This window comes from Paramagnetospirillum magnetotacticum MS-1, assembly GCF_000829825.1.
GTDB classification, from domain to species: Bacteria; Pseudomonadota; Alphaproteobacteria; order Rhodospirillales; family Magnetospirillaceae; genus Phaeospirillum; species Phaeospirillum magnetotacticum.
Genome location: NZ_JXSL01000031.1, coordinates 1 through 47,676 on the forward strand (window position 1 = coordinate 1; position 47,676 = coordinate 47,676).

Annotated in this window: 48 protein-coding genes, 1 tRNA gene and 1 other RNA gene; 10 read left to right on the forward strand and 40 right to left on the reverse strand. The window is 63.1% G+C overall.

Annotated features, from left to right (window positions below):
* The 4 genes from CCC_RS21360 to CCC_RS18965 all read right to left on the reverse strand — a co-directional run.
* Positions 1 to 2,165, reverse strand: a 2,165-nt coding sequence (locus CCC_RS21360; RefSeq protein WP_152619812.1) for a PAS domain S-box protein, incomplete at its 3' end; no start/stop codon positions are given.
* A gap of 16 nt (positions 2,166 to 2,181) precedes the next feature.
* Positions 2,182 to 2,844 carry a histidine phosphatase family protein gene (locus tag CCC_RS18955; protein WP_009867752.1) on the reverse strand — a complete coding sequence of 221 codons (663 nt, stop codon included), beginning with the start codon at positions 2,842 to 2,844 and terminating at the stop codon, positions 2,182 to 2,184.
* A gap of 5 nt (positions 2,845 to 2,849) precedes the next feature.
* Positions 2,850 to 4,001 (reverse strand): response regulator, encoded by a 1,152-nt coding sequence (locus CCC_RS18960; RefSeq protein ID WP_041042667.1) that lies wholly within the window; start codon positions 3,999 to 4,001, stop codon positions 2,850 to 2,852.
* 63 nt (positions 4,002 to 4,064) lie between these two features.
* Complete coding sequence (locus tag CCC_RS18965; protein WP_041042669.1) at positions 4,065 to 5,195, reverse strand: sensor histidine kinase; 1,131 nt, start codon at positions 5,193 to 5,195, stop codon at positions 4,065 to 4,067.
* A gap of 490 nt (positions 5,196 to 5,685) precedes the next feature.
* On the opposite strand from CCC_RS18965, the gene CCC_RS18970 reads away from it, so the two are divergent.
* The 3 genes from CCC_RS18970 (at position 5,686) to CCC_RS18980 (ending at position 8,522) form a co-directional block, all read left to right on the forward strand.
* Complete coding sequence (locus tag CCC_RS18970; protein ID WP_041042671.1) at positions 5,686 to 7,371, forward strand: methyl-accepting chemotaxis protein; 1,686 nt, start codon at positions 5,686 to 5,688, stop codon at positions 7,369 to 7,371.
* Between the two features lie 20 nt (positions 7,372 to 7,391).
* Positions 7,392 to 7,793 (forward strand): DUF1465 family protein, encoded by a 402-nt coding sequence (locus CCC_RS18975; protein WP_041042673.1) that lies wholly within the window; start codon positions 7,392 to 7,394, stop codon positions 7,791 to 7,793.
* A 309-nt stretch (positions 7,794 to 8,102) separates the two neighbouring features.
* Positions 8,103 to 8,522: a hypothetical protein gene (locus tag CCC_RS18980; protein ID WP_041042675.1), complete on the forward strand. Its 420-nt coding sequence runs from the start codon at positions 8,103 to 8,105 to the stop codon at positions 8,520 to 8,522.
* A 199-nt stretch (positions 8,523 to 8,721) separates the two neighbouring features.
* On the opposite strand, the gene CCC_RS18985 is transcribed toward CCC_RS18980, so the two are convergent.
* The 4 genes from CCC_RS18985 to CCC_RS19000 all read right to left on the reverse strand — a co-directional run bounded on the left by CCC_RS18985 (position 8,722) and on the right by CCC_RS19000 (position 10,690).
* Positions 8,722 to 9,489 carry a recombinase family protein gene (locus CCC_RS18985; RefSeq protein ID WP_052473354.1) on the reverse strand — a complete coding sequence of 256 codons (768 nt, stop codon included), beginning with the start codon at positions 9,487 to 9,489 and terminating at the stop codon, positions 8,722 to 8,724.
* Positions 9,490 to 9,787: 298 nt separating this feature from the next.
* A tRNA-Glu gene (locus CCC_RS18990) sits at positions 9,788 to 9,863 on the reverse strand.
* Positions 9,864 to 9,884: 21 nt separating this feature from the next.
* Positions 9,885 to 10,355, reverse strand: coding sequence for a M67 family metallopeptidase (locus tag CCC_RS18995; RefSeq protein ID WP_009870002.1), 471 nt, complete (start codon positions 10,353 to 10,355; stop codon positions 9,885 to 9,887).
* 5 nt (positions 10,356 to 10,360) lie between these two features.
* A complete protein-coding gene (locus CCC_RS19000) occupies positions 10,361 to 10,690 on the reverse strand; it encodes a hypothetical protein (protein ID WP_009870001.1) in 330 nt (109 codons plus the stop codon).
* Between the two features lie 39 nt (positions 10,691 to 10,729).
* Here CCC_RS19000 and CCC_RS19005 point away from each other — a divergent pair, with 39 nt between their 5' ends.
* Positions 10,730 to 11,701, forward strand: coding sequence for an RluA family pseudouridine synthase (locus CCC_RS19005; protein ID WP_082036691.1), 972 nt, complete (start codon positions 10,730 to 10,732; stop codon positions 11,699 to 11,701).
* Between the two features lie 128 nt (positions 11,702 to 11,829).
* Entirely contained in the window at positions 11,830 to 12,720 is an 891-nt protein-coding gene (gene rpoH / locus CCC_RS19010; RefSeq protein ID WP_009869999.1) for an RNA polymerase sigma factor RpoH, read from the forward strand.
* Positions 12,721 to 12,835: 115 nt separating this feature from the next.
* Here rpoH and CCC_RS22995 read toward each other — a convergent pair whose 3' ends face one another.
* The 8 genes from CCC_RS22995 to CCC_RS19050 form a co-directional block, all read right to left on the reverse strand.
* On the reverse strand, positions 12,836 to 14,455 hold the full coding sequence (locus CCC_RS22995; RefSeq protein WP_009869998.1) for a methyl-accepting chemotaxis protein: 1,620 nt from the start codon (positions 14,453 to 14,455) through the stop codon (positions 12,836 to 12,838).
* A 287-nt stretch (positions 14,456 to 14,742) separates the two neighbouring features.
* Positions 14,743 to 15,240 carry a hypothetical protein gene (locus CCC_RS19020; protein WP_041042678.1) on the reverse strand — a complete coding sequence of 166 codons (498 nt, stop codon included), beginning with the start codon at positions 15,238 to 15,240 and terminating at the stop codon, positions 14,743 to 14,745.
* 68 nt (positions 15,241 to 15,308) lie between these two features.
* Positions 15,309 to 17,399: a serine/threonine-protein kinase gene (locus CCC_RS19025; protein ID WP_009869996.1), complete on the reverse strand. Its 2,091-nt coding sequence runs from the start codon at positions 17,397 to 17,399 to the stop codon at positions 15,309 to 15,311.
* 77 nt (positions 17,400 to 17,476) lie between these two features.
* A complete protein-coding gene (locus CCC_RS19030; RefSeq protein WP_009869995.1) occupies positions 17,477 to 18,766 on the reverse strand; it encodes an adenylosuccinate synthase in 1,290 nt (429 codons plus the stop codon).
* An 18-nt stretch (positions 18,767 to 18,784) separates the two neighbouring features.
* Positions 18,785 to 19,924, reverse strand: a complete 1,140-nt coding sequence (locus tag CCC_RS19035) for an ATP phosphoribosyltransferase regulatory subunit (RefSeq protein WP_009869994.1) — start codon at positions 19,922 to 19,924, stop codon at positions 18,785 to 18,787.
* Between the two features lie 123 nt (positions 19,925 to 20,047).
* Complete coding sequence (locus CCC_RS19040) at positions 20,048 to 21,445, reverse strand: methyl-accepting chemotaxis protein (RefSeq protein ID WP_041042680.1); 1,398 nt, start codon at positions 21,443 to 21,445, stop codon at positions 20,048 to 20,050.
* A gap of 186 nt (positions 21,446 to 21,631) precedes the next feature.
* On the reverse strand, positions 21,632 to 23,212 hold the full coding sequence (gene serA / locus CCC_RS19045) for a phosphoglycerate dehydrogenase (protein ID WP_009869992.1): 1,581 nt from the start codon (positions 23,210 to 23,212) through the stop codon (positions 21,632 to 21,634).
* Positions 23,213 to 23,285: 73 nt separating this feature from the next.
* On the reverse strand, positions 23,286 to 24,464 hold the full coding sequence (locus CCC_RS19050; protein ID WP_009869991.1) for a phosphoserine transaminase: 1,179 nt from the start codon (positions 24,462 to 24,464) through the stop codon (positions 23,286 to 23,288).
* Positions 24,465 to 24,604: 140 nt separating this feature from the next.
* Here CCC_RS19050 and CCC_RS21365 point away from each other — a divergent pair, with 140 nt between their 5' ends.
* Positions 24,605 to 25,381, forward strand: coding sequence for a YkgJ family cysteine cluster protein (locus CCC_RS21365; protein ID WP_052473359.1), 777 nt, complete (start codon positions 24,605 to 24,607; stop codon positions 25,379 to 25,381).
* Here CCC_RS21365 and thiD read toward each other — a convergent pair.
* Positions 25,356 to 26,165, reverse strand: a complete 810-nt coding sequence (thiD, locus tag CCC_RS19060) for a bifunctional hydroxymethylpyrimidine kinase/phosphomethylpyrimidine kinase (protein WP_009869989.1) — start codon at positions 26,163 to 26,165, stop codon at positions 25,356 to 25,358. The two genes, CCC_RS21365 and thiD, sit on opposite strands and share 26 nt — an antisense overlap.
* A gap of 180 nt (positions 26,166 to 26,345) precedes the next feature.
* Between thiD and CCC_RS19065 the strand changes: the two genes are divergently transcribed.
* On the forward strand, positions 26,346 to 26,537 hold the full coding sequence (locus CCC_RS19065; protein ID WP_009869988.1) for a hypothetical protein: 192 nt from the start codon (positions 26,346 to 26,348) through the stop codon (positions 26,535 to 26,537).
* A gap of 46 nt (positions 26,538 to 26,583) precedes the next feature.
* Here the strand turns inward: CCC_RS19065 and glmM are convergent, their stop codons facing one another.
* On the reverse strand, positions 26,584 to 27,939 hold the full coding sequence (glmM, locus tag CCC_RS19070; protein ID WP_009869987.1) for a phosphoglucosamine mutase: 1,356 nt from the start codon (positions 27,937 to 27,939) through the stop codon (positions 26,584 to 26,586).
* A 170-nt stretch (positions 27,940 to 28,109) separates the two neighbouring features.
* On the opposite strand from glmM, the gene CCC_RS19075 reads away from it, so the two are divergent.
* Positions 28,110 to 28,622 carry a DUF4405 domain-containing protein gene (locus tag CCC_RS19075; protein ID WP_041042682.1) on the forward strand — a complete coding sequence of 171 codons (513 nt, stop codon included), beginning with the start codon at positions 28,110 to 28,112 and terminating at the stop codon, positions 28,620 to 28,622.
* 17 nt (positions 28,623 to 28,639) lie between these two features.
* Here CCC_RS19075 and folP read toward each other — a convergent pair whose 3' ends face one another.
* The 20 genes from folP to CCC_RS19170 all read right to left on the reverse strand — a co-directional run bounded on the left by folP (position 28,640) and on the right by CCC_RS19170 (position 45,469).
* A complete protein-coding gene (folP, locus tag CCC_RS19080) occupies positions 28,640 to 29,791 on the reverse strand; it encodes a dihydropteroate synthase (RefSeq protein ID WP_322097231.1) in 1,152 nt (383 codons plus the stop codon).
* Positions 29,784 to 31,649 carry an ATP-dependent zinc metalloprotease FtsH gene (gene ftsH / locus CCC_RS19085; RefSeq protein ID WP_456095279.1) on the reverse strand — a complete coding sequence of 622 codons (1,866 nt, stop codon included), beginning with the start codon at positions 31,647 to 31,649 and terminating at the stop codon, positions 29,784 to 29,786. Before ftsH ends, folP begins: the two co-directional genes overlap by 8 nt.
* A gap of 98 nt (positions 31,650 to 31,747) precedes the next feature.
* Positions 31,748 to 33,091 carry a tRNA lysidine(34) synthetase TilS gene (gene tilS, locus CCC_RS19090; protein ID WP_041042684.1) on the reverse strand — a complete coding sequence of 448 codons (1,344 nt, stop codon included), beginning with the start codon at positions 33,089 to 33,091 and terminating at the stop codon, positions 31,748 to 31,750.
* A gap of 99 nt (positions 33,092 to 33,190) precedes the next feature.
* A complete protein-coding gene (gene ybgF, locus CCC_RS19095) occupies positions 33,191 to 34,195 on the reverse strand; it encodes a tol-pal system protein YbgF (RefSeq protein WP_236686422.1) in 1,005 nt (334 codons plus the stop codon).
* A gap of 550 nt (positions 34,196 to 34,745) precedes the next feature.
* Positions 34,746 to 35,231 (reverse strand): peptidoglycan-associated lipoprotein Pal, encoded by a 486-nt coding sequence (gene pal, locus CCC_RS19100; RefSeq protein WP_009869981.1) that lies wholly within the window; start codon positions 35,229 to 35,231, stop codon positions 34,746 to 34,748.
* Between the two features lie 169 nt (positions 35,232 to 35,400).
* Entirely contained in the window at positions 35,401 to 36,744 is a 1,344-nt protein-coding gene (gene tolB, locus CCC_RS19105; protein WP_041042688.1) for a Tol-Pal system beta propeller repeat protein TolB, read from the reverse strand.
* Complete coding sequence (locus tag CCC_RS19110; RefSeq protein WP_009869979.1) at positions 36,741 to 37,667, reverse strand: energy transducer TonB; 927 nt, start codon at positions 37,665 to 37,667, stop codon at positions 36,741 to 36,743. Before CCC_RS19110 ends, tolB begins: the two co-directional genes overlap by 4 nt.
* Positions 37,668 to 37,676: 9 nt before the next feature.
* A complete protein-coding gene (gene tolR, locus CCC_RS19115; protein WP_009869978.1) occupies positions 37,677 to 38,144 on the reverse strand; it encodes a protein TolR in 468 nt (155 codons plus the stop codon).
* Positions 38,144 to 38,869, reverse strand: a complete 726-nt coding sequence (gene tolQ, locus CCC_RS19120) for a protein TolQ (RefSeq protein WP_041042690.1) — start codon at positions 38,867 to 38,869, stop codon at positions 38,144 to 38,146. Before tolQ ends, tolR begins: the two co-directional genes overlap by 1 nt.
* Positions 38,870 to 38,874: 5 nt before the next feature.
* The gene (gene ybgC, locus CCC_RS19125; RefSeq protein WP_009869976.1) at positions 38,875 to 39,294 is read right to left on the reverse strand and encodes a tol-pal system-associated acyl-CoA thioesterase; all 420 of its coding nucleotides are present in this window, start codon (positions 39,292 to 39,294) and stop codon (positions 38,875 to 38,877) included.
* 139 nt (positions 39,295 to 39,433) lie between these two features.
* Positions 39,434 to 40,477: a Holliday junction branch migration DNA helicase RuvB gene (ruvB, locus tag CCC_RS19130; protein ID WP_009869975.1), complete on the reverse strand. Its 1,044-nt coding sequence runs from the start codon at positions 40,475 to 40,477 to the stop codon at positions 39,434 to 39,436.
* A 145-nt stretch (positions 40,478 to 40,622) separates the two neighbouring features.
* Positions 40,623 to 41,255 (reverse strand): Holliday junction branch migration protein RuvA, encoded by a 633-nt coding sequence (gene ruvA, locus CCC_RS19135; protein WP_041042692.1) that lies wholly within the window; start codon positions 41,253 to 41,255, stop codon positions 40,623 to 40,625.
* A complete protein-coding gene (ruvC, locus tag CCC_RS19140) occupies positions 41,252 to 41,752 on the reverse strand; it encodes a crossover junction endodeoxyribonuclease RuvC (RefSeq protein WP_009869973.1) in 501 nt (166 codons plus the stop codon). The genes ruvA and ruvC overlap by 4 nt, the downstream gene beginning before the upstream one ends.
* Positions 41,752 to 42,501, reverse strand: coding sequence for a YebC/PmpR family DNA-binding transcriptional regulator (locus CCC_RS19145; RefSeq protein WP_009869972.1), 750 nt, complete (start codon positions 42,499 to 42,501; stop codon positions 41,752 to 41,754). The genes ruvC and CCC_RS19145 overlap by 1 nt, the downstream gene beginning before the upstream one ends.
* Positions 42,502 to 42,633: 132 nt before the next feature.
* Complete coding sequence (locus CCC_RS19150; protein ID WP_009869971.1) at positions 42,634 to 43,248, reverse strand: MlaC/ttg2D family ABC transporter substrate-binding protein; 615 nt, start codon at positions 43,246 to 43,248, stop codon at positions 42,634 to 42,636.
* A 71-nt stretch (positions 43,249 to 43,319) separates the two neighbouring features.
* The gene (locus CCC_RS19155; RefSeq protein ID WP_009869970.1) at positions 43,320 to 44,138 is read right to left on the reverse strand and encodes a TIGR00282 family metallophosphoesterase; all 819 of its coding nucleotides are present in this window, start codon (positions 44,136 to 44,138) and stop codon (positions 43,320 to 43,322) included.
* Complete coding sequence (locus CCC_RS19160) at positions 44,135 to 44,716, reverse strand: 5-formyltetrahydrofolate cyclo-ligase (RefSeq protein WP_009869969.1); 582 nt, start codon at positions 44,714 to 44,716, stop codon at positions 44,135 to 44,137. The genes CCC_RS19155 and CCC_RS19160 overlap by 4 nt, the downstream gene beginning before the upstream one ends.
* Positions 44,717 to 44,727: 11 nt before the next feature.
* A non-coding RNA gene (ssrS, locus tag CCC_RS21835) (6S RNA) lies at positions 44,728 to 44,885 on the reverse strand.
* A 15-nt stretch (positions 44,886 to 44,900) separates the two neighbouring features.
* Positions 44,901 to 45,227, reverse strand: a complete 327-nt coding sequence (locus CCC_RS19165) for a cell division protein ZapA (protein ID WP_008621045.1) — start codon at positions 45,225 to 45,227, stop codon at positions 44,901 to 44,903.
* 5 nt (positions 45,228 to 45,232) lie between these two features.
* Positions 45,233 to 45,469, reverse strand: a complete 237-nt coding sequence (locus CCC_RS19170; RefSeq protein WP_009869967.1) for a signal transduction histidine kinase — start codon at positions 45,467 to 45,469, stop codon at positions 45,233 to 45,235.
* A gap of 136 nt (positions 45,470 to 45,605) precedes the next feature.
* Here CCC_RS19170 and CCC_RS19175 point away from each other — a divergent pair, with 136 nt between their 5' ends.
* Together CCC_RS19175 and CCC_RS19180 are read left to right on the forward strand one after the other, a co-directional pair.
* Entirely contained in the window at positions 45,606 to 46,085 is a 480-nt protein-coding gene (locus CCC_RS19175) for a DUF3124 domain-containing protein (protein WP_041042710.1), read from the forward strand.
* Positions 46,082 to 46,408 carry a beta/alpha barrel domain-containing protein gene (locus CCC_RS19180; protein ID WP_009869965.1) on the forward strand — a complete coding sequence of 109 codons (327 nt, stop codon included), beginning with the start codon at positions 46,082 to 46,084 and terminating at the stop codon, positions 46,406 to 46,408. The genes CCC_RS19175 and CCC_RS19180 overlap by 4 nt, the downstream gene beginning before the upstream one ends.
* Positions 46,409 to 46,412: 4 nt before the next feature.
* Here the strand turns inward: CCC_RS19180 and CCC_RS19185 are convergent, their stop codons facing one another.
* Entirely contained in the window at positions 46,413 to 46,862 is a 450-nt protein-coding gene (locus CCC_RS19185; protein WP_041042695.1) for an RrF2 family transcriptional regulator, read from the reverse strand.
* Between the two features lie 285 nt (positions 46,863 to 47,147).
* The coding region (locus tag CCC_RS19190; RefSeq protein WP_041042697.1) for an electron transfer flavoprotein subunit alpha/FixB family protein at positions 47,148 to 47,676 on the reverse strand (529 nt) is incomplete at its 5' end.

Genomic DNA, 47,676 nt, shown 5'->3' on the forward strand with positions numbered 1-47,676 from the left:
TCGTCGGCGTACCAGATCCGCTTGGGCTTCCCGACCATCTCGCCATCGGGCCAGCCGAAGATCTCGTGGAGCTTTCGATTGCAGCGCTCCAGGATCCGATTTTTAATCAGGACGATGCCGGAGGTCGCCGAGTCCAGGATTGCCTGCTGTTCTGCAAAGGCCAACCGCAACGCTTCGGCGGATTTGCGCTCATCGGTTATGTCCTCGAAAATGGCGACAATGCCTTCGTTGGGCGCGGCGGCATTGAGGGCCTGCACCGCAAGTCGGGTCCAGAACGGCGAGCCGTCCTTCTTGCGAAACTGCTGATCGCATTCGTAGGTTTCGCCTTGCCCAACCTGCTCGTAGATCTCATGCCCAAGCCGCTCCCAGTCGTCATCATCCAGATACCAAACACGGGTCTGTTGCCCCTCCAACTCCCCGAGGCCGTAGCCGAACATTTTGTCGAGACTTCGATTGCAACGAATAACGACCCGCTCCCGGATGAGAGCAATGCCGACCCCGGATGCGTCAAAGATCGCCTTCTGTTCCTGATTGGCAATGGAGAGAGCGTTGGTCCGCTCTGCGACCATCAGCTCAAGGTGATCCTTGTGAAGCTCTAACTCCCGCATCATCCGCTTTTTGTCGGTGACGTCTTCCTTGATTGCAAGGTAATGGGTGATTTCGCCATCCGCCTGACGGACCGGGGCGATATGGGCGAATTCGACATATTCGCTGCCGTCCTTGCGGCGATTGACAAGTTCGCCGTGCCAAGACTCACCTTGGCTCAACTTCGCCCACATATCCTTGAATGTTTCTGGAGGAGTTAGGCCAGACTGAAGAACACGAGGGTTACTGCCGATCACCTCATCGCGGCTGAAACCCGTGTTGCGGACAAACGCGCCGTTGACGTACTCAATCTTTGGCTCAAGATCCGTTATAACAATGCTTTCTGGACTTTGTTCAACCGCCAGAAAAAGCTTTCTTAATGTATCCTCTTGCTTCTTCTTCTCAGTTACGTCCTCCTTGATTCCAACATAGTGACTGACGCGCCCATCGGACTGGCGAAGGGGAACGATGGTTGCCATCTCGATCCGTTCCCGCCCGTCCCGGGTAAGATTGGTAAATTCCCCTGACCAGGTTTCCCCTCTCGTCAATGCCTCCCACATGGCTCTGTAGGTCGAATTTGGCGTCCTCTTTGATTTGAGGATGCGGGGATTGCGGCCAATCACCTCTTCCCGGCTGTAACCCGAGTTTCGGATGAAGGCGTCGTTCACGTATTCGATCTTGGCATTGAGGTCGGCGATCACGACTGGATTCGGGCTTTGCTCGACAACCAGGGAAAGCTTGCGGAGTTCGGCCTGCGACTTTTCCCGCGACACCAGAGCATCCCGAAATGCAAGGATGGCTTGGGCCATGTCCCGCAATATGCTGTGGCGGTTCGCGCTGATCCGTTGGACTTCGGGCAAAGAGGCCGAGGCGACATCGCCTTGCGCCAGATCGTTAAGCGCCGAACTCAGGCTGGATACACGCCGCGCCACCCAGCTTCCTACCAGAACCCAAAGAATCAGCAGCGCCCCAATCAGGATTCCCCCATTCGCCATGATGCGCGCCGCCTGCCCCTCAAAGCTGGCTGACTGCGCTTCTCCATGACGAGCCGCCTCCTCGGCGACGGCCCGCGCGATGGCATGGGTGTGCTCGGACAGCGCGAGATAGCTGTTGGCCGCCTGATAGGCGAACTTCATTGCCCCCGGAGGATCGACGGCGGCGAGGTCTGTCGCCTGGATGATGAACTTTCGGTAGGCGTCAAAATCGATCCTGGTGTCTTCGACTTCATTCAGTGATCCGGCGTCAAGCCGCAGATTTGGAAGTAATTTCTCCAGGTCGGCCAAACGATTGACCACCTCGCTATGGACGCGATAGGTCGCAGCCTCGTCGAGCTTGCCGTCACTCGCCATTTCCAGCATCGATCCGACCATGCGCTGGATGCTGGCGACCTCTTCATTGATATGCGTGGCCGAAGAAACCCGCTCCAATTCCCGGCCCTGCAGGATGCTAACTTCCCTCTGGCTTTCTCTAAGGCTATGAAAGGAGCTGAGATTCAGGGCGCCAGCCAAGATCGTAATCACAATAACCGGCGCAAGAAAGATCACCAGATAGGGCGACATCCGGGCGGGACGGAAACTCATGCTGTCACCGAAAAGGCTAATGTTGCAGGCTAGGCCACAAAGTCGGCGGAATGCTGGCGATATAATCAAACTCACCGTTTCCCTTAGGACGAAACACCACCAGGGTTCCTTCCTTGGGGAAATAACCGATCAGGTCCATCAGGTTCGGCGCATGGGCGATCAGGAGCCGATTCACACCATTGGCGACTGGCGTTGAAAGAAGGCGGCGGGTATTAGCGATGATTGGCTGCTTTTCGACGTCCGTCAAATTCGCCGTGTACAGCAACTCATTGTCGAGTGTGAACGCTTGATTTGGGAAAGCTGCCGCCACCGTGTCCTTGACCCGGCATAGCGGGCTGATGCGGATTTCTCCAACGGGGATGCGGGCCTTTCGAACCTCCTCGCCGACTTCGGCCGCCATTTTCAGCCCATCCTCAGTCAGCGGCCGTTGCGTGGAGCAGTCGTTGAGATCGACGGAGGGATAGCGATCCGGCTTGGTGTTGTCCGTGCGGCCATGGCGCATATAAAGCACCCAGCCTCCCCGGCGCAACTGCTCCAAGGTCTCCTTGGTGGCGGTGATCTCCTTAAACTTTGCCGCCTCGGCCGGAGCCGCGCCAGTAGCGTCGGCATCGGCGGCGACTGGAACGAGGACGGCTGTCGCCACAAACAGGGCAATGGCCATGTGAACAGTGATCTTCATCGCTATTACTCCCCCTGCTCGGGATCCGCGTGACGGCGAGCGATTTCAACAAAGTCATCGCGGCGCGACAGGAAGGCGTCGACCACATCGGGATCGAAATGTCGGCCGCGTCCCTCGGCTATGATCGCGGTGGCGTCCTCGATGCTCATTGCCGCCTTATAGACCCGTCTGCAAATCAGGGCGTCGAAGACGTCGGCCAGAGCCATAAGTCGGGCCGAAACTGGGATGGCCTCGCCGCTCAGGCCCGTTGGATAGCCGCTGCCATCCCATTTCTCATGATGGCCGATGGAAATCTCATGCGCGACTTTGAGGAATGAGAATGCCTCGCCGGCTTGGGCTGCCATCTTGTTGTCGGCCTGCGCCAATGCCTGATCCATGGCACGGCTAATAGCGTCAGCGCCGATAGCCGGATGCGTCTTCATCACCTCGAATTCGTCAGGCGTTAACCGCCCAGGCTTGAGCAGAATTGCATCAGGAATACCAACCTTGCCAATGTCGTGCAGCGGCGCAGCCTTAACCACCATACCGAGCCGGGGGCCGACCAAGGCTTGGTGGAAGCGCTCGTGATTGGCAAGGCGGCGGGCCAAGAGATCGACATAGGCCTGCGTCCGAATGATATGATGGCCGGTCTCGTTATCTCGGGCTTCTGCAAGGCAAGCCAGGGCGCGGACACTGAGATCCTGGATGAGCAGATTTTCGCTCATGCGCCGGGCGACCTCTTGCTCCAGCCAGTCATTCTGGCTGGACAGCCGGTCGCGCGCGCGCTTGAGCTCGAGATGGGTGCGGACCCGCGCCAGCACGATCGCGGGGACGATCGGCTTGGTGATGTAATCGACCGCCCCCAAAGCAAAGCCACGCTCCTCATCCTCTGTGGCATTCATGGCGGTGATGAAGATCACAGGAATGTCATGTGTCTCGGGATCCGAGCGGAGGCGTTCAAGGACGGCGTATCCGTCCATGCCGGGCATCATGACATCCAATAAAATGATGTCTGGGCGAGGAGTTGAGCCGACTATCCTTAAAGCACGCTCGCCCGAATTGGCGACGCGGACTTGGTACAACGGCTGGAGAAGCTCCCCCAAGATGGTCAGATTCTGTGGGGTGTCGTCAACGATCAGGACGCTTGTCAGCGGATGCGGGCCCGAGTCCTGGTCCATAGGTGAATCCTTGTCATAGCCATCCCCATGGCAAGTCGCCTAACCATAAACTTTCGAGATAGTCTATTCGGTTCGGCGAGGCAGTGAAAAGCATATTTTCACCCCCCACTCATCACCATCTTCAATCCAGACTCGGCCCCTTGCGGCTTCGACAATTTTCTTTACTAGGGCAAGGCCGATGCCCGTTCCGGGCCTGTTAAAATCAGCATGAAGCCGTTCAAACAACCAGAATACTCGATCACGGAATTCACATGGTATTCCTATGCCGTTGTCGGCAACCGAAAAGACAACATCGGATCCATCGAGATTTACCATGATGGTAATGTGGAGGTCGCGCTCCGGATCTCGGTAATCGATGGCATTGGTGATAAGCGCCCTGAAAATCGCAGTCAGTTGGTCAGAGTTCAGCCAAACGGACGGCATTTCAGCTCGAGTGATCTTGCCCCCGGCATCTTCTAGCCGGTGGTCAACCTGTCTGATGGCGATATTGAGGGCATTTTCCGCATCACAGAGCGCGGAAGGATCTGGAGCCTGGCAGGCCGCGAGATACAGCACGACGTCATGAAGCATGGTCCGCAGCCGTACAGCCCCGTCCATTATCTGTGCCAGGGACATTTCAGCGGCTTCATTCAATGGCTTCGGCAGTGAGCGCTGCAGCAATTGGGCGAAGGTGAACTGGCGCCGAACCGGCTCCTGCAAGTGGTGCGCGAGTATTTCCAGGAGACGACTCAATTCCGCTTCAAGAACGACATTTTGGTCATACAGCCAATCGCGCGTTGCCTTCATATCCAAATGATTACGGACCCGCGCTTCGACGATGGCCGGACGGATCGGCTTCGTGATGTAGTCCACCGCGCCCAAGTCCAGCCCTTTACGCTCATCCTCCGTGCTATCCAGCGCGGTCACGAAAATCACTGGGATCTTTCGCGTCTCGGGATTTTCCCTGAGCCGCCGAAGGCACTCATAGCCATCCATAACCGGCATCATCACATCGAGCAGAATGAGGTCGGGTTGTGGATAGGTTGAGGCGATTTTTAACGCACGCTCGCCGGACGTCGCCACCTTAACCAAATATGATGGCTGCAATAACTCGCCAAGAACTTGGAGGTTCTCGGCAACGTCGTCGACGATAAGAACGACGGGACGCTCGCTTCTCATAACCATTTTAAGCTCAAAGAACCTGAAGTAGCTCATATGGTAATACTAAAGTGTTTTTGCGACAACAACGGCCTCGCGCGTTTGCGCTGTGGTTGTCTGGACGTCCAGATTTGGTCAGGTAGAGCCGGTTGGCCCCGGCGCGGTGGGTGACCGCCCTACCTCCGACAACCGCCCTTCAGTTTAAATTTTGCCGCGTCCCATGCGACACCACATGAGATGCGCCGTCATCCCACTCCCGAGACCCATGGCAGGTTTTGGGTATCATCTGCTGTCACCCGCTGCTGCCGGTGATCGGATCGGCTCTGGCGACGTCCTGGCTGGGAATGTCGGTGTGATGTCGGTGGGTTGTTGCATCAATCTGTTGAGGTCGCAAGCACCAGCCCCAGGTCCACCGCCAGCCAAGGGATGCGCACATCAGGTAATCACCTTATTTCTTTGCCGACATACATAAGCCATAGTATCAGTGGAATTTTTCTAAAAAGCACTCTACCTGCTTAGGTCTAATGTGGCTTCCCTGGGGGATGTGATGGATTTCCACTGGAACATTGCTCGGCGGCTGACCGCTCTGACCGCCATTATGCTGACGATCTTGATCGCCACCAGTGGGTTCGGCATTCACGGGTTGAGTCGAATGCACGACAGCTTCAAAGGGGTCGCCCAGGACACCACCAAGGCGCTTAGCGACCTTTCCGGGGTCGTCGATGCCCTCCATCGCATCCGCATCCGGACGGTCAGTGCCACGGTGGAGCGCGACTCTGCCAAGGTGGCGGCGCTGAGGGACGAGTTCAAAAAGCAGATGAGTGATCTGGACAAGGCGTGGGGGAGCTATGCATCTTCCCAGATGACTGCTCAAGAGGCGGCCCTGGCTCGGGACGCTGAGGCTGGGTTCAAGTCATATCGCGTCTACCTGACTGCCAATTGGGACCGCATCTCTGCCGGTGACCTGGAAGGTGCGCGGATCGATTTGTTGGGACCGGGAACAGACCAGTTTCGCAAGGCCGCCACTCCCCTCCGCAAACTGATGGACTACCAGCGAGAAGAAGCCAACGCGTCCTTCTTGGAGGGAGAGGCTAATTATGCATCTGATCGGACCGTCAGCTTCAGCCTCGTGGGCCTCGGCATTATTCTCGGCGTGGTGCTGTCGATCCTGATTGCTCGTTCGGTTTCCGTGCCCATTCACCAGATTACCTCGGTCATGCAGAGCCTCGCCAAAGGCGATACCTCAATCAACGTGTTCGGCACTGAGCGAAAAGATGAGACCGGGCAGATTGCCCGTGCGGTCGAGGTTTTCAAGTGCAATGCCATCGACAAATCTCGCGTCGAGGCAGAGGCAGCCGACGCCAAGCACCGGGCTGATCAGCAGCTTCGTTCGGAAATGCAGCGCTTAGCCGGAGAGTTCGAGTCCAGCGTCGCCACGGTGGTGGACAATGTTGCTGGCGCATCTTCTGATATGGAACTGACGGCCCAAACCATGTCCTCTCTATCCGGGCAGGTTTCTGCCCAGGCAAATGCCGTGGCCGCCGCCTCGGAACAAGCAAGTGCCAATGTTCAGACCGTTGCCGCCGCCGCAGAGGAGCTATCCGCCTCGGTTTCGGAGATTGGTCGGCAGGTGAGCGATGCGGCACGCGTTTCACGCGATGCTGTTGATGAGGCGTCTCACGCGGATGCAATCGTCCATGGACTGTCTGAAGCGGTCGGACGAATTGGCGAAGTTGTCAAACTCATCAACGACATTGCAAGCCAGACCAACCTACTCGCCTTGAACGCGACCATTGAGGCTGCTCGTGCAGGTGAGGCTGGCAAGGGTTTCGCCGTGGTTGCCAACGAGGTCAAGAGCCTTGCCAACCAGACCGCACGAGCCACCGACGAGATCGCACAACAGATCAATACCGTTCAGACCGAAACGGGTCGTGCCGTCGATGCAATCCAAAGCGTCAATTCAACCATCGGCCGGATTGACGAGATCTCTTCGGCGATTGCATCTGCCGTGGAGCAGCAATCAGCGGCAACGCAGGAGATCGCCCGCAACGTAGAAGAGGCTGCCAGAGGCACCCAAGAGGTTTCCAGCAACATCGGCGGCGTCACATCGGCTGCCAGTGAAACCGGACAGTCCTCGGCTATGGTTCTCTGTGCTGCGCAGAAGCTGTCTTCGGAGTCCGCGTCGCTCCGTCGATTGGTCGGGGATTTCGTCGCAAAGGTCCGCAATGGCTAATCAGCCTGGGGAGACTGCCGATGCAGGAAGCGGCTTTTTTTCGAGGAACGTTCGATGAGACCATGGACCTCCTGGTCGAGGCCCGGAACTATATGCGGCACTGCGAACGTCGTGACCGTAAGCGCCTTGGCAATATGGTTGGCCTACGGCTGAACTGCGAAGCAATGCGCATCACCTCCCGCCTGACGCAGGTTATGGCGTGGCTGATGGTTCAAAAGGCAGTTCACACTGGTGAGCTGACCCCAGAGCAGGCTTTGGCCGAGGAGAGGCGCCTTACCTACGCCGATGTTTGCATGGATCGAAGTGCTGAAGAGGACACCAGCCTCCCATCGGGATTTCGCAGCCTGATGGATCGATCTTGGCACTTGTTTGCACGGGTGGAGCGACTGGAGCAACTCATTGTGGGGCGAATACGGCATTGACCAACTCATCCTGCATTGGCGGGCATTACGGTCAAGCCCGCTCCCAAGTCACCAGCCTGTATTTTCGGTCCAGCTGCTGTCCACCGCTGCTGCTGGTGTCGGATTGACTCTGGCAGCGTCCTGGATGGGAATAGCGGCCATGCGTATGGAGTGATGCGTCCATCGTATCCCAGCCGAGGCAACTTCACCGATTTCGTACTGGCCGGTGAAGAAACGGTGAATTTCCGGGAAGTTAGAACTGTAGTGCCAACCACACGTAGTATATTAAATTGCTTGGCCGTAACCGAGTAGTGCCAACTGAGAAATCCGATGTTTATTCGCGAAAAGAAGTCGAAGGGAACGAGCTACTATCAAGTGGTTAGGTCGCGTCGGGACGCCGGAAAGGTCGTTCAGGACGTTGTAGTGGCGCTTGGTCAATGTCGCACCATCAGCGCAGCCATCAGCGTTTCCGACCAGGAACTGTGTGACGCTCGAGACGCTTTGAACCGGGAGTTCGGAGATGATGTTCCCAGCGATCTGAATGACGATATCGCGGTTGGCACTACAGCTGATAAGATGCCAAAGACGGTCGCGAGGCGTTTCCGCCAGCGCATCAAGACGGTACTGAGGCTTACCGAGAAGATCGCGCATCTGCGCGAGGTCGAGACGGAGCTCGAAGACACGTCACCGTCAGCCAATCCTGATGTCGCCGAGATGAAAAAGAAGTCACCTCTCTGGGGCACATGGTAGTGCCAACCGGTTACCTACAAGGGCAAATCGCACGAGAGCTCTAACGATGTGACGGCCCGCTCTGACCGTTTATCAGGATGGTTCGGCAAAGCCGTTTTCAGAGTCATAGGAGTCAACTTCATGGCCGCTGGTAGGGGTGTGCCCCAGCGTGCCCATCGACCGCCAGCGAGTCTAAAAACGCGATTGGCGATGCACCCATCTACCAACTGCCCCATACGGCGCAGGGCTTTTGATCCGTCGCTGTGTCAGCTTGCTTCTCTGGCATCGTGGATTCAGAAACGTCACCGGACTGCATAGCTTCCAAACGGCTGATCACGTTCTTCACCGAACCAAAGCTCCATGTGCCACCCTGTGCGGGCTTGATGCCTCGCTCATTAAGCGCTGCAGCCATCTTGCGTAGCGATTTGATACCAGCCTCTTTGAGCTCTGCGATCACCGGAGCAAGCTGCCGAGCTCTTTCATCTGCATCCTGCGAACGAACCACGCCGCTGCGCTCACGAGCCTCATCAAGGTTCGTATGATTGCCAAGCTTGTAGCCGTCGGCCTTCTTCTTTTTCAGAGCCACTTTTGTGAGCTCACTGATCAATTCAACTTCACGTTGCGCTCGGGCCGCGTCAACGATCATAAGCTCCTTTTTGGAGCGCCCCACGTTCAAGGCGATCAGTTTGACGCCTTCATCAGCCAAGAACGCCAACAAAGCGTCTGTGTTCCGGGTAAGGCGATCCAAGTTGGAAACGATAATTGGTATGCCAAGCCTGCGAGCCGTCGATATAGCTTCTTGTAGGACAGGACGGTCATTGATGCCGGTTTCACCTGTGCCGGTTTCGACTTCTCTTAAGACATCGAGGAGCTGAATCCGACTTGCTTTGGCATAGGCACGTATCTGTGTCTCTTGGAGATCAAGGCCGATGCCATTGTCTCCCTGTCCTTTTGTAGAAACGCGTGTATAGGCAATAGCTTGGCGCATAACTGCTTACTCTGGTAACTGGATACTGATCGTATATTTAGTATACGACCCCTTTTACAGATTGTACAGTCAGATGCGGCCCCTCTCCAAGGATGAACGGTAGCACGGCGCGGATCAGCCGCCATCCGGGCCAGCGTGTGTCGGAACTTCTAGGACTTCGATTTAGAGAAGAGGGTGGGTGGCGGAGCCACAAATGGGCCTGTCCTTGCGGTCTGTGGCGCGGACATGGTACACAGAGCACGAAACGCCGCATCTCGGCGCATCAGCAACCCATTGAAATTTCAGCTATTTTGGAAGTTGGCGTCCCCACGGGGATTCGAACCCCGGTTACCGCCGTGAGAGGGCGGTGTCCTAGGCCTCTAGACGATGGGGACGCAAGAGGCGCGAGGCCCGCTTTATGTCGGAAAGCGGGCCCCCTGGCAAGCTCTTTTTTCCGCCAATTCCATGCGGATGGGAAACACCCGGCCGGTATCGCGCTCCAGGCGGTGGGCCAGCATCTGCACGGTCTGGGGATGCCCCTCGCCATGGGCGGCGGTACCGACGATGAGCCAGATCATATCCGGCTCCCAGGCCTGGGCCATATCGGTGGCGGAGGGTTTGGCACTGCCGTCGGGATGGGAGTGCCAATGGCCGATCACCCGCCGATCCGTACCGCGCACGGCGCGTTCGGCGGCGAAGCGGGCCGCCGGATCCAGTTCGAAGCGGTCATTGCCCTCGGATTTGAGAAGATTCTCGGCATTCATGACCTGGGTTACGGTCACCACCCGTCGGCCTTTACCGATCAAGAGACCACAGCCCTCGCCCGGCCAGGCCGCTTCGGCGGCGGCGGCGATGGACGCCATTTGCTGGGCCGTGAGGACCAGCATGGCGTTCAGCGGACGGCGGGTTCGGGCGTCAGGACGAAGCCGCCCGCCACCTTGCCCGAATTGGGGTCGAGGACCACAATGCGTTCGGGCCCACCGCCGGTCATGCGCAGCACCACCCGCTCGCCCGCCACCATCATCTGCTCGACGCGCGACCCAGCGGGAATCGGCACCGCAAGCTGTCCGAATTCGGCGACGGGCGCCGCGGCTGCGCGCCCCAAAGCCGCCGAGGGCGTTCCCTTCCCCGGCGCTTTGCTGTAAAGCCCATAGCCAAGGACGCCCAAGCCAGCCAGCAGCAAGACACCCAGGAACAGCACCAATCCCTTGATCGCTCTCATGATCCCCGCTTCAATCCCTGTTTGCCCATGGACCCTTCCGTGACCCAGCGCCTGACCCCACCCGCCGTCGAGCCCGAGGAAGCCGCTACCCGCCTGGACCGCTGGCTGGCGGCTCGCCTGCCCGAACTGTCGCGCACCCGCATCAAGGCTTTGATCGAGGATGGGCGGGTCAGCCTGGATGCGACGACCATATCCGACGCCTCGCTGAGGGTCAAACCCGGCCAATGCTTCACGGTCGAGGTGCCACCCGACGCTCCGGCCGAACCGGAGGCTCAGGACATCGCGCTTTCGGTGGTCTATGAGGACGAGGACCTGATCGTCATCGACAAACCGGCTGGCATGGTGGTCCACCCCGCCCCCGGCAATCCCGACGAGACCCTGGTCAACGCCCTGCTGGCCCATTGCGGCGAGTCCCTGGCCGGGATCGGCGGCGTAAAGCGCCCCGGCATCGTGCACCGCATCGACAAGGACACCAGCGGCCTGCTGGTCGCCGCCAAGACCGACGCCGCCCACCGGGGACTGGCCGCCCAATTCGCAGAACACAGCCTGGAACGGGCCTATTGGGCGCTGGTCTGGGGCACGCCATCGCCCCGCCAGGGCGAGATCGAGGGCAATATCGGACGCAATCCCAATGACCGCAAGAAGATGGCCGTGGTCAAAAGCGGGGGTAAACCGGCCTTGACCCGCTATCGCGTGCTGAAGAGCTTTGCCGGCGGCGCCGTCAGCCTGGTGGAATGCCGCCTGGCCACCGGGCGTACCCACCAGATCCGCGTCCACATGACGGCCCAAGGCCACCCCCTGATCGGCGATCCGGTCTATGGGCGCATTCGCGGTAGCCGCAAAGTGGTCCTACCACCGGAGGTCAAGGAGTCCCTGACCACATTTCCGCGCCAGGCGCTTCATGCCTATCTACTTGGTTTTTCGCACCCTACTAAAGGATATGAAGTACGCTTCGAAAGCCCTATACCAGCAGATATCAATGCATTGATGCGGTTTTTAGAGGTTCTATAAAAAACACCTATACTTGAGCCTGTCGCTATGACATTATCGTCTCATCAGCCGGTGACGAAGGATCGCCCATGACGGGTCCGATCCGATAACGAGGGAAAACCCTCCGCGCCGAAAGAGGAGATGAGACGATGACGGCAATCGCTTCCAGTCTGTCGCTCGCGCCCGAAGGCAATCTGACGCGCTACCTTCAAGACATCCGCAAGTTTCCCATGCTTCCGCCGGAGGAAGAGTACCTCCTGGCCAAGCGCTTCCGTGAACACGGCGACCTGCCCGCCGCCAATCGGCTGGTGACCAGCCATCTGCGCCTTGTGGCCAAGATCGCCATGGGCTATCGCGGTTACGGTTTGCCGCTGGGCGAGCTGATCAGCGAGGGCAATGTCGGCATGATGCAGGCGGTGCGCCGCTTTGATCCCGAACGGGGCTTCCGGTTGGCCACCTACGCCATGTGGTGGATCCGCGCCGCCATCCAGGAATACATCCTGCATTCCTGGTCGCTGGTGAAGATGGGCACCACCGCCGCCCAGAAGAAGCTGTTCTTCAACCTGCGCAAGCTCAAGGGGCAGATGCAGGCCATCGAGGAAGGCGACATGTCGGCCGAGAACGTGGCCAAGATCGCCACCAAGCTGGAAGTCACCGAGGACGAAGTGATCACCATGAACCGGCGGCTGTCCAGCCCCGACCACTCCCTGAACGCGCCCGTGCGCACCGAGGGCGAGGGCGAATGGCAGGACTGGTTGGTCGATGATCACGAAGACCAGGAAACCGAACTGGGAGAGCGTGAGGAAATGGGCCAGCGCCGCGGCATGCTGACCAGCGCCCTGGCGGCGCTCAACGACCGCGAACGGGCCATCCTGATCCAGCGCCGCCTGACCGAGGACCCCGCCACCCTGGAGGACCTGTCCCAGCGCTACGGCATCTCGCGCGAGCGGGTGCGCCAGATCGAAGTCCGCGCCTTCGAGAAGCTGCAAAAATCGGTTAAGACGGCCTCCGCCCAGGCCGAGGCCCAGAATCGGGCGTAACGGCCTTTAGACGCGAGAAAGAAAAGCCCCCGGCCATGATCGGGGGCTTTTTCCTGTGCGGAAAGAACAAGGGGCCCGTGATAAATCGCGGCGGGCCCAATTTTTCGCCTAACCGCTAGCTGCGGATTTTCTTCAGGAAGCTTTCCACCTCGTCGTCCAGGGACTGGACCACCTGGGTGAGACTCTTGGAGCTCCAGATCACCCGTACCGTACCGGCACAAGCCATGGTCGAGGCCTTGGCCAGGGTCGTGACGTTATCCGAGACCGCCTCGGCTTCGTGCGCGACTTCCTGGATATTGCTGGCGATTTCCTGAGTCGCCGCCTCCTGTTCCTGCACGGCCCCTGCGATGGCCGAGGTCACCTGATCAATGGAACGGATGGTATCGGCAACGCCCTGGATGCTGGCGGTCATTTCACGGGTGGAGTTCTGGACCGCGCCCACCTGCTGAGCGATCTCGTCGGTGGCGCGCGCCGTCTGATTGGCGAGATTCTTCACCTCGTTGGCGACCACGGCAAAGCCCTTGCCCGCCTCGCCCGCCCTGGCCGCCTCGATGGTCGCATTCAGCGCCAGCAGATTGGTTTGCGCCGCAATATCGTTGATCAGTTTGACGATCTCGCCGATGGCCTGCACGGATTGCGACAACCCCTCCATATGGACCGATGTGGCGCCCACATCTTCGACCGCCTGACGAGCGATATGGCTGGATTGACTGACCTGCTGGGCGATTTCATTGACGGACGAGGCCAGTTGCCGGGTCGCCGCCGAAACCACGGAGGCGCGCTCATTGGTATTGCGGGCGGCATCGCCGACCGAAATGGAATGGCCGCCGCTATGCTCGGAATGCTTGGCCATGGCGTTCGCGGTGCGGCCGATGGCGGTGGTAGACACGCCCACCTCGGCCACCTTGGCCTTGATGGTGGCCTCGAAATGGTCGGCCACCGCCGCGAGCGCGGCGCTCTTGTCACGTTCGGCGCGGGCGCGTTCCTCGTCCTGGTCGAGGCGCAAGCGCTCGTTTTCCAGGCCATTTCGTTTAAAGACCTCCACTGCCCCGGCCATGCTTCCGATTTCGTCCTTGGCCCCGGAGAACGGAACCTCGACGGAGAAGTCGCCCGCGGCCAGCGTCTCCATGACGGCGGTGATGCGGCGAAGCGGAGAGACAATCTTCGCCTGGGCCACGAATGCGGCACAGGCAAGGCCGAAAATCAGGCCAAGCACCAAAACGGCAAGCAGGCGGGCCTGCTGGGTGCCGAACTCCGAAACGACCATGTCGCGCAGACGGACCACGTCACTTTCATTCTCGGCAGCCAGCGTCTTGATCTTGTCGTTCAGCGCCGCGCGGACCTTGCGGTTGGCGTCGTTGTCGCCGAAGGCCCTCGCCTCGGGCAGGGTCGCGTCGCGCGACAGCCGGACCAGTTCCGTGCGAAAGCGGATGAAGTCCTCGGCGGCCTTTTGCGCCTCTACGAAATTGCCCCGCTTATCGGCGGGATATTGTTCTCCCCATTCCTTGAGAACCGAGCGAAGCTTGTCGAGATTCTTGAGCAGCGGCACCGCGTATTTTTCGGATTCAGCCGGGCTCTGAGCCATGTAGATACCGCGCGAATCCATGACGACCGCCAGGATCAGACCATTGACCCGCTCCCCCAGAACGGCGCTGCGCGACACATCGCCCATTTCGTCGACGACGGTCTTGTACGATCTGAGAGTGGACAGGCCCATGATGCCAACCACGGCCACGGCAACAACCAAAATAGCAACGGCGAGATATATCTTTCCCGCAATACGCAAATTAATCATTGCCCGACCCCATTACATGCAGGAGCCCAACGGTGGTTCCCTGAATTGACAGTACCTTACAATAACGTTGCAGCGCACCGTTGGCAAATGTGTACTAAGGGTTAGGTGATACGAGGCAAATCTCTGCCTCTACATTTCGGCGGCTCAAGACAATAGCCGCCAGGATGGCAAAACGCCCCAGAAAAGGCAGCGGCGGCATCCATTCTTTAGGCGGCTGACGCCTCGCCTCAGCCCTTCTTGGATACTTCGTCGCCCCATTCGTCCATCAGCTTCTTCTGAGCGGCCTTGAGACTGCTTACCCGACGCTGGCTGCTGGCGGAGAGATAGCTGGCCACCATGGGCGGCATGGCGGCATAGATGCCCCAGCCGATGGCCGAACAGCCATAGGCGGTCATCAGCATGATGGGGTCGGTCAGCATGCGCAGTGCCTCGTCCAGGGTGTGGACCCCGAACCACAGCCCGAACAGATAGGGGAACACGCCCGCGAAATTCAGGCCGCCCACGCACAGGAAGGCGTATTTGTTGGGCCCCTTCTCGGTCGCCCAGGAGGCCAGGGTGGGAAGCATTCCGAAGCCCAACAGAGCCACGGTGGGCAAGGAAAAGGGAACAAGCGCGGCGAGGACCATGAGGACCACGCCCTTGTTGATCCCGCCTCCGCCACCGCCGCCCTTTTTGGCCGCGGCGGCCGCGCGGGCCTGTTCCACTGCTGACATCTTCTTTGCCATGGGCCGAAGCATGGCACCACCGCCCCGTAATGGCAATGCGGCAGGCATCGAAGATCAGAGTGATACGTCTAAAAAACCGCCGATATTACCACAATGGAAGCCGTGATCATGGCCACCAGGATTCCGGCCACGGCCGCAGTCTGGCGTCCGATCTTGTCGGCCTCGGCGCTTCGCTCCTCTGTTTCCATCAAGATATGCTTGATCTCATCCTCGGCGGCCGCGTATTGCGCCTGGGCGAAGACGAACTCCTGCTCGTCGCGCACGCGCTCGTCGGCGTTTTCCAGCAGGTTGTAGATTTCCACCACCGAGCCTTTGCGGACCAGCCGGGGAATCTCTTTTTCCAGTTCTTTGCGCTTTTCCCGTCCGTGGAAGGCCTGGACGATGGGCGCGATCATGGCGCCGACCCAGGCCGCCAGACCTGGCAGGGATTCAGGTCCCAGCCGGTATTGCAGCACGGCAAACAGGTTCAGCGCCGCCATCATGGCCACGCTCTGGTTCGAATCGCCCAACGCGGTGAGATTGCGGTCGATATCCGAGCGCATGCGCGCCCCCAGGAAGGCCGCGATATGGCGGTCCACCGGGATCTGCTTGCCGTCGGTCCGCTTGGACGACGCGGCATTCAGCGCAGGCAGGAGCTCTTTGACCTCCACCACATATTCCTCGCCCAGCAACGAGCTTTGGCACGGAAGCGCATCGTTCAGTTCGTAAAGGCAGCGTTCGAGACCATACCCCATGCCGGTCTGTGACAGATAGGACCGCAATTCCTTGAAATTGGATTCCATCAAGGAATTGTCGGGCTGGTATTCGCCGCGCATCTCGAACCACAGGCGCGGCACTTCGCGCAAGATGATCTCGGTCAGCAACCTTGTATCGCCACGGCTGGCCATCACCGCCGCCAAGGCCGAGCCGAAACCGTCGGGCATGGCGTTGAAACCCTTGTAGCGGATGGGGGCCGCCTGATCCAACAGGATCAGGACCTTGCACAGCATCAGATCGGTCGAGCTTTTCTTGTCGGTCGACGAGTTGAGCGCCATGCGCACCACCTCGGCCACCACATTGGCCTTGTCCTTGTCCTCCACGGCGCGGCGCAGCCACAGTTCCAGCTTGCCCTCCACCACGGGAGGGATGGCCTGGTCCCAGTTCTTGGACATGGCCTGGGACAGTTCGCGGCCGTTGAAATATTCCTTTCCCATGAAGGGGAAGCCACGCGCCGCGCGCTTTTCGCCCCTGGGCTGCAAGGGCGACATGCGCCGTCCCGACAGCCACAGGTCCAGATCCTCGGCGTCCCAGCGCTGGGAACCGTCATCGCACAAAAGGCCGCGCAGCAATTCGATCAGCGGCAGAGGCAGGCGCTCGTCGCCGATCAGCATGTTGTAGCTGCCCTGCTGGATCTTCATGCCCAGGATGGCGTCGTCGGAGAGCCCCGCCACCGGATTGCGTCCGAGGATCAGAAAGGCGATGGTGACGCCCAATGAGTAGTAATCCTCGGTATGATCGCCGCTGCCCCGCGCGATGGGCGTGCACATGCCCGATTCCACCGTCTCGAACAGCACCGCCTGATCGAAAGCGGGGGGCGCGCAGACACAATCACCAAAAGCCAGACGCTCGCCATTGCCATCGGCGAAGAACAGATTGGTGGGCCGGATGGAACGGTGGGGAACGCCGCGTCCGTCCATTTCCTTCAAGGCGGCGGTCAGCGGCTCGATGACCCGCTTGGAAATCTGGTACTCGTCGATGCGCGGCACGTCCGAGCGCATATTGGCCATCACCCGGTCGCCGCCGGGGCGCTCGTAGACCACAGTCATGCACTGGCGGCCAGCGGGCGGCCAGTTCATGGGCCCCCACTCCACCAATTGCATCAATCCGGGCGAGGACACGCCTTTCAGCGCCCGCATGGCATTGACCCGGGGCGGCAGTTCCGGTTTGCAGATCAGGCCGAACAGCGCCCGGTTGGGGTCGCGCTTGTCCTCGGCGACGAAGGCATCGGCCGACGGCGTGGACAATTCGGGCAATGGCTGGTTGGAGCGGATGGTATAGCGGTCGCGCAGAACCCCTGGCGGGCCGGTCTGTTTGACCACCTCCACCCTGACCTCATCGCCACCCTCGTCCTCGGCCGGATCGATTTCCGTTTCGATCTCGGCCTCGTCGATTTCCGACATTTGCCCCTTCCATGGGCCGACCCCGCTGGGGGCCGGACTGTTCTCAGTCTAAAGGCGGAAAGGCCGTCCTACAATCATCAGGTCGCGAAAGGATCATGCACCAGGATGCTATCCTCGCGTTCGGGACTGGTTGACAGCAGCGCCACCGGGGCCTCGATCAATTCCTCGATGCGGCGGATATACTTGATGGCGGTGGCGGGCAGGTCCTTCCACGACCTCACGCCGCGAGTGCTTTCGGACCAGCCGGGGATGACCTCGTAGATGGGCTCCACCTCGGCCTGACCGGTCATGGAAGCCGGGAAATGCTGGATCACCTTGCCGTCCAGCTTGTAGCCGGTGCAGATCTTCAGCTCGGTAAAGCCGTCCAGCACGTCCAGCTTGGTGAGTGCGATTCCGGTGATGCCGCCCACCTTGACCGCCTGACGGACCATGACGGCGTCGAACCAGCCGCAACGGCGCGGACGGCCGGTGACCGTGCCGAATTCATGGCCGCGCTCGCCGATGGACTTGCCGATCTCGTCGAACAGCTCGGTGGGGAACGGCCCCTCGCCCACGCGGGTGGTGTAGGCCTTGCAAATGCCCAGCACATAGCCCACCTGCCCTGGCCCGACGCCAGAACCAGTTCCGGCATTGCCCGACACGGTGTTGGACGAGGTGACGTAAGGGTAGGTGCCGTGATCCACGTCGAGCATGGCGCCCTGGGCGCCCTCGAACAGAACGCGCTTCCTGGTATGGCGCACCTCGTCCAAATGCTGCCAGACCACGTCGGCGAAGGGCAGGATCTTGGGCGCCACATCCAGCAGCTTGGCCAGCAGTTCGGCCCCATCCACCTCGGCGGCCCCCAGGCCGCGCAGCAAGGCATTGTGGTGGCGCAGCAAGGTAGCGATCTTGGCTTCCAACACCTTGGTGTCGGCCAGATCGCAGACCCGGATGGCGCGGCGGCCGACCCGATCCTCATAAGCCGGGCCGATGCCACGGCCAGTGGTGCCGATCTTGGCCGAGCCGCTGGCCTCTTCGCGCGCCTTGTCCAGATGGGCGTGCAGCGGCAGGATCAGACAGGCATTCTCGGCGATCTTCAGCACGTTGGGGGTAACGTCGATTCCTTGGGCACGGATGCGCTCGATCTCGGCCAGCAGGGCCCAGGGGTCGATCACCACGCCGTTGCCGATAATGGACAACTTGCCGCGCACCACGCCCGAAGGCAGCAGCGACAGCTTGTAGGTCACGCCGTTGATGACCAGGGTATGGCCGGCATTATGGCCGCCCTGAAAGCGCACCACCACATCGGCGCGCTCGGACAGCCAATCGACGACCTTGCCCTTGCCCTCGTCGCCCCACTGGGCGCCGACCACAGCCACGTTCGCCATAGCTTTAAGTCCCCTAACCTATTCGACTTCGACGATACCATCAGGCCCGAGGCAATGCCCACAGCCCTGACGCTTTGCTTCGATCTTGGAATCGGCGGCGGGGACCAGCCCCGACACGGTCACCCAGCCCTGGACGCGGAACGCCTGGGCCCAGGCCCTGGGCGTTCCCGCCGGAACGAACAGCCGCCTGGCCGGTTTTGGGCCGGGAAGCGCCGCCAGAACGGAATCCATGAACAAGGTGGCACCGGTGGCCGGTTCGCCCCCCCCGCCCTGATAACGTCCGCCACGCCCCAGCTCAGCCCCCATATTGCGGGCGAACAGGGTGAAGCTCAGTCCCGTATGATACTCGAATCCGCGATTTTCCACAGGATCGACCGTCAGGGTGAGGCTGGGAAGGTCGGCAGCCACCAGTCCCACCACCTGTGCCAGACGGTCGCGTTCGCGGGCGGCAGCGGGCGGCAGATCCAGGGCGGCCAATTCGCTCAGGGCGCGGGCAGCCGGACCGGCAGCGGCGATCAGAGCCTGAAGCAGAGGCGCGGCTTGACCGCCCAGAGCGGCGACCGTGGCGCTGTCCTTGTGATCGAGCGCGGCGCGCAAGCGTTCCGCCGTCTCGCCGGAAATGCCGTAGGCGGCGAACACCGCAGGCACCAGGGTGGGCAGGGCCAGATCGGCGGAGACGCCGGGCACGCCCATCTCGGCCAGAGCCTCGGCGGTCATGACCAGAACCTCGGCATCGGCGCGGGCCTCGTCGGAGCCGATCAGCTCGATTCCCGCCTGACCGAACTGGCGTTCGGGGCGCAGCTGGGTCCCCTTGACCCGCAGAACCTGACCGGCATAGGACAGGCGCAGGGGCCGGGGCTGGGTGCCCAGACGCGTGGCGGCGATGCGGGCCACCTGGGGCGTCATGTCGGCGCGCAGTCCCATCATCTTCTGGCTCATGGGGTCCATGACCCGGAAGGTCTGGGACGACGTGCCGCCGCCCGCTCCGTCCAGCAGGCTTTCCTCGAATTCGATCAGCGGAGGCTTGACCCGGTCATAGCCGTGACGGGCGAACATGCTCATCAGGCTGTGGACGACGGAGGCTTCAAACTCCGCGTCTGGGGGCAGCATGTCGCGCAGGCCGGCGGGCAGCAGGGCCCGATTGGCGGACTCGGTCATCTTTTGGTGTCGCAACCCGGAACATAAGGGCGGGCGTCGCAGCGACGCCCGCGCGGTTATCTGGCAGTGCCCGATGTAACGCGTTTGGCCCCCAGGGGCAAACGGAATCCGGGGCCTGACGATCTAAAAGCGCCGACGATCACCCAGATCGTTCAGGCACTTCATCACGCCCACCGAAGCGTCGGCGGCACGGGCGATGGCGGCCAGCGCCCCGTCCAGGTCGCCGTTCTTGAAGCAGCGGGCCGCGTCGATGCCATTCTTGTGCACGTCCCGGTGGGGGGCTTCCAGGGCGGCATAGGCCGGATGGCGCAAGATGGTCTCGTCCGAGAGACCGGCGCACCACTTGCCCAGGCGGCACTTTGTATGATCGGCCAGATCATCGGGATTGAGCACTTCGCGGCCCACGACCATGTCGGCCAGCCGCTTGCGCCACAGCATATGGTCGGATTTGGCCACATGCAGGGTGAAGTCCTCGATCTCCAGCGCCGCCATCTCGTTCAAGGCCGCGACAATGCCTTTGGAGGCGCCGTCCATCTCGTCGACCACGTCGTTGATGGTGGCCACGTTGCGCGCCGACAGCCCGGCGATGGCGCCCACGCCTTCGGAGACATCGGCCGAGGCGGCGCTCTGCTGGCTCAAGATACCGGCGATCTGGGCCATCTTGACCGAGACGCCTTGCACCTGGGAGGCCAGACGACCCATGCCGTCGCTGGTGGTGCTGATGACCTCCTTGCCGTGCTCCACGGCACTGGCGCCGTCTTGCATGGTGCGGACGATCTCGCCCATCTCGACCCGAAGCGATTCGATGCGGGCGCGGATATCCACTGTGGCGCGCGCCGTCTGGTTAGCGAGATTCTTCACCTCGTTGGCCACCACGGCGAATCCCTTGCCCGCCTCTCCGGCGCGGGCCGCCTCGATGGTGGCGTTCAAGGCCAGCAGATTGGTCTGGGACGCGATGTCCTCGATCTGATTGACGATGTCGCCGATCTGCACCGAGGCCTCGGCCAGGGAATCCACCTTGCCAGCGGCGGCCTGCACCGCCTCGGCGATGGCGGCCATGGCGCCGATGGCCTGTTCAGCGGCGGTGTGGCTTTCCTCGGCGACCGTCTCGGCGGCAGAGGCGTCCTCGGCCGCCGCCTTCGACGTGCTGGCGATCTCGGCGACGCTGGAGACCAGTTGCTCGGCGGCCACGGCGATGGACTGGGCCCGGCGATCCACCTCGCCCACATCGCGCATCATGCCCGCGGCCTTGGTCACCGCCTCGTTGACATTGACCGAAAGGCCCACATCCAGCTTCAGATTGGCCTGAGCCTGAGCTTCCAGCTTGACGGCCAGAGCCTTGATCTTGGAGGTAAGCGGGCAAGTGCCCTCGGTTATGGAATGGTATTTCCCGGCAATGAGCTGATCCAGGGCCGCTTCGACCGCGGCCAGAGGGGCGAGTGACGCCATGGGGTCATTGGCAGCCTCGACTGGAGCCATATCGACCTTGGCAACAGCCTTTCCACCGAAAATCCAAGCCATCCTTACCTCCGGCACCCGGCAATAGTGTCTAGACCCTATGTATAAACGCGTAACCCTTCGCAACAAAACATCTTTTTTGCTCAATTTCGCATTTCTGCCCGCTACATTCGTTATTGGACCGCTCCTCAGAAGCACGAAGAGCCGCAGCGTCACCGCTGCGGCTCTTATATCCGACCGGATATGCGATCAGGCGAAGGTGAGGAACTTGGCCTGCACCACCTGGGGCAGGGCCCGGACCTTTTCCAGCAGTTCGTTGGAGACCGGCTGGTCCACCTGGGTCAGCAGAATGGCGTCGCCGCCCGCCTCGGAGCGGCCGAGATGGAAGGTGGCGATGTTGACGCCGTTAGCACCCAGCAGGGTGCCCAGAGCGCCGATAAAGCCCGGCTTATCCTGGTTGGTGACATAGAGCATGTGGCTGCCCAGCTCGGCCTCAATGGAGATACCCTTGATCTCCACCACGCGGGCCTTGTCGCCGCCGAACAGGGTGCCAGCCACCGAACGCTCGCGCTTGTCGGTGGTGACGGTCAGGCGCACCAGGGTGTGGTAATCGCCCTCGGTCTCGGTCTTGACCTCGGAGACCTTGATATTGCGTTCCTTGGCCACGACGGGGGCATTGACCATGTTGACCGCCTCGTTCATGGGCTTCAACAGCCCTTCGAGAACCACGGCGGTCAGCGGCTTGGTGTTGAGCGAGGCCACATGGCCCATATACTCGATCTTCACTTCCCTAATGCCGGTCTCGGTCAGTTGACCGGCAAAGCTGCCCAGCTGGTTGGCCAGCGTCATATAGGGCTTGAGCTTGGGCGCATCCTCGGCCGAGACCGAGGGGATGTTCAGCGCATTGGTAACGGCGCCGGTCAGCAGGTAATCGGCCATCTGCTCGGCCACCTGCAGGGCGACGTTCTCCTGCGCCTCGGAGGTGGACGCGCCCAGATGGGGGGTGCAGACCACTTTCGAATTGCCGAACAGGGGATTTTCCTTGGCGGGCTCGGTCTTGAACACGTCCAGCGCCGCACCGGCCACCTGGCCGGATTCCAGGGCCGCCAGCAGATCTTCCTCGACCACCAGACCGCCGCGGGCGCAGTTGATGATGCGCACGCCCTTCTTCATCTTGGCCATGGCCTTGGAATCGATGATGTTGCGGGTGGCGTCGGTGAGCGGGGTGTGCAGCGTGATGAAGTCGGCGCGGGGGAACAATTCCTCCAGCTCCATCTTCTCGACGTTCAGTTCCTTGGCGCGCTCATGGGACAAGAAGGGGTCATAGGCGATGACGCGCATGCGCAGGCCTTGGGCCCGGTCGGCGACGATGGCGCCGATATTGCCGCAGCCGACGATGCCCAGCACCTTGCCGGTGAGCTCGACGCCCATGAAGCGGTTCTTCTCCCACTTGCCCGCATGGGTGCTGGCATTGGCCTCGGGGATCTCGCGGGCCAGGGCGAACATCATGGCGATGGCGTGTTCGGCGGTGGTGATGGAATTGCCAAACGGCGTGTTCATCACCACGATGCCGCGCGCCGTGGCGGCGGGGACGTCCACATTGTCGACGCCAATACCGGCGCGGCCGACAACCTTGAGGTTGGTGGCGGCGGCCAGGATCTCGGTGGTGACCTTGGTGTTGGAGCGGATAGCCAGACCGTCATACTGGCCGATGATGGCCTTCAGCTCGTCGGGAGCAAGGCCGGTCTTCACGTCGGTTTCGATGCCGCGATCCTTGAAGATCTGAACGGCGGCGGGGCTCAACTTGTCGCTGATGAGAACCTTGGGCATCTGGACTTCCTCACATGGAGTTCGGGCGCCGCTCTTTGAAGAAAGCGGCGCCCGGTTCGAGGGTGTTTTTGGTTTAGGAGACCTTGGGCTCGAACTCGGCTTTGACCTGGGCGAAGGCCCAGTCAAGCCAGGGCAGGAGCTTTTCGACATCCGCAGTTTCCACCGTGGCGCCGCCCCAGACCCGCAGGCCCGCGGGAGCGTCGCGATAGGCGCCGATATCAAAGGCCACCCCTTCCTTGTCGAGCAGGGTGACGATCTTCTTGGCCGCCGCCGCCTGATCATCGGGCGAAAGCTTGGCGAAGAACGGCGCCTTGACGATCATGCAGATGGAGGTGCAGGACCGCACCTTGGCATCATCGGCCAGATTGGCGGCCCAGGAGGATGCGTCCAGCCAGGACTGCACGGCCTTGAGATTGGCCTCCGAGCGGGCGATCAGGGTCTTGAGGCCACCGATGGACTCGGCCCATTTCAGGGCGTCGATCTGGTCTTCCACGGCGATCATGGAGGGCGTGTTGATGGTCTCGCCCTTGAAGATGCCTTCGATCAGCTTGCCGCCCTTGGTCATGCGGAAGATCTTGGGCAGCGGCCAGGACGGCTTGTAGGTCTCGAGACGCTCGACGGCGCGGGGGCTGAGCACCAGCATGCCGTGGGCACCCTCGCCGCCCAGAACCTTCTGCCAGGACCACGTAACCACGTCCAGCTTGTCCCAGGGCATGTCCATGGCGAACACCGCGCTGGTGGCGTCGCAAATGGTCAGGCCCTTGCGGTCGGACTTGATCCAGTCACCGTTGGGGATCCGGACGCCGCCGGTGGTGCCGTTCCAGGTGAAGACCACGTCACGGTCGCAATCCACCTCGGCCAGATTGGGCAGAGTGCCGTAGGGCGCCTTGAAGACGCGGGTGTCCTCGATCTTGAGCTGCTTGGTGATGTCGGTCACCCAGCCCTCGCCGAAGCTTTCCCAGGCCAGGGCGTCGATGCCGCGTGCGCCGAGCAGCGACCACATGGCCATCTCGACGGCGCCGGTATCGGACGCAGGCACGATGCCGATACGGTAATCGGCGGGAATGCCCAGCACGGAACGGGTGCGGTTGATCAGCTCTTCCAGCTTGGTCTTGCCGATCTTGGCGCGGTGCGACCGGCCGACAGGCGTGTCCTTCAGCGCATCGACCGTCCAACCGGGTCGCTTGGCGCAAGGGCCGGAAGAGAAATTGGGATTTGCGGGCTTGGCAGCCGGCTTGGAAACATCGCTCATATAAAAAACCCTCCCTCGCAGAAGGGACGCGGCCCGTTGGGGGACCGTGGCCCGCGCGGAGTGTATGAGGGCCAGGAGCGATTCGCAACGAGGCATTTGTTGCTGGCGGAGATTTCACTGGCCTTGCTATCTTCGCCGCCATGTCCAGTTCCTTCGATGCCGCAGCGGCACTTCAATCCATGACCTCGGCCCGATCGGGTGTGGCGAATTCGCCCCTCCGGGACGCCTCGTTCAATGCCGTGCGCAGTTTGGTCGGTGCGGCCTTGGCCAGGGGGCTGGACGCCTCCATCGCCGCCGTGGGCGAGGCCCAGGCCCTGGCCGAGAGGCTATGGGCCCAGGTCCGCGCCACGCCAGCCTTCGCACTGGGCACGCCCAAGGCCGCCTGCGGCAAGGGCTGCGGCTGGTGCTGCCACCAGCGGGTCGGCGCCACCGCCACCGAGGTGCTTTATATCGCCGAGAAACTCCGCAAGCGCCCCGAGGCCCAACCGCTCATGGAACGGCTGGCGGCCTGGACTGGCGGGCGGCCCTGCGTGTTCCTGATCGATAATGCCTGCGCCATCTACGATCTGCGCCCGTTCAAGTGCCGGGGCCTGTATCACACGGATGCCCGCTGGTGCATGGGCACCTATGCCAAGCTCGACGCGCCGATTTTCGGCCCCGCGCCCAGCGCAGAGCACCAGATGCCGCCCAAGGACGTGTTCGACGGCGCCGTCTTCGGGCTGGCCCATCCCCTGCACATGGCCGGGCGCGACTGCCCCGGCGTGGATTTCATTCCGGCCCTGAAGGCGGTCATCAACCGTCCCGACGCAGCCCAGGCCTGGTGGCGCGGCGAGGCGGTCTTCCCCGCCGAAACCCGCCTGCACGACTGGTTCCCACCGGTGACGGGCCGGATCAAGCCCGGAAAGAAGCGCCGCTGACCGTGTGCCCGTGATTGAGCGGGCCGTGACCAGCGCCTAATCCCGGCGCGGTCTCGATGGCGCGCATCAGATAAGCTCTGGCACGCTCCACCGCATCACCGAGTTCCATGCCCTGGGCCAGCCCAGCGGCGATGCTTGACGCCAGGGTGCAGCCGGTGCCGTGGGTCGAGCGGGTCTGGATACGCCGCCCCGTAAAGCGGCGGATGCCCCCAGCCTCGGCCAGCACATCCACCAGATCGTCGCCTTCCAGATGCCCGCCCTTGAGCAGCACGGCCTGGGGTCCCAGATCCAGCAGATCGAGAGCTGCCCGCTCCAGATCCTCCACACCGGCGATGGTGCGCCCCAGCATCACCTCCGCTTCGGGAATATTGGGGGTCAGCAGCCGGGCCCTTGGCACCAGCCGTTTCACCAGTTCCCCGGCCGCGCTATCGGCCAGCAGGGCGGCGCCGCCCTTGGCGACCATCACCGGATCGAGAACCAAAGGAACCTCGGGGGCCAGTTCCTCCAGCGCGACGGCGACCACCTCAACAATGGCCGCCGAGGCCAGCATGCCGGTCTTGATGCAATCGGCGCCGATATCGCCCAGCACCGCTTCCATCTGAGCCCAGACGAATTCCGGCGGCACCTCATGAATACCCGTCACCCCAAGCGTGTTCTGGGCGGTCAGCGCGGTCACCGCCGTGGCGGCGTATCCCCCCAGACAGGTGACCGCCTTGATATCGGCCTGGATACCGGCCCCACCGCCGGAATCCGAGCCAGCGATGATCAGAACCCGTCCCTGCATGTAACGCCCTCCCCGTCGTCATCTTTGGAAATATTTCAGAACACCACAACCATGAAGCTGCATTTAGGTGACAAATTGTATCATGCCACGAAATACGGTATTTACCTGCTTGTGCAATGCAGCATTGATGCGTATATTTCCCTACATGAAAGCTTGGTTACACATCCCACGAGGTACGTCATGCTGTATAGATGGGAAGAGATTGATCAGCTTGCCGAGATTCTTGAAGCGGAGGTCGCCGGTCATCCGGTGGACACAGACCGCGCCCGCGAATTGGCCGAACGTCTGGTCCGGCTGTGCCCGGATATCGCCAAGACCATGAGCCGGGTCATCGAGCGCTTCGCCCCCGAGGCGTCGGCGACAGCGGCCTGAGGCCAAAGTCTGAGGCAAGGGGGCGAAAAGCCCCCTTTTTCATGGATCAGCCCGCCACTTGGCGGATGTGTTCCACGATGCCGTCGACGGTGGCCTCGACCAGGGTCTGATCCTCGCCTTCGGCCATCACCCGGATCAGCGGTTCGGTCCCCGATTTGCGGATCAGCAGGCGGCCTTGGCCCACCAGCCGAGCCTCGGCGTCCTTGATGGCCGCCTCGACGGCGGGGGCCGCCAGAACCTCGGCCACAGAGCCCTTGGACACCCGCACATTCTTCAGCACCTGGGGCAGCGGCGTGAACAGGCGCAGCATCTCGCTGGCTGGCTTGCCCGACTGAACCAGCGCCGCCAGGACCTGCAACCCCGCCACCAGGCCGTCGCCGGTGGTGGAATGGTCGGACAAGATGATATGGCCCGACTGCTCGCCGCCCACATTGAAGCCCTCTCGGCGCATATGCTCGAGGACATAGCGGTCACCCACATTGGTGCGGATGGTCTTTAAGCCCCGTTGCCCCAGGAAACGTTCCAGCCCGAGATTGGACATCACGGTGGCGACGATGCCGCCGCCCTTCAACTGGCCGGAGCGGTGCCATAGATCACCGATCAGCGCCATCAGCTGATCACCATCGATCAGATGCCCCTGCTCGTCGCACAGCACCACCCGGTCGGCATCGCCATCGAGCGCGATGCCCAGATGGGCACCGTGGGTCACCACCTGCTCGCGCATGGTCTCGGTATGCAGCGAGCCGCAATTCTTGTTGATGTTGAAACCGTCGGGATTGACCGCCACGGGGATCACCTCGGCGCCCAATTCCCACAGAACGGTGGGGGCGACCTTGTAGGCGGCGCCGTTGGCGCAATCGACCACGATCTTCAACCCGTCCAGGCGCAAACCGCGCGGAAAGGTGAACTTGGCGTATTCGATATAGCGGCCCGCCGCATCGTCCAGGCGCTTGGCGCGGCCCAGATGGTCCGAGCCCACCCGGCAGGACTCCAACCCGTTGAACATGGCCGCCTCGATGGTCAGCTCATCTTCGTCGGAGAGCTTGAACCCGTCGGGGCCGAACAGCTTGATGCCGTTGTCCTGATAGGGATTGTGCGACGCCGAGATCATCACGCCCAGATCGGCGCGCATGGACCGGGTCAGCATGGCCACCGCAGGGGTGGGCAGCGGGCCCAGCAGCACCACATCCATGCCCACCGAGATGAAACCCGCCGTCAGGGCCGGTTCGATCAGATAGCCCGACAGACGGGTATCCTTGCCGATCACCACCACATGACGATGCTCGCCGCGGGTAAAGTGCCTGCCCGCCGCCATGCCCAGTTTCATGGCCATCTCGGCCGTCATGGGGTCGGTATTGGCGGTGCCTCTGATCCCGTCGGTGCCGAACAGCTTGCGCGTCATGCCGGTAATTTTCCCTTAGCCCGAAAGAGGGATTGGATAGCAGGACGGGGCCGGAAGGGGAAGGGGAAAGGCTTGATACACTTTCATACAATCGGGCCACAGAGCGGACATCCGCATGTTACCGTCGCGGCCTAATCTGCCGTCCGTCAATGATCGGACATGAGGGCATCATGAGTCGTTTCGAAGCCGCGTTGCGCCGCTGGGCCACGCCCGGCACCGCCGTTCTTTCGGTGGTGGTTGGCATCACCGGGGTGATCTTGTTCTTCCATCTGGCCAAGGGGCCGGTCGAGGCCATTCACGAATGGCTTGGCTTAGGATTTGCCGTTCTGGCCATCTTGCATGCGATCCGCCATCGCGGGTCCTTCATCCAAATGCTGCGCCAGCGCCCTATGCGGCTTCTGACCGGTGCGACCACCCTCGGCGTCGCCGCCTTCCTCGTCATGGCGCCCTCAAAGCCCTCGGGCAATCCCATGGTCGGTCTGGCGCGGGCGGCGGAACAGGCCCCCATCTCTCATCTGGCCCCCGTGTTGGGCAGCCGTACCGAGGATATTCTGGCGCGGCTGCGTCAGGCGGGCGTCAATGCCAGGCCGGAAGACAGCCTGGCAGCACTGGCCGCCAGCCATCATACCGACAGTGTCCGGCTGATCGCCCTGGCCCTGCCTCCCGCGAAAATCAGGAACTGACCCCCTGACGGCGGGCCCTACGCTCCGTTCCGCATGCCCGTCCAGATGGCCATTGCCTGCACCGTCTCGGCCACGTCGTGGACGCGCAGCACCTGAAATCCGGCATCCAGGCCCACCAGATTGGCGGCCAGGGTGCCGGGCAGGCGGTCCGAAGCCTGTTCGCCCTTGCTCAAGCGCGCCACGAAGCTCTTGCGGCTTACCCCCAGCAATAGCGGCGCACCCAGGCCGTGCAGCAGGGGCAAAGCCCCCAGAATCTGGGCGCAATGTTCGGGCGTCTTGCCAAAGCCGATACCGGGATCGAGGCAGATCCTGTCGCGGGCGATTCCGGCGGCCTCGCATTGCCTCACCCGTTCCGCCAGATGGTCGAACACGTCCAGCGGGGCCGAGGTATAGTTTGGCGCCGCCTGCATGGTGCGCGGATCATCGCCTTGCATGTGCATCAGGCAGAGACCGGCGCCGCTTCGGGCCGCCACCTTCAGGGAATCCGGGTCGCCTGCCAAGGCGGTGACGTCGTTGATGATGCGGGCCCCGGCCTCCACCGCCGCGCCCATGACGCTGGCATGGCGGGTATCGACCGAGACGCAAAGCCCCTTCTCCGCCAGGCCCCTCACCACGGGAAGAACGCGGCTCATCTCCTCGTCCGGGCTGACCGGATCGGCGCCGGGCCGGGTGGATTCGCCACCCACATCGATGATGGCCGCCCCCGCCTCGACCATGGCGAGGCCATGATTGATGGCCGTGCCGGACTCGAACGTCTCGCCGCCATCGGAAAAGCTGTCGGGCGTCACATTGACAATGCCCATGATACGCGGGCGGTCAAGGTCGAGGCCGCCCCAGGGCTTGCGTTTGGAGCCGATGCGGTGAACGGTCTCGGCCACCAGCCGGGCCAGGGCCGGGTCCTCGCCCTCGGCCCAATCAACCACCTCGGCGAAGGCGGCCACGGCCAGATCGGCCCCACCGCCTTGGCGGCGGGTCGCCACGCCCAGCGCGGTAAAGGCGGCCCAGCCATCGGCCAGAGGCCAGCCATTGCCGGATATAACAGCGGCGGCAGCCTGTTCGCCCCAGACCAGACCGGTGGGTAGCAGATAAAGCCCACCCTCCGATACATCGAAGCCCCGCGGCAGGGCGGGGCTTCGGGTAAAGGCGGAAGAGACGGACGCCTCAGGCACCGGGCTGCGGCTCCGGATCATAGCCGGGACGTCCGCCGGGCCCCGAACTGGGCACCGAGGACCGGCGCGGCGGGTCCTTGGGGCGATAGTCGCCGCTATCGCCACGGGTGATGGTCTCCCCCCGGATCAGGGCGTCGATATCGTCGCGCGACAGGGTTTCCAGTTCCAGCAGACCCTTGGCGATGATTTCCAACTCGGCACGGTACTTGGCCAGAATGTCGCGGGCGGTGTTTTCCCCTTCCTCGACGAAGCGCCGCACCTCGGAATCGATCAGACTGGCGGTGGCTTCCGACACGTTCTTGTGCTGGGTCACCGAATGGCCCAGGAAGATTTCCTCCTGGTTGTCGTTGTAGCGCAGCGGCCCCAGCTTCTCCGAGAAGCCGAATTCGGTCACCAGCTTGCGCGACAGATCGGTGGCGCGCTGGATGTCGTTGGAGGCCCCCGTGGTCACCGCATCCAGGCCGAAGATCATCTCTTCCGCCACGCGGCCGCCGAAGAACGCGGCGATCATCGCCTTGATCTGCTTCAAGGACAGGGAATAGCGGTCGCGCTCGGGCAGCGACATGGTCAGGCCCAAGGCCCGTCCGCGCGGAATGATGGTCACCTTGTGCAACGGCTCGTGACCGGGCACATGCATCATCACCAGGGCGTGGCCCGCCTCGTGATAGGCGGTAAGCTTCTTCTCGTCCTCGCTCATGACCATGGAGCGCCGTTCGGCCCCCATCATCACCTTGTCCTTGGCGGCCTCGAACTCGGCCATGGTCACCACGCGCTTGCCCGCGCGCGCCGCCAGCAAAGCCGCTTCGTTGACCAGATTGGCCAGATCGGCGCCCGAGAAACCGGGCGTGCCGCGCGCGATGATGCGCGCATCCACGTCGGGAGACAGCGGCACCTTGCGCATATGGACCTTGATGATCTTCTCGCGGCCCAGGATATCGGGATTGGGCACCGTCACCTGCCGGTCGAAACGGCCGGGACGCAGCAAAGCGGGGTCCAGCACATCGGGACGGTTGGTGGCGGCGATGAGGATGACGCCCTCATTGGACTCGAAGCCGTCCATCTCCACCAGCAACTGGTTCAGCGTCTGCTCGCGCTCATCATTGCCGCCGCCCAGACCTGCGCCGCGATGACGGCCGACCGCGTCGATTTCGTCGATGAAGATGATGCACGGAGCATTTTTCTTACCTTGTTCGAACATGTCGCGCACGCGGGATGCGCCGACGCCCACGAACATCTCCACGAAGTCCGAGCCCGAAATGGTGAAGAACGGAACATTGGCCTCGCCCGCGATGGCGCGCGCCAGCAGGGTCTTGCCCGTGCCGGGCGGGCCGACCAGCAGGCAGCCCTTGGGAATCTTGCCCCCTAAGCGCTGGAATTTCTGCGGGTCTTTGAGGAACTCGACGATTTCCTCGAGCTCCTGCTTGGCCTCGTCGATGCCCGCCACGTCCTCGAAGGTGACGCGGCCGGTCTTCTCGGTCAGCAGGCGGGCGCGGGACTTGCCAAAGCCCATGGCCTTGCCGCCGCCGCCCTGCATCTGGCGCATGAAGAATACCCAGACGCCGATCAACAGCAGCATGGGGAACCACGAGACCAGCACGCTCCACAAAGTCGGCGCGTCGTCGGACGGCGGAACGGCAGTGATGCGCACATTATGGGCGCGCAGCTTGTCCACCACGTTCACGTCCTGGGGCATGTAGGTGGTGAAGGGGCGGCCATCGGTGAAATGGCCGTTGACCACGCTGCCCTGAATGGTCACGTCGGCGATGGAGCCGCGATCCACATCGGACAGGAATTCGGAATAGGATGTCTGGCCCGGACCGCGCGGCGGCGAGGACGCCTGGAACAGATTGAAGAGCATCACCAGCAGCACGGCGATGATGACCCACAACGCCAGGTTCTTGCTGAAATTCAAGGTAGCGTCCTTCCCGTCAGATTTCCGTACCGGACCCGAGTCGTCTAGAGATAATGCCTATTCCCGCTGGCACAAGCGAAAACGCTCAAAACATGAAGCGGCGAAGCGTGCAAGCCCACCAGCACCCGTCCGGCACCGTCCCGGTTATAGCCGAGCAGCGGCGCGGCGAGAATACCCCGCTCATCGTAAAGGCCGGGTAAAGTGGGAATGACGCAGGCGGGAACCGGCTCGAGGGGCTTGCCCCCCATTAACTCCTGCACCTTGCTTCGCCCCTGTGGCCCCAGTCCCCCCAGGCGCAGTCCCGGCGATGCGTCCCTTGCCACCATCGCCTCGAAACGTCCGTCCCAGCGGATGCGAGTCCCCGGCGCCAGATCCACGGGCGGCGACATCCGCGCGGGCTCGCGGCAGATGATCACCGTCTCGCCCACAGGCACGATCCGGCAGCCCGCCAGGGTCCGAGCCGTCTCCAGCCCCGCCGTCAGGGCGGTGTAAAGACGCTCCAGCCGCTCCAGGCGCGGGGTGACGTCCTCGCCGCCCACACACAGCAGCAGCCGCGCCAGTAGTCGCAGCCCGACCTCTTCGGGAAGGCGGGCCAGGACTTTGGGCTGCAAGCGCGCGTAACCGGCCGGGTCCAAGGTGACGTGCCGGGCCGCCGCCTCGGCCACCATGGCATCCACCGCGGTTTGAGCGCGGGCCAGCCGCCCGGCAGTCTGGCCCAGGCGTTGCGCCGTCATCCCCTCGGCGGCCAGATCACCGGCCAGACGGCGCAGGCGCACGCGGGCGAAGGCCTCGTTGCGGTTGGAAGGGTCTTGCACCCAGTCCTGGCCCCTGTGGCGCAGAAAAGCCTCCAGCCGGGCGCGCGGCACGACCAGAAGCGGGCGCAGCAGCCGCCCCCAGGCGGTCGGCCGCTCGGGCGCCATGGCGGACAGGCCATCCAGCCCCGAACCGCGCCCCAAGCGCAGCAGCAGCGTCTCCGCCTGATCGTCTTGATGATGGGCCACCAGCAGATGCAAGATGCCCTCGGCGGCGCAGGCCTCGCCCAGCAGTCGGTAGCGCGCCGCCCGCGCCGCCGCCTGAAGATCGGCGGCGGGCTTGTCGCCCTCCCAGGCCAGAATGCGGTGGGCAATGCCCTCCCCCCCCAGCCACTCCCCCACCCGCTCCGCCTCGGCGGTGGAGTCTGGGCGTAGACGGTGATCCACGGTAAGCGCCAACACCTCGCCGCCCCGTGCCCGCGCCCACTGGGCGGCCAAGAGCGCCAGAGCAAGGGAATCGGCGCCCCCCGACACCGCCACGGCCAGTCTGGGCCCGGTCTCGAAGGGGCCCAGAGGCTCCATCAGGCGGGAAAAGTCGTCGGGAGTGAGAGGGCTTCCCTCCCTACCGGCCGTCATCCCGGAAGCGCGACAGCGCTATCCGGGATCCCTCTGTCCGGTGGCACCATGGATCCCGGCTCAAGGCCGGGATGGCGGAAGAAGGTCACCCCCCTTCCCCTACTTACCGCAGCCCAAACGCTGCTTGTCACCCGTAGCGGCCCGCTTGATGCGATCGGCCATGTCGGGATGCTCGGCGAACAGCAGAGCATAGGTGCGGCAGGCCTGATCCTTCATGTCCAACTGGCCGAACGAAGCGCCCAGCTTGTAGAGCATGTCGGGAGCCTTGGTGTGCTTGGGATACTTCTTGTAGGCCTCGCCGAACAGCTTGGCCGAGGTGGCGAAGTCCTTCTTCTGCGAGAAGGCGATGTCTCCCAGCCAATACTGGGCGTTCCCCGCCAGCTGATGATTGGGATAGGTCTTGAGGAAGGCCCTGAATCCCTGCTCCGCCCCATCGTAATCACCCTTCTGAGCCAGGCCATAGGCCTCCTCATAGGCGGACTGGGCATCCTTGGGGGCGGCGGGCGGCGCCTTGGCCGCCTGGGCCTGGGATTCGGCCTCGCCCTTCTTCAGGGCGCCTGCGGGCATGGAGCCCAAATTCTGCGGACCGGGCGCCGGGCCGTCATTATCGGCGGAATTGGCGCCGGCCTTGACGCCCTTGGGCGGAATCAGCACCGGCGCGCCGTTGGGATTGGTGGCGGGAACGGAAGCGGCGGGCATGGACACGGATTGCGGCTGGGCGGCGGAAGACTGACCTCCCCGTGCGGCTTCCAGGTCCTTGAAGCGCAGATCGAGATCGGCCTGCATGCGCTCGATCTGCTTGTTCAACTGGGCCGCCTTGAAATTGGCTTCCTCGATCTTGCCGGTGAGGAAGCGGTTGGCGTCCTCCAGCTCATTGATGCGGTCTTCCAGACGCGACGCCATGCTGCCCGACACACTGCCGTCATTGGAGCGCACCACCGTGGTGCCGCCCCGCGCCGATTGCGACTGCAGCGTCATGAGGTCGCGTTCCAGCCGGTCGATGCGGTCATAGAGAGCGCGGGTGTCGCTCTGTGCCGAAGCGGGAACGGGAGCGGCGCCAAGCATCAGCGCGGCAAAAGCGGTGGCAAGAACCAGACGACGCACGGCCAACCTCATCTTCAAAACGGATGCGGAAGAATGACTATTGAATGCGATCAAGGCAAGAGCAAGGCGAGGACGCCCAGGGCTCCGACCCCAGTTTATGAAAGATTGCTGGTGAAGCAACCTTGGTCATTTTGAGCGCTACGCCCGCCACCAATCGCCGTCATGCGCGGGCACGTCCCGCGTATCCACGCCGTTCCACCCGCATTTTGCCGGACGGATAGACGTGGATGGCCGGGACGAGCCCGGCCAAGACGATGAAATTATACCAACGGCCGGAATTATTGACTTCCACTGTCATCCCGAGCGAAGTCGAGGGATCTCCGTCTGGGATGGCGGTGCCGATTCGGAAATGCCGTGCCAGCACGAGATCCCTCCTCCCGATGGTCGTTCGGGATGACAGATCAATGTTTTCGACCGCCGGTATTAGCCTACTCGAAACCTGAGTTCGGAACCCTGCGAAGACGCCGAAGGCATCCAAAAAAATAAGGCGCCCGCCCCTGCGTAAAGCAGGAGGCGGACGCCCCATTCTTTTCGTCCGTAAACGGCCTGATTAGTTCAGGACGGTCACGCCACGACGGTTCTGCGACCAGGCGGCCTCGTTCGAGCCCAGAGCGACGGGGCGCTCCTTGCCGTAGGAGACGGTCTTGACGCGGGCAGCGGCAACGCCAGCGGCCTTCAGGTATTCGGCGACCGAATTGGCACGCTTCTCACCCAGAGCCAGGTTGTACTCGCGGGTGCCGCGCTCGTCGGCATGGCCTTCGACGGTCAGCGAGTAGTTCGGATAGGCCTTCAGCCAAGCAGCCTGCTTGTCCAGGGTGGCCTTGGCGTCAGCGCGCAGGCTGGACTTGTCGAAGTCGAAGAAGACACGGTCGCCGACGTTAGCGACGAAATCTTCCTTCGAGCCCTTGACGATACCAGACGAGGCCGGCGGGGTGGTGATGCCGGTGCCGCCCTTGTTGGCGGTGTCGGAAGGAGCGGATTCGCAAGCGGCCAGCAGAGCGGCGGCGGCAACGATGGTCAGGAAACGCAGTTTCATATTTGAGGACTCCCCCTCAATGCGACGCGGGATATGGAACTAAGATCGGACCTTAGAGACTACGTGCCGCCCAATCAAGGACGACACGCCCCACCAGTGACACCGTTAGCGATCGGACCCGATGTCACCGGGATAAATCCTAATCGGCGCGGACTATACAAAGATAATTCTAGGGAATCAAGGGGGACCACGCAGGATCCGACCCATCGATGGGCGTCAAAAGCACTCTTTCATTCACGCCGGTCAGATCAATGGTGTAAAGACGCACCACTTGGCCCCGGCCGCGCTCATCCGAAGGGCTTTCGCGGAAGAAGGACAGGACACGGCCATTGGGGGCCCAGGTGGGACCTTCCACCAGGAAGCCCTCGGCCAGCAGGCGCTCGCCCGAACCGTCGGTGCGCATGACACCTATGAAGAATTGCCCACCCTTCTGCTTGGTAAAGGCGATGAGATCGCCTCTGGGGCTCCACACCGGGGTGGCATAGCGGCCGTCGCCGAAGCTGATGCGGGTGGCGTTGCCGCCGTCGGCGCCCATGACGTAAAGCTGCTGCCCGCCGCCACGATCGGATTCAAAGACGATCTGCTGGCCGTCGGGTGAATAGCTGGGCGCGGTGTCGATGGCCGGGTTGTAGGTCAGCTGCCGCTTCTGGCGGGTCAGCAGGTTCATCTCGTAGATTTCGGTATTGCCGCTTTCGGCCATGCTGAAGATGACCTTGTTGCCGTCGGGCGAGAAGCGCGGCGCGAAGGTCATGCCCGGAAAATTGCCCAGGGATTCACGCCGGCCGGTATCCAGGTTGAAGATGTAGACCCGGGGCACGCCCTTGAAATACGAGAGATAGGTGATCTCGCGGGCGCTGGGCGAGAAGCGCGGCGTCAGCACCAGTTCCGAGCCGTCGGTGAGAAAGCGGTGGTTCTCGCCGTCCTGATCCATGATGGACAGGCGCTTCTTGCGGTCGTTCTTGGGACCCGATTCGGCGATATAGACGATCTGGGTGTCGAAATAGCCGTCCTCGCCGGTCACCCGCTTATAGATGGCGTCGGCCACCTTGTGGGACAGGCGGCGCCAGTCGGCGGGCGAAGCCGAGAGCGTCCAGCCGGTCATATAGGCTTCGTTGAATACGTCCCACAGGCGGAATTCCACCCGGATGCGGCCATCGGCGCCGCTTTCGATCTTGCCGCTGACCAGGGCCTCGGCATTGATGGCCTTCCAGTCGGGAAAGCGCGGCCCGGCCTGCAAGGAGGCGGCGTTCTGGATGAAGGCCTTGGGATCGATGGGCTTGAACAGACCCGAGCGCTCCAGATCGGCGGAGACCACGCGGGCAATATCGGCGCCGACGCGGTTGTCCTGGGCCGAGGCTCCGGCGAATTCGGGAATGGCGATGGGCAGCGGCTTCATCTGGCCACGGGTGATGTCGATGCGGACCTCGGCACTGGCGGGCAAGGCCGCCACAACCCCGAGGATGACGAAGGCGGCCGCGGCCGCGAACGAACGAATGCGAGACATGGCGGTTATCTCCCTGCCGCGAATTTGGGGTTGAAGGCCAAGGTGAAGTCTTTGAACTGGTCGTACTTGTCCACCGGGATGGGCAACGGGCTGGCGGCGCGAACCGCGCGGCGCGCGCTGTCGGCGGCGGCCTGGTAATAGGGGTTCACCATCATCATGGGGTCCAATTGGACCTCGGCCGAGGTGACGGTGCCGTCGGGCAGGACCGAGACCTTGATCATCACCACCAGCTTGTCGGCGTCCTTGGCTCCGGCGGGCACGTTCCAGAACCGCTCGATATGGGCGCGGATGCGGTCGCGCTCGGTCATGGAGACCGGCTCGTTGGGATTGTGCGACGCCGAGCCCCTGACCGATTGCGGCGCGGTCTGGGTGGCGGTCTTGTTCTCCGGCGTCGAGGGCTTCAGCTTCTCGGTGGATTTCAGAAGCTTGTCCAACTCGTCCTTAGGCGTCGGCTTCTTCTTGTCCACGGATTTGAGCAAAGAATCCAGCTCGTCCTTGACGTCCTTGGTCTTCTTGGGCGGCTCGGGGCGCGGCTCGGGCTTAGGCGGAGGCGGAGGCTCCGGCTTGGGCTCGGGCTTGGGCTCGGGCTTGGGGATAGGCGCGGGCTCCGGCTTGGGCGGAGGCGGAGCGGGGGGCGTGGGCGCCGGTTCAGGCGGCGGCGGCGGCTTGGGCGGCTCGGGCTTGGGCGGTTCCGGCTTTGGCGGTTCGGGCTTGGGCGGCTCGGGCTCGGATTTCTGGGGCTCGGGCTGGGGCTTGTTGTCTTGCAGGGGCGGTGGATTGGTCTTGGCCCCGATGGGGACGATATCGACGACGATGGGCGCGTCTTCCATGGGGATCTCGCGCCAGAACTGCGGCAGGCCGAACACCGCCAGCAGGAACAGCGCCAGATGCAACAGGCCGGAGAAGACGTAACTTTCGCGCCGCAATTCCATGATCCGGGCCTAGCGCCCCCCCTTCTTCACGGGCTTGGCCGGATCTGTGGACCCCTTGACCTCGGTGACCAGGGCGACCTTGGCGAAGCCAGCGGAGCCCAGCGTGCCCATCACCTCCATCACGCGGCCATAATCGATGCCCTTGTCGCCGCGCACGAAGATGCGGGTCTCGGGCTTCTGGGCGGTGATGGCCTGAAGGCGGGGCGCAAGCTCGTCCAACTGGACCTCGGTTTCCTGAATCCAGATCTTGCCATGGGCGTCGATGGTCACCGACAGCGGCTGGTCGTCGCCCTTCAAGGGAGCCGACGAGGTCTTGGGCAGGTCCACCTGGACACCGGCGGTGAGCAGCGGCGCGGTCACCATGAAGATCACCAGCAGCACCAGCATGACGTCGACCATGGGGGTGACGTTGATTTCGGCCACGGGCCGGAACCGGCGGGAATGCCCGCCCTTGCGGGGGCCGATGGAGGCGCCCATCAGGCCTTCTCCTCAAGCTGGCGCGAGAGGATGGCGCCGAACTCGCCCGCGAAGTTCTCCAGGCGCTTGGAATAGCGGTCCAGGTCGTTGGAGATCTTGTTATAGGCGATCACCGCCGGAATGGCGGCCACCAGACCGAGAGCGGTGGCGAACAGCGCCTCGGCGATACCGGGCGCCACCACGGCCAGCGAGGTGTTCTTGGTCGCGGCGATGGACTGGAACGAATTCATGATGCCCCACACCGTGCCGAACAGGCCGATGAACGGCGCGGTCGAGCCGGTCGAGGCCAGAAAGCCCAGGCGGCGCTCCAGCAGTTCCATCTCGCGGCCCAGCGTCACGCTCATCACCCGGTCGATGCGCTGGGGCAGGCTGGCCCGCGTGGAATCGCGGTCGGCCAGGCCCTTGGCGGCGGAGCGGCGCCATTCGCGCATGGCGGCCACGAAGATGGACGACATGGGGTCCAGGGGCCGCGAGCCGATGCGGTCGTAAAGCTCTTCGAGCGAACCGCCGGACCAGAAGGCTTCCTCGAACTGGTCGGCGCGCGTGGTCAGCTGGCGCACCTTCATGATCTTGTCGAAGATGATGGCCCAGCACCAGAACGAGGCGCACAACAGCGCAATCATCACGAATTTGACGATAATGTCGGCGCGCAAGAACAGCGCCCACATGGACAAATCCATCTGCGCCGCCGCTCCGGCTGCCCCTACTGCCTGAGAAGGATCCATAATACCTACCGCCTTTCGCTGATCCGCTTCGCGAACAATTCCCTGACCGGCGCCGGAATGCGGGCCGGTTTGCCCGACAGGGTGATATAGCCCAGGCGCACCCCCAGGCGCACCAATTCAGTTCCGTCTTCGACGCGCAAGATGCGCTGGTCCAGTTCTATACTGGCACCGCCGATGGAAATCACCTGGGTTTCCACCGAAAGCAGGTCATCGAGCCTAGCGGGGCGCAAAAAATCCAGATGGGCCGAGCGTACGGCGAAGGCGGTGCCCTCGCCGTCCTCCAGCATGGCCCGCTGGCTGATTCCCAGTTCGCGCACCATCTCGGTGCGCGCCCGCTCGGCGAAATTCAGATAGTTGGAGTGGTACACGATGCCGCCCGCATCGGTATCCTCGTAATAGACGCGGATGGGGAAGGTGTGGGTCATGGCCTGCCCCCCATCTCAATCGTCATCCCGGACTTGATCCGGGATCCAGGAGCCACGGAAAAGCCGGAGGAGCCCCCCCTGGGTCCCGGATCGCGCTTCGCTTGTCCGGGATGACGGAGCAGGAAAGAGAGCATCCCCATCATTCCCCGTCCTCCTCCATGCGGGTCAGCAGGTCAAGCTGCACCAGCAGGTCCTTAGGCGGGTTGATCCCGATATGCTTGAAACCGGAAGCCGAAACCATGCGGCCTCGGGGCGTGCGCTGGATCATGCCCTGCTGCAAGAGATAGGGCTCGACCACCTCTTCCAGGGTGTCGCGGCTTTCCGACAGGGCGGCGGCCAAGGTTTCCACCCCCACCGGCCCGCCGCCGTAATTCTCCGCGATGCAGCGCAGGTAGCGGCGGTCCATGGCGTCCAGGCCGATACGGTCCACCTCCAGGCGGTTCAGCGCCGCGTCGGCCACCGGGGCATCCACCGGCGAGCGCCCGGCCACGGCGGCGAAGTCGCGCACCCGGCGCAGCAGGCGTCCAGCCACGCGCGGCGTCCCCCGAGAGCGCCGCGCCACTTCGGCGGCTCCGTCAGGGGTCAGATCGAAGTTCAGCACGCGGGCGCCGCGCGCCACGATGCTTTCCAGCTCGGCGGGCTCGTAGAAATTCATGCGGCACGGAATGCCGAAGCGTTCGCGCAAGGGCGTGGTCAGCAAGCCCGAACGGGTGGTGGCCCCCACCAGGGTGAAGCGGGGCAGATCGATACGGACAGAGCGGGCCGCGGGGCCTTCACCGATGATCAGATCCAACTGGAAATCCTCCATCGCAGGATAGAGAACCTCCTCTATGGCAGGATTAAGGCGATGGATTTCGTCGATGAACAGAACGTCATTGGCTTCCAGATTGGTCAGCAGCGCCGCCAGATCGCCCGCCCGCTGGATCACCGGGCCCGAGGTGGCGCGAAAGCCCACGCCCAATTCACGCGCCACGATCTGCGCCAATGTGGTCTTGCCCAGGCCGGGCGGGCCATGGAACAACACATGGTCGAGGGCGTCACCCCTGGCGCGGGCCGCGCTGATGAACACCTTGAGATTCTCGCAGACCTGCCGTTGGCCGACGAAATCGTCCAGCGACAAGGGCCGAAGCGACGTCTCGGCATCGGCGGAATTCTGCTCGGGCGATACGACGCGAGGGGTCATGGCCGGCCCCCCGCCACAATTTTTCTATCGTCATCCCGGAAGCGCGCAAGCGCTGTCCGGGATCCAGGGGGCCAGACTCCGGAGGACGCGACTCCTGGGTCCCGGCTCAAGGCCGGGATGACGCGAGTGGAACGGCTCCCTGCCCTCATCCCAGCAGCCCCTTGCCCAAGCGCTTGAGCGACGCGCGGATCAGGGCCGAGGAATCGGCGTCATCGCCCAGTTCGCGAGCGGTTTCGCCCACCGCCTGAAACGCCTCCAAACGCTTATAGCCCAGATTGACCAGGGCGGAGACGGCGTCTTCCATGCGGCCCGAGGCGGCGGGCAGCGGCGCGGACGAGGCCACGGCTCCGGCGGTGGGATTGAAGCCGCCCAGCGCGATCTTTCCCGCCTTGTCCTTCAACTCGGTCAGGATGCGCACCGCCAGCTTGGGGCCCACACCATTGGCCCGGGTCAGCCCGGCCTTATCCTGCGCCGCGATGATCTGCAGAAGTTGGTCCGGCGCGGCCACCGACAGAATGGCCAGACCGACCTTGGCGCCCACGCCCTGCACGGTGGTCAGCAGGCGGAACCAGTCGCGTTCGCCGGTTTCCAGAAAGCCGAACAGCGAGATGGCGTCTTCGCGCACCTGGGTCTCGATGAACAAGGTGGCCGCCGCTCCCACCTCCAACCGCGCCAGGGTCTTGGTGGAACAGGCCACCAGATAGCCGACGCCGTTGCAATCGACCACCGCCCAGTCGTCGCCCACCGAATCGATCAGCCCCTTCAGCTTGGCGATCATCGCGCCACCGCCCTTGCCAGACGCTGTTGCGTGCCGCGGTGATGGGCGTGACAGATGGCCACGGCCAGGGCATCGGCGGCATCGGGCGTGGCAGCCAGGCAGCCGGGCAGCAGGGTCTTGACCATCATGCCCACCTGTTCCTTGGCGGCACGGCCCGTCCCCACCACCGATTGCTTGACCAAGGTGGCGGCGTATTCGCCCACCGGCAGCCCGGCCTTGGCGGGAACCAGCATCACCACGCCGCGGGCCTGACCCAATTTCAGCGTGCTGGCGGGGTTCATATTGACGAAGGTCTCCTCGACCGCCGCCTCGTCGGGTCCATATTCGGCGATGACGGCCATGATGGCGTCATGGAGCTGGACCAGGCGCTCGGACAAGGCGGCGGAGGCATCGGGACGGATCACCCCGTCGGCCACATGGCGCAGACGGTTATCGACCGCATCGATGATGCCCCAGCCGGTATTGCGCAGCCCTGGATCGAGCCCCAGGATTCTCATCAGCCCAGCTTTTCCATGATCTCATCGGGAATCTCGAAATTGGCCTGGACGCGCTGGACGTCATCATTGTCTTCCAGGGTATCGAGCAGCTTCAGCAGGGTCCGGGCGGTGTCCTCATCGGCCACCGGCACGGTGGTCTGCGGCTTCCAGTCCAGACGGGCGTATTCCGGCGTGCCGAACTTGGCTTCCAGGGCATCGCGCACCGCGCCCAGATCGTCGGGGGCGCAGGTGATCTCGTGGCCTTCCTCGTCGGATTCCACATTGTCGGCCCCGGCGTCCAGGGCGCCTTCGAACATGGCCTCGGCGCCTGCGGCAGAGGCCGGATAGCGGATGGCGCCCACCCGGTCGAACATGAAGGACACGGAATTGGTTTCGCCGAGCGCGCCGCCGTTCTTGTTGAAGGCGGTGCGCACTTCGGTGGCGGTACGATTGCGGTTGTCGGTCAGGCCCTCGACGATGATGGCCACCGAGCCGGGGCCATAGCCCTCGTAGCGCACTTCCTCGTAATTGGTGCCGTCCTCGCCACCGGCGCCACGCTTGATGGCGCGATCCATGGTGTCCTTGGACATATTGGCGGCGCGCGCCGCCACGATAGCGGCCCGCAGACGCGGATTGGCCGCCGGATCGGGCATGCCGGATTTGGCCGATACGGTCAACTCGCGGATCAGCTTGGTGAAGACCTTGGCACGCTTGGCGTCCTGCGCGCCCTTGCGGTGCATGATGTTCTTGAACTGTGAATGCCCGGCCATATTCCGCCACCAAATCCCGATGAAATGAAGATCGACCGGTGCCTATACCACATGTTGTGGCAAAGCAACAGGCATCACGCCGCCGACGCGGCATGATGCCTGTGGATCAAATCAACCCGGAGATTAAGGAGCTCAACGCCCCCCGGCCGGAAGCGCCGCGATCTTCTTGCGCATGGCGTCCAGCAGCACATCCACATTGCCGCCCCCATTGCGGATCACCGAGGTGAAGTCGGAGCGGATGGTGGTGATCAGCCCCACGCCTTCGGCCATGGCGTCGGAAATCACCAGCCGCCCCGCAAGATTGCGGGAGATGATGAAGGAAAGATCCACCCCCTCCTCTTCCTTCTGGATGATGCGGGCCTTGACCAGCACGCCGTCGGCCCGTTCCTCGCTGCCCTTCACCTCCACCTGTGTGGCACCCGACTTGTTGTCGATCAGCTCGGCATAGGTGGCGACGAAGAAAGGGACCAGCAGGGAAACGAAGCTGTCCTTTTGTTCCTGGCTGGCCTTGCGCCAGTAGCGGCCCAGGATCAGTTCCGACTCATAGGTGATGTCGCCGTATTTCGACACCAGGGCGATGATCTTGTCGCGGCTCTCCTCCCGGCTGAAGGGACCGCCCGCAAAGCTGGCGGCGGCATCGGCGATAGCCTGCTTGACCAGGGCCTCGGCCGCCGCACCGTCCTCGGCGCGGGCGGGTTGCGCCAGAAGAAGCACTCCAGCGATCAGCAGACCAAACAGACGCAGCATGATTACCGTCCTTTTCTTTTCCCAACCCGAATGGCGCCGGACCATAAAGGAGCGCCACTGACAGAAAGCTTTCACCAGTCGGGCCAGCACTCGGCCAGGCGTCCGCCCAGACGCAGCGGCGCCGCCCGCAAGGCTAGGCCCGTGCGGTCATCGGTCTCCACCATCACGCCGCAGAGCGTGCCCGGCCCTTCGGCGGGCGATAGGCGCTCTCCCGGAATCTTACGCACGAATTTGAAGATGGCGGCGTCCTTCTTCATGCCGATCACCGAATCGTAGTCGCCGCACATTCCGGCATCGGTCTGGTAGGCCGTGCCCTTGGCCAGGATCTGGCAATCGGCGGTGGGCACATGGGAATGGCTGCCCACCACCAGACTGGCGCGGCCGTCGGAGAGGTGGCCCAGGGCCATTTTCTCGCTGGAGGCTTCGGCATGGACATCGACGATGATCGCATCGACGCCGCCCGCCCCCATGCGCGCCTTGGCCAACTCCTTTTCCAGCGCCGCGAAGGGGTCGTCCAGCGGGTCCATGAACAGGCGGCCCATGACCTGGACCACCATCACCTTGCGGCCGCGCGGCCCGGCATAGATGCCCATTCCGTGGCCGGGTGTGCCTGCGGGATAATTGAGGGGGCGCAGGATTCTGGCCTCGCCGTCCAAATGGGGAATGATTTCGCGCTGGTCCCAGGTGTGGTTGCCCAGCGTGACCACGTCCACTCCGACGGAGAAGAAATCCTCGCAGATCTTGGGCGTGATGCCAAAGCCGTGCGCCGCGTTCTCGCCATTGACGACGATGAAGTCGGGGGACAGGCGGCTTTTGATCTCGGCCATGCGCCCGACGATCACGTCGCGGCCCGAGCGGCCCACCACGTCACCCATGTACAGAAGTCTCATTTGGCGGCCGTCACGATCACGCCCAGCTCCGTGGCTACAAGGTCCAAAGCGATATCCCAGGGATCGGTGGGAACCCTCTCCACCTCCTGGGCGGCAAAGGCCAGACCGATGGCGGGAACGGCGCCACGGCGGCGCAGATCGCTCAAGGTCCGGTCATAGTATCCGCCGCCATAGCCCAGACGGAACCCCCTTCTGTCGAAGGCCAGCAACGGCACCAGCAGTGCCTGGGGAACAATAGGTGACGCGGCGGAGGGATGGCGCGTGCCGTGGGGGCCTGGCTCCAGCACCTCGCCGGGGGTCCAGGGGCGGAATTCGAGGGTTCCGCCCGTCTCGGTCACCGCGGGCAGGGCCAGAAGATGGCCTTCGGCCGCCAGGGCCTCCATCAGGGGGAGCGGGTCCATCTCGCCCTTCAAAGGCCAATATCCCGCCACCACCATTTTGGGCGCGAGGCCCAGGGAATGGACCAGACCGGCCAGGGACCGGCCCGCCCCCGGATCGCGCAAGGCGGCCTCGGCCCGCGTCCGGCGGGCCAACTGTCGCAATCGGGTCTTGGTGAGGGGAGGGCTGGTCTCGGTCATGGCATCAGTGGAGCGGCGCCGCCTCGGCCGTTGGCCTGCAAGTCCTCCGTGGCCTGCTTACGCAGGTGGGTGGCCATATACCGGAACCAGGGCTCCGACAGGGACAGCCCCCGAGAGGAAGTTATTGGCCCCAGGGACATTGGCTGCCTGACGCACCGCGCAGCAGACCGCTCCGTCCCCGAAGCTAGGCCCTTTCCAGGCGCATCGCAATGGCTTCGATACGCCGGGTCAGGGAATCGATCAGCCCGGCCAGTTTGGTGTCGCCCTCGGCGGCGGCGCCGACCTCGGTGCCGATCTTGGAGAGTTCTTCGCGGGCCTCGGCCAATTCATCGGCCAGCAACAGACCGACCATGACCAGAAGGCGGGAATCGCTGACCGATCCCACCGAGGACAGCAGATGCTGGGCGCGGGCATCCACCTCGCGGCCCAGGACATGAACGCGGGCCACCTGGGAATCGTCGCAGGCGATATCGTAGACCCGGCCATTGATGGTGACGTTGACCACAGCCACGGGGCTCACTCCTCCAGTAGGTCGCGCAGACGGTCGATGGTGCTGTCCAGCCGGGCCGAGACCACGCGGGTGGTTTCCTCCAGCCGGGCATAATCGTCGCGGGCGCCGCGCAGCTCTCCGGCCAGAAGCAGATCGCCCGCTCCCACCCGTGCCGACGCGGATTCAAGACGGTCGATGGCGGCGCCCAGGCGGCGCATGGCCTCTTCGGTGCGTTGCAAGCTCTGGCCCTGGCGCTGTTCCACGATCCATCCCCATGTTCTGGAATCGAAAGCGAAGGTATGGCCGAAGCACAACGGAGTCAACAAAGGCTGGGTTGATCGGAGTTCAAGCAGACGATACCCTCGGCTAAAGACCCGATTTCCGCAAAGGATGGAAACCATGCGCTCCGCCCTCAAGGCCGCCCTTATGGCCGCTGCCATCCTTGGTCCCCAGATGGCCTGGGCCGAGCCACTATCGTCCGGCCAGACCCTTTACGTCCCGGTCTATTCCCATATCTCCCACGGCAATCTGGATGGGCGGGGCAAGGCCTCGGAACTGCTGCTGTCGTCCATGCTCAGCCTGCGCAATACCGATCCCTCCCATGCCATCACCATCACGGCGGCGCGCTATTACGATACCGACGGCAGGCTGTTGCGCGATTATCTGGCCAAGCCGCTTTCGCTTCCCCCCATGGGGTCGAGCGAGCTTTTCGTGGAATACAAGGATACGGCCGGCGGCAGCGGCGCCAATTTCGTGGTGGAGTGGAAATCAGACCGGCCGGTCAACCCGCCCCTGATCGAGACGGTCAACGCCTATTTCTTCGGCACCCAATCGGTGGCCTTCACCAGTCCCGGCCGCCCCATCTCGCCCAATCCATGACCCCTGCCGTCATCCATTGCCTGGATCAGGCCCGCGCCGTGCTGGCCCGATCCGATATCGACCGGCCGGTCAGATTGCAAAGCAGCTTCGGAGCCGCCGGTCAGCATGGGATCGGCTGGTGGCTGGCCGTGACCCGCATTCTGGCGGAAGAATTTCCCGAACACGCGATCGAGGCGGCGCTCGATTGCGCCGATTCCCCCGGCCTCGCCCTGGCGGCGCTCCGGGCTGGGGTTCCCCTGGTGCGGGCCAGCGGCCTTGCCCCTGATATGCGCAACAAGCTGGGCGACATCGCCCGCCAGATGGGGGCGCGGCTGATCGACTGACCGGTCAGATATCGTAGATCAGCACCGGTTCGGGACGGCCACGCCGATTGGCCATGTCGGCCAGGGTGGTATTGTCCAAAATGGCGGCGATGGCATCACGCACATCCTGCATGACCGCACGGATGGTACAGGCGGCCTCGTCGGTGCAATCATCGCATGCCCGATAGGCCGAGCGCGAAACGCAAGAGACAGGAGCCAGGGGACCGTCCAGCACCCGGACGATATCGCCCACCATGATGCGGGCGGCGGGCATGGCCAGGGTATAGCCCCCGCCCTTGCCCTTCTTGGAAGACAGCAGCTTCTGATTCTTCATTTCGAGAAGAATGGCGTCGAGGAATTTCTTGGGGATCCGTTCGGACTGGGCGATATCGGCGATCAGCACCGGCCCCAGGCCCTCGTGCCGCGCCAAATAGACCATGGCCTTCAGGCCGTATTTCGCCTTGCTCGACAGCATCACCACACCCGATCCATGGAACTACAGAGAAGGGGATTGGCGGAAGAGTGTCAACACCTCATGCCAAGTCTCCATGGGAGGCTTGGCAATTGGATTCGTCACCCCGGACAAGCGAAGCGCGATCCGGGGCCCAGGGGGGATGCCCAAGGCGGTGACCGTGACTCCTGGATCCCGGCTTAAGGAGCCGGGATGACGCCCCTGAATGTCGTGTCCCGTGATTGCGCGAAGAAGCAATAAAATGCGGGGGCGGGCGTGTGCCGCGCCCGCCCCCGCCAGGCTGCGGCCTCAGGGAGACTGGAGGGCCGCGGTGAACTCAGGCAACACCTTGAACAGGTCCGCCACCAGGCCGTAATCGGCGACCTGGAAGATGGGGGCCTCTTCGTCCTTGTTGATGGCGACGATGACCTTGGAATCCTTCATGCCGGCCAGGTGCTGGATGGCGCCCGAGATGCCGACGGCGATATAGAGGTCAGGCGCGACGATCTTGCCGGTCTGGCCCACTTGGAAGTCGTTGGGGACAAAACCCGCATCCACGGCGGCGCGGCTTGCGCCCACGGCGGCGCCCAGCTTGTCGGCCACGGCTTCCAGCAGATGGAAATTGTCGCCCGACTGCATGCCGCGACCGCCCGAGATGATGATCCGGGCGCTGGTCAGTTCGGGGCGCTCAGACTTGGACAGCTGTTGCCCGACGAAGGAGGACAGCGCCGGATCGGCACCCGCCGCCACGCTTTCCACCGGGGCGGAACCGCCCTGGGCGGCGGCCTCGAAGCCGGTGGCGCGCACGGTGATCACCTTGATCGCGTCCTTGGACTGC

Coding starts and splice junctions, on each gene's coding strand:
- CCC_RS18955 (WP_009867752.1), bottom strand. CDS start 2,844: ATGAAGATCACTGTTCACATGGCCATTGCCCTGTTTGTGGCGACAGCC.
- CCC_RS18960 (WP_041042667.1), bottom strand. CDS start 4,001: ATGGACCAGGACTCGGGCCCGCATCCGCTGACAAGCGTCCTGATCGTT.
- CCC_RS18965 (WP_041042669.1), bottom strand. CDS start 5,195: ATGAGCTACTTCAGGTTCTTTGAGCTTAAAATGGTTATGAGAAGCGAG.
- CCC_RS18970 (WP_041042671.1), top strand. CDS start 5,686: ATGGATTTCCACTGGAACATTGCTCGGCGGCTGACCGCTCTGACCGCC.
- CCC_RS18975 (WP_041042673.1), top strand. CDS start 7,392: ATGCAGGAAGCGGCTTTTTTTCGAGGAACGTTCGATGAGACCATGGAC.
- CCC_RS18980 (WP_041042675.1), top strand. CDS start 8,103: ATGTTTATTCGCGAAAAGAAGTCGAAGGGAACGAGCTACTATCAAGTG.
- CCC_RS18985 (WP_052473354.1), bottom strand. CDS start 9,489: ATGCGCCAAGCTATTGCCTATACACGCGTTTCTACAAAAGGACAGGGA.
- CCC_RS18995 (WP_009870002.1), bottom strand. CDS start 10,355: ATGCTGGTCCTCACGGCCCAGCAAATGGCGTCCATCGCCGCCGCCGCC.
- CCC_RS19000 (WP_009870001.1), bottom strand. CDS start 10,690: ATGAGAGCGATCAAGGGATTGGTGCTGTTCCTGGGTGTCTTGCTGCTG.
- rpoH (WP_009869999.1), top strand. CDS start 11,830: ATGACGGCAATCGCTTCCAGTCTGTCGCTCGCGCCCGAAGGCAATCTG.
- CCC_RS19020 (WP_041042678.1), bottom strand. CDS start 15,240: ATGGCAAAGAAGATGTCAGCAGTGGAACAGGCCCGCGCGGCCGCCGCG.
- CCC_RS19025 (WP_009869996.1), bottom strand. CDS start 17,399: ATGTCGGAAATCGACGAGGCCGAGATCGAAACGGAAATCGATCCGGCC.
- CCC_RS19030 (WP_009869995.1), bottom strand. CDS start 18,766: ATGGCGAACGTGGCTGTGGTCGGCGCCCAGTGGGGCGACGAGGGCAAG.
- CCC_RS19035 (WP_009869994.1), bottom strand. CDS start 19,924: ATGACCGAGTCCGCCAATCGGGCCCTGCTGCCCGCCGGCCTGCGCGAC.
- CCC_RS19040 (WP_041042680.1), bottom strand. CDS start 21,445: ATGGCTTGGATTTTCGGTGGAAAGGCTGTTGCCAAGGTCGATATGGCT.
- serA (WP_009869992.1), bottom strand. CDS start 23,212: ATGCCCAAGGTTCTCATCAGCGACAAGTTGAGCCCCGCCGCCGTTCAG.
- CCC_RS19050 (WP_009869991.1), bottom strand. CDS start 24,464: ATGAGCGATGTTTCCAAGCCGGCTGCCAAGCCCGCAAATCCCAATTTC.
- CCC_RS21365 (WP_052473359.1), top strand. CDS start 24,605: ATGTCCAGTTCCTTCGATGCCGCAGCGGCACTTCAATCCATGACCTCG.
- thiD (WP_009869989.1), bottom strand. CDS start 26,165: ATGCAGGGACGGGTTCTGATCATCGCTGGCTCGGATTCCGGCGGTGGG.
- CCC_RS19065 (WP_009869988.1), top strand. CDS start 26,346: ATGCTGTATAGATGGGAAGAGATTGATCAGCTTGCCGAGATTCTTGAA.
- glmM (WP_009869987.1), bottom strand. CDS start 27,939: ATGACGCGCAAGCTGTTCGGCACCGACGGGATCAGAGGCACCGCCAAT.
- CCC_RS19075 (WP_041042682.1), top strand. CDS start 28,110: ATGAGTCGTTTCGAAGCCGCGTTGCGCCGCTGGGCCACGCCCGGCACC.
- ftsH (WP_456095279.1), bottom strand. CDS start 31,649: ATGCTCTTCAATCTGTTCCAGGCGTCCTCGCCGCCGCGCGGTCCGGGC.
- tilS (WP_041042684.1), bottom strand. CDS start 33,091: ATGACGGCCGGTAGGGAGGGAAGCCCTCTCACTCCCGACGACTTTTCC.
- pal (WP_009869981.1), bottom strand. CDS start 35,231: ATGAAACTGCGTTTCCTGACCATCGTTGCCGCCGCCGCTCTGCTGGCC.
- CCC_RS19110 (WP_009869979.1), bottom strand. CDS start 37,667: ATGGAATTGCGGCGCGAAAGTTACGTCTTCTCCGGCCTGTTGCATCTG.
- tolR (WP_009869978.1), bottom strand. CDS start 38,144: ATGGGCGCCTCCATCGGCCCCCGCAAGGGCGGGCATTCCCGCCGGTTC.
- tolQ (WP_041042690.1), bottom strand. CDS start 38,869: ATGGATCCTTCTCAGGCAGTAGGGGCAGCCGGAGCGGCGGCGCAGATG.
- ybgC (WP_009869976.1), bottom strand. CDS start 39,294: ATGACCCACACCTTCCCCATCCGCGTCTATTACGAGGATACCGATGCG.
- ruvB (WP_009869975.1), bottom strand. CDS start 40,477: ATGACCCCTCGCGTCGTATCGCCCGAGCAGAATTCCGCCGATGCCGAG.
- ruvA (WP_041042692.1), bottom strand. CDS start 41,255: ATGATCGCCAAGCTGAAGGGGCTGATCGATTCGGTGGGCGACGACTGG.
- ruvC (WP_009869973.1), bottom strand. CDS start 41,752: ATGAGAATCCTGGGGCTCGATCCAGGGCTGCGCAATACCGGCTGGGGC.
- CCC_RS19145 (WP_009869972.1), bottom strand. CDS start 42,501: ATGGCCGGGCATTCACAGTTCAAGAACATCATGCACCGCAAGGGCGCG.
- CCC_RS19150 (WP_009869971.1), bottom strand. CDS start 43,248: ATGCTGCGTCTGTTTGGTCTGCTGATCGCTGGAGTGCTTCTTCTGGCG.
- CCC_RS19155 (WP_009869970.1), bottom strand. CDS start 44,138: ATGAGACTTCTGTACATGGGTGACGTGGTGGGCCGCTCGGGCCGCGAC.
- CCC_RS19160 (WP_009869969.1), bottom strand. CDS start 44,716: ATGACCGAGACCAGCCCTCCCCTCACCAAGACCCGATTGCGACAGTTG.
- CCC_RS19175 (WP_041042710.1), top strand. CDS start 45,606: ATGCGCTCCGCCCTCAAGGCCGCCCTTATGGCCGCTGCCATCCTTGGT.
- CCC_RS19180 (WP_009869965.1), top strand. CDS start 46,082: ATGACCCCTGCCGTCATCCATTGCCTGGATCAGGCCCGCGCCGTGCTG.
- CCC_RS19185 (WP_041042695.1), bottom strand. CDS start 46,862: ATGCTGTCGAGCAAGGCGAAATACGGCCTGAAGGCCATGGTCTATTTG.